Source organism: Streptomyces griseofuscus (assembly GCF_014673495.1).
Classification (GTDB): domain Bacteria; phylum Actinomycetota; class Actinomycetes; order Streptomycetales; family Streptomycetaceae; genus Streptomyces; species Streptomyces murinus.
Window position 1 is genome coordinate 7,005,001 of sequence record NZ_CP051006.1, and the last position, 55,616, is coordinate 7,060,616.

General features: G+C 71.1%; 56 protein-coding genes, 2 rRNA genes, 1 pseudogene and 1 riboswitch (2 of these 60 only partly in view). Of the genes and pseudogenes, 34 read left to right on the forward strand and 25 right to left on the reverse strand.

The window, feature by feature from the left end; translation table 11 throughout:
- The 12 genes and pseudogenes from HEP81_RS31880 to HEP81_RS31935 all read left to right on the forward strand — a co-directional run.
- Positions 1-1,743, forward strand: a 23S ribosomal RNA gene (locus tag HEP81_RS31880); it begins 1,377 nt to the left of the window's first position.
- Between the two features lie 71 nt (positions 1,744-1,814).
- A 5S ribosomal RNA gene (gene rrf, locus HEP81_RS31885) occupies positions 1,815-1,931 on the forward strand.
- A gap of 109 nt (positions 1,932-2,040) precedes the next feature.
- Positions 2,041-2,649, forward strand: a complete 609-nt coding sequence (gene clsA, locus HEP81_RS31890; RefSeq protein WP_037658156.1) for a cardiolipin synthase ClsA — start codon at positions 2,041-2,043, stop codon at positions 2,647-2,649.
- Between the two features lie 114 nt (positions 2,650-2,763).
- Positions 2,764-5,259 carry a mannose-1-phosphate guanyltransferase gene (locus tag HEP81_RS31895; protein ID WP_037658154.1) on the forward strand — a complete coding sequence of 832 codons (2,496 nt, stop codon included), beginning with the start codon at positions 2,764-2,766 and terminating at the stop codon, positions 5,257-5,259.
- A 304-nt stretch (positions 5,260-5,563) separates the two neighbouring features.
- The gene (locus tag HEP81_RS31900) at positions 5,564-6,463 is read left to right on the forward strand and encodes a DUF881 domain-containing protein (RefSeq protein ID WP_037658152.1); all 900 of its coding nucleotides are present in this window, start codon (positions 5,564-5,566) and stop codon (positions 6,461-6,463) included.
- A complete protein-coding gene (locus HEP81_RS31905; RefSeq protein WP_003988855.1) occupies positions 6,460-6,792 on the forward strand; it encodes a small basic family protein in 333 nt (110 codons plus the stop codon). Before HEP81_RS31900 ends, HEP81_RS31905 begins: the two co-directional genes overlap by 4 nt.
- 4 nt (positions 6,793-6,796) lie before the next feature.
- The gene (locus tag HEP81_RS31910; RefSeq protein ID WP_051850311.1) at positions 6,797-7,693 is read left to right on the forward strand and encodes a DUF881 domain-containing protein; all 897 of its coding nucleotides are present in this window, start codon (positions 6,797-6,799) and stop codon (positions 7,691-7,693) included.
- Between the two features lie 190 nt (positions 7,694-7,883).
- Complete coding sequence (locus HEP81_RS31915) at positions 7,884-8,714, forward strand: FHA domain-containing protein (protein ID WP_182786934.1); 831 nt, start codon at positions 7,884-7,886, stop codon at positions 8,712-8,714.
- 42 nt (positions 8,715-8,756) lie between these two features.
- Positions 8,757-9,494: a transcriptional regulator FtsR gene (gene ftsR, locus HEP81_RS31920; RefSeq protein WP_037658148.1), complete on the forward strand. Its 738-nt coding sequence runs from the start codon at positions 8,757-8,759 to the stop codon at positions 9,492-9,494.
- A gap of 87 nt (positions 9,495-9,581) precedes the next feature.
- Entirely contained in the window at positions 9,582-10,055 is a 474-nt protein-coding gene (locus HEP81_RS31925) for a bifunctional nuclease family protein (protein ID WP_026253112.1), read from the forward strand.
- Between the two features lie 286 nt (positions 10,056-10,341).
- Positions 10,342-10,986, forward strand: a complete 645-nt coding sequence (locus HEP81_RS31930; RefSeq protein WP_078967490.1) for a MerR family transcriptional regulator — start codon at positions 10,342-10,344, stop codon at positions 10,984-10,986.
- Between the two features lie 68 nt (positions 10,987-11,054).
- Positions 11,055-12,496 (forward strand): annotated as a pseudogene (locus tag HEP81_RS31935) (DNA polymerase IV).
- Here the strand turns inward: HEP81_RS31935 and HEP81_RS31940 are convergent.
- Positions 12,421-12,789, reverse strand: coding sequence for a PRC-barrel domain-containing protein (locus HEP81_RS31940; RefSeq protein ID WP_037658145.1), 369 nt, complete (start codon positions 12,787-12,789; stop codon positions 12,421-12,423). The pseudogene HEP81_RS31935 and the gene HEP81_RS31940 sit on opposite strands and share 76 nt — an antisense overlap.
- A 119-nt stretch (positions 12,790-12,908) precedes the next feature.
- Positions 12,909-13,004, forward strand: a riboswitch (glycine riboswitch).
- A 172-nt stretch (positions 13,005-13,176) separates the two neighbouring features.
- On the opposite strand from HEP81_RS31940, the gene gcvP reads away from it, so the two are divergent.
- A complete protein-coding gene (gene gcvP, locus HEP81_RS31945; protein ID WP_037658143.1) occupies positions 13,177-16,062 on the forward strand; it encodes an aminomethyl-transferring glycine dehydrogenase in 2,886 nt (961 codons plus the stop codon).
- Positions 16,063-16,200: 138 nt separating this feature from the next.
- Here the strand turns inward: gcvP and HEP81_RS31950 are convergent, their stop codons facing one another.
- From HEP81_RS31950 to modA, 4 genes are all read right to left on the reverse strand, one after another.
- Positions 16,201-16,620, reverse strand: a complete 420-nt coding sequence (locus HEP81_RS31950; RefSeq protein WP_037658142.1) for a TOBE domain-containing protein — start codon at positions 16,618-16,620, stop codon at positions 16,201-16,203.
- A 28-nt stretch (positions 16,621-16,648) separates the two neighbouring features.
- Complete coding sequence (locus HEP81_RS31955) at positions 16,649-17,752, reverse strand: ABC transporter ATP-binding protein (protein ID WP_037658141.1); 1,104 nt, start codon at positions 17,750-17,752, stop codon at positions 16,649-16,651.
- Between the two features lie 61 nt (positions 17,753-17,813).
- A complete protein-coding gene (gene modB / locus HEP81_RS31960; protein ID WP_037658139.1) occupies positions 17,814-18,713 on the reverse strand; it encodes a molybdate ABC transporter permease subunit in 900 nt (299 codons plus the stop codon).
- Positions 18,710-19,531 (reverse strand): molybdate ABC transporter substrate-binding protein, encoded by an 822-nt coding sequence (gene modA / locus HEP81_RS31965; RefSeq protein ID WP_037658136.1) that lies wholly within the window; start codon positions 19,529-19,531, stop codon positions 18,710-18,712. The genes modB and modA overlap by 4 nt, the downstream gene beginning before the upstream one ends.
- 206 nt (positions 19,532-19,737) lie before the next feature.
- Between modA and HEP81_RS31970 the strand changes: the two genes are divergently transcribed.
- Positions 19,738-20,205: a molybdopterin-dependent oxidoreductase gene (locus tag HEP81_RS31970; protein WP_037658134.1), complete on the forward strand. Its 468-nt coding sequence runs from the start codon at positions 19,738-19,740 to the stop codon at positions 20,203-20,205.
- Positions 20,206-20,463: 258 nt separating this feature from the next.
- On the opposite strand, the gene HEP81_RS31975 is transcribed toward HEP81_RS31970, so the two are convergent.
- The 6 genes from HEP81_RS31975 to HEP81_RS32000 all read right to left on the reverse strand — a co-directional run bounded on the left by HEP81_RS31975 (position 20,464) and on the right by HEP81_RS32000 (position 25,576).
- Positions 20,464-20,859, reverse strand: a complete 396-nt coding sequence (locus tag HEP81_RS31975; RefSeq protein ID WP_037658132.1) for a TOBE domain-containing protein — start codon at positions 20,857-20,859, stop codon at positions 20,464-20,466.
- Between the two features lie 22 nt (positions 20,860-20,881).
- Positions 20,882-22,840, reverse strand: coding sequence for an APC family permease (locus HEP81_RS31980; RefSeq protein WP_037658131.1), 1,959 nt, complete (start codon positions 22,838-22,840; stop codon positions 20,882-20,884).
- A 270-nt stretch (positions 22,841-23,110) separates the two neighbouring features.
- Positions 23,111-23,671: a hypothetical protein gene (locus HEP81_RS31985; RefSeq protein WP_037658130.1), complete on the reverse strand. Its 561-nt coding sequence runs from the start codon at positions 23,669-23,671 to the stop codon at positions 23,111-23,113.
- A 160-nt stretch (positions 23,672-23,831) separates the two neighbouring features.
- Entirely contained in the window at positions 23,832-24,356 is a 525-nt protein-coding gene (locus HEP81_RS31990; RefSeq protein ID WP_037658128.1) for a universal stress protein, read from the reverse strand.
- Positions 24,357-24,503: 147 nt separating this feature from the next.
- The gene (locus tag HEP81_RS31995; protein WP_037658181.1) at positions 24,504-24,710 is read right to left on the reverse strand and encodes a DUF5999 family protein; all 207 of its coding nucleotides are present in this window, start codon (positions 24,708-24,710) and stop codon (positions 24,504-24,506) included.
- 278 nt (positions 24,711-24,988) lie between these two features.
- Positions 24,989-25,576 carry a hypothetical protein gene (locus HEP81_RS32000; protein ID WP_037658126.1) on the reverse strand — a complete coding sequence of 196 codons (588 nt, stop codon included), beginning with the start codon at positions 25,574-25,576 and terminating at the stop codon, positions 24,989-24,991.
- Positions 25,577-26,143: 567 nt separating this feature from the next.
- Here HEP81_RS32000 and HEP81_RS32005 point away from each other — a divergent pair.
- Both HEP81_RS32005 and HEP81_RS32010 read left to right on the forward strand, forming a co-directional pair.
- Entirely contained in the window at positions 26,144-27,661 is a 1,518-nt protein-coding gene (locus tag HEP81_RS32005; protein WP_037658124.1) for a glutamate-cysteine ligase family protein, read from the forward strand.
- A 103-nt stretch (positions 27,662-27,764) separates the two neighbouring features.
- Positions 27,765-28,592, forward strand: coding sequence for a CPBP family intramembrane glutamic endopeptidase (locus HEP81_RS32010; protein ID WP_051850310.1), 828 nt, complete (start codon positions 27,765-27,767; stop codon positions 28,590-28,592).
- Positions 28,593-28,605: 13 nt separating this feature from the next.
- Here HEP81_RS32010 and HEP81_RS32015 read toward each other — a convergent pair whose 3' ends face one another.
- Positions 28,606-29,433 (reverse strand): PhzF family phenazine biosynthesis protein, encoded by an 828-nt coding sequence (locus HEP81_RS32015; protein ID WP_037658120.1) that lies wholly within the window; start codon positions 29,431-29,433, stop codon positions 28,606-28,608.
- A gap of 115 nt (positions 29,434-29,548) precedes the next feature.
- Positions 29,549-29,932, reverse strand: coding sequence for a glycine cleavage system protein GcvH (gene gcvH, locus HEP81_RS32020; protein WP_037658117.1), 384 nt, complete (start codon positions 29,930-29,932; stop codon positions 29,549-29,551).
- Between the two features lie 541 nt (positions 29,933-30,473).
- Here gcvH and HEP81_RS32025 point away from each other — a divergent pair.
- Positions 30,474-31,121, forward strand: coding sequence for a PadR family transcriptional regulator (locus HEP81_RS32025; RefSeq protein ID WP_078967493.1), 648 nt, complete (start codon positions 30,474-30,476; stop codon positions 31,119-31,121).
- 88 nt (positions 31,122-31,209) lie between these two features.
- Here HEP81_RS32025 and HEP81_RS32030 read toward each other — a convergent pair whose 3' ends face one another.
- The gene (locus tag HEP81_RS32030; protein ID WP_037658113.1) at positions 31,210-31,638 is read right to left on the reverse strand and encodes a type II toxin-antitoxin system Rv0910 family toxin; all 429 of its coding nucleotides are present in this window, start codon (positions 31,636-31,638) and stop codon (positions 31,210-31,212) included.
- A gap of 114 nt (positions 31,639-31,752) precedes the next feature.
- Positions 31,753-31,947, reverse strand: coding sequence for a hypothetical protein (locus HEP81_RS32035; RefSeq protein WP_037658112.1), 195 nt, complete (start codon positions 31,945-31,947; stop codon positions 31,753-31,755).
- 196 nt (positions 31,948-32,143) lie between these two features.
- Between HEP81_RS32035 and HEP81_RS32040 the strand changes: the two genes are divergently transcribed.
- From HEP81_RS32040 to HEP81_RS32050, 3 genes are all read left to right on the forward strand, one after another.
- Positions 32,144-32,722 (forward strand): Clp protease N-terminal domain-containing protein, encoded by a 579-nt coding sequence (locus tag HEP81_RS32040; RefSeq protein WP_037658111.1) that lies wholly within the window; start codon positions 32,144-32,146, stop codon positions 32,720-32,722.
- Between the two features lie 186 nt (positions 32,723-32,908).
- Positions 32,909-33,910, forward strand: a complete 1,002-nt coding sequence (locus tag HEP81_RS32045) for an EamA family transporter (protein ID WP_037658109.1) — start codon at positions 32,909-32,911, stop codon at positions 33,908-33,910.
- 272 nt (positions 33,911-34,182) lie between these two features.
- Positions 34,183-35,151 carry a DMT family transporter gene (locus tag HEP81_RS32050; RefSeq protein WP_037658179.1) on the forward strand — a complete coding sequence of 323 codons (969 nt, stop codon included), beginning with the start codon at positions 34,183-34,185 and terminating at the stop codon, positions 35,149-35,151.
- Here the strand turns inward: HEP81_RS32050 and HEP81_RS32055 are convergent.
- Entirely contained in the window at positions 35,133-35,813 is a 681-nt protein-coding gene (locus tag HEP81_RS32055; protein WP_037658106.1) for a pyridoxamine 5'-phosphate oxidase family protein, read from the reverse strand. The genes HEP81_RS32050 and HEP81_RS32055 overlap by 19 nt on opposite strands.
- Before the next feature lie 62 nt (positions 35,814-35,875).
- On the opposite strand from HEP81_RS32055, the gene HEP81_RS32060 reads away from it, so the two are divergent.
- Positions 35,876-37,207 carry an aminotransferase class I/II-fold pyridoxal phosphate-dependent enzyme gene (locus HEP81_RS32060; protein WP_078967487.1) on the forward strand — a complete coding sequence of 444 codons (1,332 nt, stop codon included), beginning with the start codon at positions 35,876-35,878 and terminating at the stop codon, positions 37,205-37,207.
- 84 nt (positions 37,208-37,291) lie between these two features.
- Here the strand turns inward: HEP81_RS32060 and HEP81_RS32065 are convergent, their stop codons facing one another.
- The gene (locus HEP81_RS32065) at positions 37,292-38,236 is read right to left on the reverse strand and encodes a DMT family transporter (RefSeq protein WP_190276050.1); all 945 of its coding nucleotides are present in this window, start codon (positions 38,234-38,236) and stop codon (positions 37,292-37,294) included.
- 74 nt (positions 38,237-38,310) lie between these two features.
- On the opposite strand from HEP81_RS32065, the gene HEP81_RS32070 reads away from it, so the two are divergent.
- Complete coding sequence (locus tag HEP81_RS32070) at positions 38,311-39,213, forward strand: LysR family transcriptional regulator (protein WP_037658100.1); 903 nt, start codon at positions 38,311-38,313, stop codon at positions 39,211-39,213.
- A 66-nt stretch (positions 39,214-39,279) separates the two neighbouring features.
- Here the strand turns inward: HEP81_RS32070 and HEP81_RS32075 are convergent, their stop codons facing one another.
- Positions 39,280-39,744 (reverse strand): pyridoxamine 5'-phosphate oxidase family protein, encoded by a 465-nt coding sequence (locus tag HEP81_RS32075; RefSeq protein WP_037658098.1) that lies wholly within the window; start codon positions 39,742-39,744, stop codon positions 39,280-39,282.
- A 167-nt stretch (positions 39,745-39,911) separates the two neighbouring features.
- On the opposite strand from HEP81_RS32075, the gene HEP81_RS32080 reads away from it, so the two are divergent.
- The 8 genes from HEP81_RS32080 to HEP81_RS32115 all read left to right on the forward strand — a co-directional run bounded on the left by HEP81_RS32080 (position 39,912) and on the right by HEP81_RS32115 (position 46,620).
- A complete protein-coding gene (locus HEP81_RS32080; RefSeq protein ID WP_037658096.1) occupies positions 39,912-40,562 on the forward strand; it encodes a cysteine hydrolase family protein in 651 nt (216 codons plus the stop codon).
- 9 nt (positions 40,563-40,571) lie between these two features.
- Complete coding sequence (locus tag HEP81_RS32085) at positions 40,572-41,336, forward strand: HipA family kinase (protein ID WP_037658094.1); 765 nt, start codon at positions 40,572-40,574, stop codon at positions 41,334-41,336.
- Complete coding sequence (locus tag HEP81_RS32090) at positions 41,333-41,782, forward strand: DUF3037 domain-containing protein (protein WP_037658092.1); 450 nt, start codon at positions 41,333-41,335, stop codon at positions 41,780-41,782. Before HEP81_RS32085 ends, HEP81_RS32090 begins: the two co-directional genes overlap by 4 nt.
- A gap of 149 nt (positions 41,783-41,931) precedes the next feature.
- Positions 41,932-42,693, forward strand: coding sequence for a 3-oxoacyl-ACP reductase FabG (fabG, locus tag HEP81_RS32095; RefSeq protein ID WP_037658091.1), 762 nt, complete (start codon positions 41,932-41,934; stop codon positions 42,691-42,693).
- Positions 42,694-42,705: 12 nt separating this feature from the next.
- Positions 42,706-43,470, forward strand: a complete 765-nt coding sequence (locus HEP81_RS32100) for an SDR family oxidoreductase (protein ID WP_037658090.1) — start codon at positions 42,706-42,708, stop codon at positions 43,468-43,470.
- A gap of 186 nt (positions 43,471-43,656) precedes the next feature.
- The gene (locus HEP81_RS32105; protein WP_037658087.1) at positions 43,657-45,237 is read left to right on the forward strand and encodes an ABC transporter substrate-binding protein; all 1,581 of its coding nucleotides are present in this window, start codon (positions 43,657-43,659) and stop codon (positions 45,235-45,237) included.
- A gap of 106 nt (positions 45,238-45,343) precedes the next feature.
- A complete protein-coding gene (locus HEP81_RS32110) occupies positions 45,344-46,027 on the forward strand; it encodes a uracil-DNA glycosylase (protein ID WP_037658084.1) in 684 nt (227 codons plus the stop codon).
- An 86-nt stretch (positions 46,028-46,113) separates the two neighbouring features.
- A complete protein-coding gene (locus HEP81_RS32115) occupies positions 46,114-46,620 on the forward strand; it encodes a tetratricopeptide repeat protein (protein WP_037658082.1) in 507 nt (168 codons plus the stop codon).
- A 91-nt stretch (positions 46,621-46,711) separates the two neighbouring features.
- Here HEP81_RS32115 and HEP81_RS32120 read toward each other — a convergent pair whose 3' ends face one another.
- From HEP81_RS32120 to HEP81_RS32130, 3 genes are all read right to left on the reverse strand, one after another.
- Positions 46,712-47,170 carry a hypothetical protein gene (locus HEP81_RS32120; RefSeq protein ID WP_037658080.1) on the reverse strand — a complete coding sequence of 153 codons (459 nt, stop codon included), beginning with the start codon at positions 47,168-47,170 and terminating at the stop codon, positions 46,712-46,714.
- Positions 47,171-47,285: 115 nt separating this feature from the next.
- The gene (locus HEP81_RS32125; protein WP_037658078.1) at positions 47,286-47,798 is read right to left on the reverse strand and encodes a DinB family protein; all 513 of its coding nucleotides are present in this window, start codon (positions 47,796-47,798) and stop codon (positions 47,286-47,288) included.
- Between the two features lie 43 nt (positions 47,799-47,841).
- Entirely contained in the window at positions 47,842-48,441 is a 600-nt protein-coding gene (locus HEP81_RS32130; RefSeq protein WP_037658076.1) for a TetR/AcrR family transcriptional regulator, read from the reverse strand.
- Between the two features lie 76 nt (positions 48,442-48,517).
- Between HEP81_RS32130 and HEP81_RS32135 the strand changes: the two genes are divergently transcribed.
- Together HEP81_RS32135 and HEP81_RS32140 are read left to right on the forward strand one after the other, a co-directional pair.
- A complete protein-coding gene (locus HEP81_RS32135; RefSeq protein ID WP_037658075.1) occupies positions 48,518-49,735 on the forward strand; it encodes an FAD-dependent monooxygenase in 1,218 nt (405 codons plus the stop codon).
- Entirely contained in the window at positions 49,732-50,643 is a 912-nt protein-coding gene (locus tag HEP81_RS32140) for a Gfo/Idh/MocA family protein (RefSeq protein ID WP_037658074.1), read from the forward strand. Before HEP81_RS32135 ends, HEP81_RS32140 begins: the two co-directional genes overlap by 4 nt.
- Here the strand turns inward: HEP81_RS32140 and lnt are convergent.
- The gene (gene lnt / locus HEP81_RS32145) at positions 50,561-52,135 is read right to left on the reverse strand and encodes an apolipoprotein N-acyltransferase (RefSeq protein WP_037658072.1); all 1,575 of its coding nucleotides are present in this window, start codon (positions 52,133-52,135) and stop codon (positions 50,561-50,563) included. The two genes, HEP81_RS32140 and lnt, sit on opposite strands and share 83 nt — an antisense overlap.
- A gap of 154 nt (positions 52,136-52,289) precedes the next feature.
- On the reverse strand, positions 52,290-52,748 hold the full coding sequence (locus HEP81_RS32150) for a nuclear transport factor 2 family protein (protein WP_037658177.1): 459 nt from the start codon (positions 52,746-52,748) through the stop codon (positions 52,290-52,292).
- Between the two features lie 117 nt (positions 52,749-52,865).
- Between HEP81_RS32150 and HEP81_RS32155 the strand changes: the two genes are divergently transcribed.
- Positions 52,866-53,477 (forward strand): DUF4291 domain-containing protein, encoded by a 612-nt coding sequence (locus HEP81_RS32155; RefSeq protein ID WP_397730093.1) that lies wholly within the window; start codon positions 52,866-52,868, stop codon positions 53,475-53,477.
- 14 nt (positions 53,478-53,491) lie between these two features.
- Here the strand turns inward: HEP81_RS32155 and HEP81_RS32160 are convergent, their stop codons facing one another.
- Both HEP81_RS32160 and HEP81_RS32165 read right to left on the reverse strand, forming a co-directional pair.
- Positions 53,492-53,671, reverse strand: a complete 180-nt coding sequence (locus tag HEP81_RS32160) for a hypothetical protein (RefSeq protein WP_037658173.1) — start codon at positions 53,669-53,671, stop codon at positions 53,492-53,494.
- Between the two features lie 228 nt (positions 53,672-53,899).
- On the reverse strand, positions 53,900-54,373 hold the full coding sequence (locus HEP81_RS32165; protein ID WP_037658070.1) for a winged helix-turn-helix transcriptional regulator: 474 nt from the start codon (positions 54,371-54,373) through the stop codon (positions 53,900-53,902).
- Between the two features lie 174 nt (positions 54,374-54,547).
- Between HEP81_RS32165 and HEP81_RS32170 the strand changes: the two genes are divergently transcribed.
- Positions 54,548-55,616, forward strand: partial view of a thiolase family protein gene (locus tag HEP81_RS32170; protein ID WP_037658069.1) — the 5' portion only. Its footprint extends 101 nt past the window's final position; 1,069 of the gene's 1,170 nt are visible here — the first part of the coding sequence; the start codon lies at positions 54,548-54,550; its stop codon lies beyond the right edge, outside the window.

Below are 55,616 nucleotides of genomic sequence, written 5' to 3' on the forward strand. Positions count from 1 at the left end.
GAGTAGCGATACACACGTGAGAAACGTGTGCGCCGATTGACTAAGGGTTCCTGGGTCAAGCTGATCTGCCCAGGGTAAGTCGGGACCTAAGGCGAGGCCGACAGGCGTAGTCGATGGATAACCGGTTGATATTCCGGTACCCGCTGTGAAGCGTCAAACATCGAGCATCGTGATGCTAAGGCCGTGAAGCCGCCCTGATCTCTTCGGAGTTGAGGGGAGTGGTGGAGCCGCTGAACCAAGCGGTTAGTAGGTGAGTGATGGGGTGACGCAGGAAGGTAGTCCATCCCGGGCGGTGGTTGTCCCGGGGTAAGGGTGTAGGACGGTGTGTAGGTAAATCCGCACACCTTGTGTCTGAGACCTGATGCCGAGCCGATTGTGGTGAAGTGGATGATCCTATGCTGTCGAGAAAAGCCTCTAGCGAGTTTCATGGCGGCCCGTACCCTAAACCGACTCAGGTGGTCAGGTAGAGAATACCGAGGCGTTCGGGTGAACTATGGTTAAGGAACTCGGCAAAATGCCCCCGTAACTTCGGGAGAAGGGGGGCCACACCTGGTGAGAACACTTGCTGTTCGAGCTGGGGGTGGCCGCAGAGACCAGCGAGAAGCGACTGTTTACTAAAAACACAGGTCCGTGCGAAGCCGTAAGGCGATGTATACGGACTGACGCCTGCCCGGTGCTGGAACGTTAAGGGGACCGGTTAGCTCCATTTCGGTGGGGCGAAGCTGAGAACTTAAGCGCCAGTAAACGGCGGTGGTAACTATAACCATCCTAAGGTAGCGAAATTCCTTGTCGGGTAAGTTCCGACCTGCACGAATGGCGTAACGACTTCTCGACTGTCTCAACCATAGGCCCGGTGAAATTGCACTACGAGTAAAGATGCTCGTTTCGCGCAGCAGGACGGAAAGACCCCGGGACCTTTACTACAGTTTGATATTGGTGTTCGGTTCGGCTTGTGTAGGATAGCTGGGAGACTTTGAAGCTCATACGCCAGTGTGGGTGGAGTCGTCGTTGAAATACCAGTCTGGTCGTGCTGGATGTCTAACCTGGGTCCGTGATCCGGATCAGGGACAGTGTCTGATGGGTAGTTTAACTGGGGCGGTTGCCTCCTAAAGGGTAACGGAGGCGCCCAAAGGTTCCCTCAGCCTGGTTGGTAATCAGGTGTTGAGTGTAAGTGCACAAGGGAGCTTGACTGTGAGACCGACGGGTCGAGCAGGGACGAAAGTCGGGACTAGTGATCCGGCGGTGGCTTGTGGAAGCGCCGTCGCTCAACGGATAAAAGGTACCCCGGGGATAACAGGCTGATCTTCCCCAAGAGTCCATATCGACGGGATGGTTTGGCACCTCGATGTCGGCTCGTCGCATCCTGGGGCTGGAGTCGGTCCCAAGGGTTGGGCTGTTCGCCCATTAAAGCGGTACGCGAGCTGGGTTTAGAACGTCGTGAGACAGTTCGGTCCCTATCCGCTGTGCGCGTAGGAGTCTTGAGAAGGGCTGTCCCTAGTACGAGAGGACCGGGACGGACGAACCTCTGGTGTGCCAGTTGTTCTGCCAAGGGCATGGCTGGTTGGCTACGTTCGGGAGGGATAACCGCTGAAAGCATCTAAGCGGGAAGCCTGCTTCGAGATGAGGACTCCCACCCACTTGATGGGGTAAGGCTCCCAGTAGACGACTGGGTTGATAGGCCGGATCTGGAAGCCAGGTAACTGGTGGAGGTGACCGGTACTAATAGGCCGAGGGCTTGTCCTCAGTTGCTCGCGTCCACTGTGTTGGTTCTGAAACCACGAACAACCATTTGCTGGTTGATAGTTTCATAGTGTTTCGGTGGTTATAGCGTTAGGGAAACGCCCGGTTACATTCCGAACCCGGAAGCTAAGCCTTTCAGCGCCGATGGTACTGCAGGGGGGACCCTGTGGGAGAGTAGGACGCCGCCGAACTCCTTTTACAGCTCCGGCTCTTGGGCATCAGCCCGAGAGCCGGAGCTTTTTTGCGTTGGGGTAAAGTCAGGGAGCATCGTTGGCTCGTTTTCCCACAGGAGGCCCCCGGGTGGAGGTCCAGGAGACCCGTGTCCAGACAGACCGGGTCCTCACCATCCCCAACATCCTCAGCATGGCGCGGCTCGTCGGCGTGCCCGTGTTCCTGTGGTTGATCCTCAGGCCGGAGTTCGGGGGACCCAAGAGCGATGGCTGGGCCCTGCTCGTGCTGGCCTTCAGCGGAGTCAGCGACTACCTGGACGGCAAGCTCGCCCGGCGCTGGAACCAGATCAGCAGCCTGGGCCGGCTTCTCGACCCGGCCGCCGACCGGCTGTACGTGCTCTCCACGCTGCTCGGCCTCACCTGGCGGGAGATCCTCCCGGTCTGGCTGACCGCCCTGCTGCTCGCCCGGGAGCTGATGCTCCTCGTGATGGTGGGCATCCTCCGCCGGCACGGGTACCCGCCGCCCCAGGTCAACTTCCTCGGGAAGGCAGCCACGTTCAACCTCATGTACGCCTTCCCGCTCCTGCTCCTCAGTGACGGCAGTGGTTGGATCGCGTCACTGGCCGCTGTTTTCGGATGGGCGTTCGCTGGTTGGGGTACAACGCTCTATTGGTGGGCAGGAGTGCTCTACGTGGTACAAGTCCGCCGATTGGTCCGTGCGGACGCCACGGCCGATTGAGCTCGGCGATTGTCCTGCCCTAACGCCTCGATGGCCCGTCGTGCAAAAGTGCGGGACAATCTGGACGGGTGAAGTCGGCTAGACCGTCGTCTCTCAGAGGAGGACGCTTCCGACATGAAGGCCGTCGTGATGGCTGGAGGCGAAGGCACCCGCCTTCGCCCCATGACCTCGAGCATGCCCAAGCCGCTCCTGCCCGTGGTGAACCGCCCGATCATGGAGCATGTGCTACGGCTGCTCAAAAGGCACGGGCTCACCGAGACCGTTGTCACCGTGCAGTTCCTTGCCTCGCTCGTCAAGAACTACTTCGGTGACGGCGAAGAGCTCGGTATGGAGCTCACCTACGCCAATGAGGAGAAGCCACTCGGTACCGCCGGAAGCGTCAAGAACGCCGAAGAGGCATTGAAGGACGATGCCTTCCTCGTCATCTCCGGTGATGCCCTGACCGACTTCGACCTCACGGAGCTGATCAATTTCCACAAGGAGAAGGGCGCGCTCGTCACGGTCTGTCTGACCCGTGTGCCCAACCCCCTGGAATTCGGCATCACCATCGTGGACGAGGAAGGCAAGGTCGAACGCTTCCTGGAGAAGCCGACCTGGGGACAGGTCTTCTCCGACACCGTCAACACGGGCATCTATGTGATGGAGCCCGAAGTCTTCAACTACGTAGAACCCGATGTTCCGGTCGACTGGTCCGGCGATGTCTTCCCGCAGCTGATGAAGGAGGGCAAGCCGATCTACGGCTTTGTCGCCGAGGGCTACTGGGAGGACGTCGGCACGCACGAGAGCTACGTCAAGGCCCAGGCCGACGTCCTGGAGCGCAAGGTCAACGTCGACATCGACGGATTCGAGATCTCCCCGGGCGTATGGGTGGCCGAGGGCGCCGAGGTGCACCCCGACGCCGTACTGCGCGGACCGCTCTACATCGGCGACTACGCCAAGGTCGAGGCCGGCGCCGAGATACGCGAGGACTCCGTCGTCGGCTCGAACGTCGTCGTCAAGAGCGGCGCCTTCCTGCACAAGGCGGTCGTCCACGACAACGTCTATGTCGGCCAGCACAGCAATCTGCGCGGCTGCGTCGTCGGCAAGAACACCGACATCATGCGGGCCGCCCGGATCGAGGACGGCGCGGTCATCGGCGACGAATGCCTGATCGGCGAGGAATCGATCGTCCAGGGCAATGTGCGGGTCTACCCCTTCAAGACCATCGAGGCCGGCGCCTTCGTCAACACCTCGGTCATCTGGGAGTCCAGGGGCCAGGCGCATCTCTTCGGCGCCCGCGGGGTCTCCGGCATCCTGAACGTGGAGATCACACCCGAGCTGGCCGTCCGCCTCGCCGGCGCGTACGCGACCACGCTCAAGAAGGGCTCCACGGTCACCACGGCCCGTGACCACTCCCGAGGCGCCCGGGCACTCAAGCGCGCGGTCATCTCGGCGTTGCAGGCGAGCGCCATCGACGTACGCGACCTGGAGAACGTGCCGCTGCCCGTGGCCCGGCAGCAGACCGCGCGGGGCAGCGCCGGCGGCATCATGATCCGGACCACCCCCGGCATCCCGGACTCGGTCGACATCATGTTCTTCGACGGACAGGGCGCCGACCTGTCCCAGGGCGGGCAGCGGAAGCTGGACCGGGTGTTCGCGCGCCAGGAGTACCGGCGGGCGTTCCCCGGCGAGATCGGTGACCTGTACTTCCCGTCCAGCGTCTTCGACTCGTACACCGGATCGCTGCTGCGCAATGTCGACACCAGCGGGATCGCCGAATCCGGCATGAAGGTCGTCGTGGACGCCTCCAACGGAAGCGCGGGGCTGGTGCTGCCCAGCCTGCTGGGCAAGCTCGGGGTGGACTCCCTGACCATCAACCCGGGCCTCGACGAGTCCAGGCCCACCGAGACCGCCGAGATGCGGCGCAGCGGTCTGGTGCGCCTCGGCGAGATCGTCGCGTCCTCGGGCGCCGCGTTCGGTGTGCGTTTCGACCCCGTCGGCGAGCGGCTGTCGCTCGTGGACGAGAAGGGCCGGATCATCGAGGACGACCGGGCGCTGCTGGTGATGCTGGACCTGGTGGCCGCGGAGCGGCGCAGCGGCCGGGTGGCGCTGCCGGTCACCACGACCCGTATCGCCGAACAGGTGGCCGCCTACCACGGCACCCAGGTCGAGTGGACGACGACCTCGCCGGACGACCTCACTCGTGTGGGTGGTGAGGAGGGCACCATCTTCGGCGGTGACGGCAAGGGCGGATTCATCGTCCCCGAGTTCGGCAGCGTGTTCGACGGCACGGCCGCGTTCGTCCGGCTGATCGGTCTCGTGGCGCGCACCCAGCTCACCCTGAGCCAGATCGACGCGCGGATCCCGCGGGCGCATGTCCTCAAGCGGGACCTGGCGACGCCGTGGGCCGTCAAGGGGCTCGTGATGCGCCGGGTGGTGGAGGAGGCCGGGGATCGCTCGGTCGACACCACCGACGGCGTACGGGTCGTGGAGTCCGACGGGCGCTGGGTGATGGTGCTGCCCGACCCGGCCGAGGCGGTCACCCATCTGTGGGCCGAGGGCCCGGACGACGCCTCCGCGCAGGCCCTGCTGGACGAGTGGTCGGGCGTCGTGGACAGCGCCGGCCGGTAGGCCGTACGACGGCTCCCGCAAGGCCGCTCCGGAGCCGCCTCGAAGGCCGCTGAAGGGCCCCCGGGCCCCGCCGCGGACCTTCGAAGCGGCTCCGGAGCGCTTCGGGGCGGCGCCGTCCCGCGCTGGTCAGGACGGTGGCACCGCCGCATGCGTGGATGCCGGACAAGTGCCCCCCAAGGGGGTCTGTCCGGCACGTCGGTGGGGCCATTCGGAGTATCGCGCGCGACATGCGACGATGTGCGGCATGCCGCAGCAACCCCCCGTTCGGAGCAGCGCCGCGCGGCCGCGCCGTCCGGACGCCTCCATGTCGTTGATCACCAACGTCATGGACCACAGCCTTGACGACGGGTACGCCGAGGCCGCCGCCCGGAAGCAGTCCTGGGGCGAGGGCGGACTGCCGAAGACCCTCAGGGCGAAGCTGGGCCTCGCGGGCGGTCTCGTCCTCGCGGCGCTGGTCGTGACCGTGGGAGCGGCGCAGGCGCGGGTGGCGGCGCCCGTGGTGGCCAAGGAGCACCAGGAGCTGATCGACCGCGTCGACAAGGAGACCGCCGACGCGGACAAGCTCCAGAGCGGCGTCGACAAGCTGCGCGACGACGTCAGCGCGCGTCAGCGGGCGGCGCTGAGGTCGAGCGGAGGCAGTGCCGAGGCGGACCTGGTGGGCATGCTGTCGGGCGCCACCGAGGTGCACGGTCCCGGCATCAAGCTGGTGGTGAACGACGCCAAGGAGGCCAGCACCGGCGGTGACGGCACCAATCCGCGGGAGACCGCGGGGTTCTCCGACACCGGCCGGGTGCGCGACCGTGATCTCCAGCGCGTGGCCAACGGGCTGTGGGCGTCCGGCGCCGAGGCCGTCTCCGTCAATGGGCAGCGGCTGACCGCCCTGTCGGCGATCAGGGCCGCCGGAGACGCGATCCTGGTCGACAACAGGCCGCTCGTGCCGCCGTACACCGTGCTGGCGGTGGGGAACGGACCCCGGCTGAGCAGCGACTTCCAGAACAGCGGCGACGGGCTGTATCTGCACGCCCTGGAGCAGAACTACGGCATCCGCGCCACCATCTCCACCGAGCACGACGTCCGGTTGCCCGCCGCGCCGAGTGTGATCGTCCGCACGGCGCAGCCGGTCCCCGACAGCGCCGACGCCAAGAACAGCAAGAACGCCAAGAGCAGCAAGAACACCGAGAAGACGGAGAAGGGCAAATCGTGATCGCCGTACTGGGCCTCGTCGTGGGAGTCGTGGCCGGCCTGTTGGTCCGGCCCGAGGTTCCGGCGGTCGTGGAGCCTTATCTGCCGATCGCCGTCGTGGCGGCGCTGGACGCCGTCTTCGGCGGTCTGCGGGCCATGCTGGACGGCATTTTCGACGACAAGGTCTTCGTCGTGTCGTTCCTGTCGAACGTGGTCGTGGCGGCCCTGATCGTTTTCCTGGGCGACAAGTTGGGCGTGGGCGCCCAGCTGTCCACGGGCGTCGTGGTCGTCCTCGGTATCCGCATCTTCTCCAACGCCGCCGCGATCCGGCGGCACGTCTTCCGGGCGTGAGGCGATGAGCGACAACCAGCACAGCGACAGCGAGCACCACGAGCACGCGCACCACGAACACGCGCACGGCGAGCACGCTGCCCGGCCGGGCAATCAGCTGCGCAAAGAACTGCCGGCCGAGGTGCCCGCTCCGGCGCCCGGGGCGGGGCAGCGGCCCGTGCCGCGCCCCGAGGGGTCGCTTACCGGCCGTCAGCGACTCGTCAAGGGGCTGTGGCCGCCGCGCCTTACCCGGCCCCAACTCATCGTCGCGCTGCTCCTGTTCGGCCTCGGTTTCGGCCTGGCCGTCCAGGTGGCGTCCAACAGCGACACCGACAGCGCGCTGCGCGGCGCACGCCAAGAAGATCTTGTTCGCATCCTGGATGAACTGGATTCGCGTACTCAGCGTCTTGAGGACGAGAGGCAGGGACTCGAGAAGCAGCGGTCGGAGCTCCAGAGCAGTTCCGACCAGGCCGCGGAGGCACGCAAGCAGACCGCCGAGAAGGAACGGCAACTCGGCATTCTGGCGGGCACCGTGGCGGCTCAGGGTCCCGGCATCACCATGACGATCGAGGACACGAAGGGGACGGTCCAGTCGGACATGCTGCTCGACACCATCCAGGAGCTGCGCGCGGCCGGCGCGGAGGCGATCCAGGTCAACGGCGTGCGCGTGGTGGCCAACACCTACTTCGCGGACGCGGGCAAGAGCGTGAGCGTGGACGGGAACAAGATCAACGCCCCTTATCGTTTCAAGGTCATCGGCAAACCGCAGGATCTGGAGCCGGCGCTGAACATCCCGGGAGGCGTGGTGCAGACTCTGGAGAAGGAGCAGGCCACGGTCTCCGTCGCACAGTCGGGCAAGGTCGTCGTGGACGCCTTGCGGCAGGCGAAGCAGCCTGACTACGCTCGGTCGTCCTCCCAGTGAACCGGCGGTGCATGGGGGCGGTCGGGCAGGGGCATGAGGTTGCGGGGGGTCGGCGCACCGACGAGGTGACGCGTGGTGGAAACTGTCTGGTGGGCACGGACGTTGTGAGGGTGTCCGGGTCGGCCGGTGTCGGCAATCAGGGTTCGTCCTGCCCCACGGGCGGGTCTGTTTCGGTCAAGGGGAATCGCCCGTGAAGTTGTTTGCGAAGTGGTTCGGCAAGAGCGCGCGAGAGGGCGGCGACAACGCGACCGCTCGTCATCGCGCACAGCCTGACGCACAAGGTCAGCGGCCGCTGTTCCGGGACCAGGTGGCTGGTCCGGGCGGTGACATTTCGGGAGGCCAGGGCGCGCCGTCAGTTGACCCTGCCCAGTCCCGCGGCATAGGTTTCGGGCAACCGTCAACCTCAAGTACGGGTGGAGAGTTTGCTCCCGGCCCGTACGCGTCCAATGCCCCGGCGGGGCAGCCGCGGCAGGAGGATCCGTCCATGTCGGTCCTGGTGTGTACGAGGTGCGGTAACCGCAACGCGGAGAACGCCCGCTTCTGTTCCAACTGCGGTGCGCCGCTGCGTCCCGGAGCCGTGCCCGAGCGCGCGTCCGAGACGACGTCCACGATCTCGATCTCCGGTCTTGAGGCCTACGACGCGGAGGCGACCGGCCAGACGCCGATGCCGCTGCTGTCGCCCGAGGCGCAGGCCGCGGTGGACGCGCTCCCGGCGGGCTCGGCCCTGCTGGTGGTGCGCCGTGGCCCGAACTCGGGCAGCCGCTTCCTGCTCGACGGTGACCTGACCACGGCCGGCCGTCATCCGCAGAGCGACATCTTCCTGGATGACGTGACCGTCTCGCGTCGCCATGTGGAGTTCCGCCGCTCGCCGGACGGTTCGTTCACCGTCGCCGACGTCGGCAGCCTGAACGGCACGTACGTCAACCGTGAGCCGATCGACCAGGTCGCCCTGCACAGCGGTGACGAGGTGCAGATCGGCAAGTACCGGCTGGTGTTCTACCCGAGCCGGCAGGGCATCTGACCCGCCCCCGGACGCGTTCCGGGGGTAACCCAGGGAAGGTCCATGCTTCACACACCGAGCGGCGGTGCCGGAAGCGGTACCGCCGCCAGGGACAGCGGGTTGATGAGCATCGGGGCGGTGCTGAACGCGCTGCGCGAGGAGTTCCCCGAAGTCACCATCTCCAAGATCCGTTTCCTGGAGGCGGAGGGGCTCATCGAGCCCCAGCGGACCCCTTCGGGGTACCGCAAGTTCAGCCCCGGTGACCTGGAGCGGCTCGGACATGTCCTGAGAATGCAGCGGGACCACTATCTGCCGCTCAAGGTGATCCGCGAGCATCTGGACGCCATGGAGCGCGGCGAGGCCGTCCCGCTGCCCGTGGTGGGGCGCCAGCGCACCGGGGAGGATGTCCTGGAGGTGCAGGAGGCGCCCACCGTGGCCCGGGTCGGCCGGTCCGAGCTGCTGGCCGCCGCGGACATCGGCGAGGCCGAGCTGGAGGAGTGGGAGTCGTACGGACTCCTGGTGCCCCTGGCGGACGGGACGTACGACGCGGAGGCGGTCACCGTGGCCGCCCTCGTTGCCGAGCTGGGGCACTTCGGGATCGAGCCCCGCCATCTGCGGGTGATGAAGGCGGCCGTCGACCGGGAGGCCGGGCTGGTCGAGCAGGTGGTGGCCCCGCTCAAGCGCCACCGCAATCCGCAGACCAGGGCGCTCGCCGAGGCCCGTACGAAAGAGCTGGCGGCGCTCACCACGAAGCTGCACGCGGCCCTCCTGAAGACCGCCCTCGGAGTGCGTCTTCCCTGATCCGGGGGCAGGCCGGTGGGGGCCGGATCGGGCGGCCACTCAGGGCCCGACTACCCAAACGTCCCGGGCACGGCCTAGGGTTGCTGTGTGAACGAGCTCGATGTCGTAGGTGTCCGGGTCGAAATGCCCTCCAACCAACCGATCGTGCTCCTGCGCGAAGTGGGAGGCGACCGTTACCTCCCCATCTGGATCGGGCCGGGGGAGGCGACGGCGATCGCCTTCGCCCAGCAGGGCATGGCCCCGGCCAGGCCGCTGACCCACGACCTGTTCAAGGACGTGCTGGAGGCCGTCGGCCAGGAGCTGACCGAAGTACGCATCACCGATCTGCGGGAAGGCGTCTTCTACGCGGAACTGGTGTTCGCCAGCGGGGTCGAGGTCAGCGCCCGTCCCTCCGATGCCATAGCGCTGGCCCTGCGCACCGGCACGCCGATCTACGGCAGTGACACGGTGCTGGACGACGCCGGAATCGCCATCCCGGACGAGCAGGAGGACGAGGTGGAGAAGTTCCGCGAGTTCCTCGACCAGATCTCGCCCGAGGACTTCGGCACCAGCAGCCAGTAGGCGGTCGGCGCCCGAGAGCGGCTCATAGGGGGCCCTGGCCTGCGCGGCCGGGGCTTTCGGGGGTCGGTCCGTGGCCTTTCGCGGCCGGTTCCCGGGGCAATTGCCACCGGCGATTGAGAGCGTCCTACGGGTCTCCGCGAGGGCATTCGGCTAGCCTTTCCCCGCGGTGGGACACGGGAAACCACTCCTTGGGTGATTATCACTCGGCGTGCCGAGTGTGGCGATCGTTGACGCACCCCTGGTGACTGCCTACCGTCGAGAAGGCAGGTCAAGGACGGAGGTCGGCGTGAGAACCAGCGGCGACGGTACGGCTGGGGGTGCTCCCGTGCGCGGTTTCGGGGAGAGCGGTCCGTACCCGGTTCACAGCAGCGCGGTGGATCACGCTCCGCAGCGGCCGACGGCGGTGCCGGGCGGCGAAGGGGCGGCGTCCATGACGTCCGAGGAGATCGGCTATCGCGGGCCCACGGCCTGCGCGGCGGCCGGCATCACCTATCGACAGCTCGACTACTGGGCGCGTACGGGTCTGGTCGAGCCGAGCGTGCGGCCCGCGTACGGATCGGGCACCCAGCGGTTGTACAGCTTCCGGGACGTCGTGGTCCTGAAGATCGTCAAGCGGCTCCTGGACACCGGGGTCTCGCTCCAGAACATCCGGTCGGCCGTGCGGCACCTCCGGGAGCGCGGTTTTTGCGACCTGGAGCGCATGACGCTCATGAGCGACGGCGCGACCGTGTACGAATGCACCTCGCCCGACGAGGTGCACGCGCTTCTCCAGGGCGGCCAGGGCATCTTCGGGATCGCGGTCGGCGTGGTGTGGCGGGACGTGGACAACGCCCTGTCCCAGCTGCACGGCGAGCGCATCGACACGGGCGAGACGCTGGTCGGGCACAACCCGGCGGACGAACTGGCGCGGCGCCGCAACCGGGCGGTCTGAACCGGCTCTGACCCGACGGGCCGCCGGGCGCCGCCGGATTGTCAGTGCCGTGGTGCAGCATCGGAGATGTGAGAAACGCGCCCACGATCCTGCATCTCGACATGGATGCCTTCTACGCCTCGGTGGAGCAGGCATCCAAGCCGAGCCTGCGCGGGAAAGCGGTCGTGGTGGGCGGCCTCGGACCGCGCGGCGTGGTGGCCACGGCGTCGTACGAGGCGCGGGCCTTCGGGGTGCACTCGGCGATGCCGATGGCCCAGGCGCGGCGGCTGGCGCCCAACGCGGCGTATCTGGTGCCGCGCTTCAGTCTGTACCGGGCGGTCAGCGAGCAGGTGATGACGCTGCTGCGGGAGCTGTCACCGCTGGTGGAGCCGCTGAGCCTGGACGAGGCGTTCGTGGATCTGGCGGCCTCGGGCGCGGCGGAGGACGCGGAATCGGCGCGGCGCGCGGGCCTGCGACTGCGCGCGGACATCCGTACGGTCACGGGGCTCACCGGCTCGGTGGGGCTCGCCGCGTCCAAGATGCTCGCGAAGATCGCCTCCGAGCAGGCCAAGCCGGACGGCCTGGTGCTCATCGAGCCGGGCACCGAGCGGGCGCTGCTGGGGCCGCTGCCGGTGCGGACCCTGCCCGGGGTGGGCCCGGCCACCGGCGACCATCTGCGGCGCGTCGGGATCACGACGGTCGACGAACTGGCCGAGGCGGGCGAGGACGAACTCGTACGACTGCTCGGCAAGGCCCATGGCCAGGCGCTGTACGCGATGGCGCTGGCGCGGGACGAGCGGCCGGTGGTGGCCGAGCGGGAGGCCAAGTCCGTGTCGGTGGAGGACACGTATGACGTGGACATCCATGACCGGCCGCGGATCGGCCTTGAGGTGCGGAGGCTGGCGGACCGCTGTGTGCGACGGCTGCGCGAGGCCGGGCTGTCCGGGCGGACGATCGTACTGAAGGTGCGGCGGTACGACTTCTCGACGCTGACCCGCTCCGAGACTCTGCGGGGCCCCACGGACGATCCGGCGGTCGTACGGGAGGCCGCCGAGCGGTTGCTGGAGTCCGTGGACACCACGGGCGGGGTGCGACTGCTCGGTGTCGGCGTCTCCGGGCTCGCCGACTACACCCAGGAGGACCTGTTCGCCCAGGCGTCCTCGCGGGCGGAACCGGTGCCGGAGGAGGCCGCGGCAGAGCCGGTCGCGGTGCCCCGGGAGCCGGTGCTGCCGCACTGGCGGGCCGGCCAGGACGTGCGGCACGCGGAGCACGGGCACGGGTGGGTGCAGGGGAGCGGGGTGGGCCGGGTGACGGTGCGCTTCGAGACCCCTCAGTCGCCGCCGGGGCGGATACGCACCTTCCTGGTCACGGACCCCGCGCTGGAGCCTGCGGACCCGCTGCCCCTGGTCGTCACGGCACCCGCTCCCTGATCCTGCCCGCCCCTGTCGCCCGGGGCTATGTCTCCTCCGAGCCCGCCAGCTTGCCGAAGTTGTGGTCAGCGGCGGCGTCCGGGGTCACATCGAGGCCGTAGTGGTGGTAGAGCTGGAGTTCCTGCTCGGGGGAGAGGTGGCGGCCCACGCCGAAGTCGGGGGCGTCCTTGATCAGGGAGCGGTCGAAGGGGACATGGAGGGTGCCCTCGACGAGCTCGCTCGGCTCCAGGGGGACGAACGCGTCGCGGGAGAAGAGGCCGGTGCGTATGGCCGCCCACTCGGGGACACCGGTGGCGTCGTCCAGGTACACCTCGTCGATGGTGCCGATCTTGGTGCCATTGCGGTCGAACGCCTTGCGGCCGATCAGGTTGCGCGGATCGATGTCGGTCTCCACGGCCCCTCTCCCTCCAACTGGTCGCAACTCATCCGTAAGCACTACGAAAGAGCACATTCACTGCGGCGGCCACTTGAGAATCCGGCCGTTGACCTCGCTGGTAGGCTGATTGCGGCTGCTGACCCCGTGCGGGAGAGTCCTCCGACCCACCTCGGAGGCGCCGAAGGAGCAAATCCTCCCCGGAATCTCTCAGGCTCACGTACCGCATGGACGAGGTCACTCTGGAAAGCAGGGCGGGCGTCGACGGCTTCCGCTCTCACCGACGGTGAAAGCCGGCGCCGTCAAGGTGCCGGTGAAGCTCTCAGGTTGAGATGACAGAGGGGGAGGCCGTCCGGGCACCCGCGCCGTGGTGCCCTTCGAAGGTCGTCAGACCAGGAGGCCTCCGCAATGACCGCCCATCGCATTCCGCTCTCCGAGCTCGAAGCGGGCATCCCCTTCGAACAGCGCCACATCGGGCCCGACCAGGAGGCGCGGGCCAAGATGCTCGCCCAGGTCGGCTACGGCTCCCTGGACGAGCTGACCGCCGCCGCGGTCCCGGATGTGATCAAGAACGCCGACGCCCTCGACCTGCCGGGCGCCCGCACCGAGGCCGAGGTGCTGGCCGAGCTGCGCTCGCTCGCCGACCGCAACCAGGTCCTCGGCTCCATGATCGGCCTGGGTTACCACGGCACCTTCACCCCGCCGGTCATCCTGCGCAACGTCCTGGAGAACCCGGCCTGGTACACGGCCTACACGCCCTACCAGCCGGAGATCTCCCAGGGCCGCCTGGAAGCCCTGCTGAACTTCCAGACCATGGTCGCCGACCTCACCGGTCTGCCCACCTCCGGCGCCTCCCTCCTGGACGAGGGCACGGCCGCCGCCGAGGCCATGGCGCTGTCCCGGCGCATGGGCAAGAACAAGAAGGGTCTCTTCCTGGTCGACGCGGACGCCCTGCCGCAGACCATCGCCGTCATCCAGACCCGCGCCGAGCCGACCGGCGTCGAGGTCGTCGTCGCCGACCTGAGCGCGGGCATCCCGGCCGACGTCGCCGCCCGTGACATCAACGGCGTGCTGGTCCAGTACCCCGGTGCCTCCGGTGCCGTACGCGACATCAAGCCGGTGATCGAGCAGGCGCACGAGCTGGGCGCGCTCGTCACCGTCGCCGCCGATCTCCTCGCCCTCACCCTGCTGACCTCCCCGGGCGAGCTGGGCGCCGACATCGCCATCGGCACCACCCAGCGCTTCGGCGTCCCGATGGGCTTCGGCGGCCCGCACGCCGGCTACATGGCGGTGCACGAGAAGTTCGCCCGCAGCCTGCCCGGCCGCCTGGTCGGCGTGTCCGTCGACGCCGACGGCAACAAGGCGTACCGGCTGGCCCTCCAGACCCGTGAGCAGCACATCCGCCGTGAGAAGGCCACCAGCAACATCTGTACCGCGCAGGTGCTGCTCGCCGTCATGGCCGGCATGTACGCCGTCTACCACGGCCCCGAGGGTCTTCGGACGATCGCCCGGCGCACCCACCGCTACGCGACGCTGCTCGCCGAGGGCCTGAAGGCCGGCGGCATCGAGATCACGCACGGCGCCTTCTTCGACACCATCACCACGCACGTGCCCGGCAAGGCCGCCGAGATCGTCGCCGCCGCCCGGGACAAGGGCGTCAACCTGCACCTGGCCGACGCCGACCACGTCTCCCTGGCCTGCGACGAGACCACCACGCGGGCGCAGCTGGAGAGCGTCTGGGCCGCCTTCGGCGTCGAGGCCGATCTGGCGGCGCTGGACGCGGCCACCGAGGACGCGCTGCCCGAGGCGCTGCTGCGCGGCGACGAGTTCCTCGCCCACCCGGTCTTCCACCAGCACCGCTCCGAGACCGCGATGCTGCGCTACCTGCGCAAGCTGTCCGACCGCGACTACGCGCTCGACCGCGGCATGATCCCGCTGGGCTCCTGCACCATGAAGCTCAACGCGACCACCGAGATGGAGCCCATCACCTGGCCCGAGTTCGGCGCGCTGCACCCCTTCGCGCCCGCCGAGCAGGTCGAAGGCTTCCTCACGCTCATCCATGAGCTGGAGGACCGCCTCGCCGAGGTCACCGGCTACGACAAGGTCTCCTTGCAGCCGAACGCCGGCTCCCAGGGCGAGCTGGCCGGTCTGCTGGCCGTCCGCGGCTACCACCGCGCCAACGGCGACGAGCAGCGCACCGTCTGCCTCATCCCGTCCTCCGCGCACGGCACCAACGCGGCCAGCGCCGTGATGGCCGGCATGAAGGTCGTCGTCGTCAAGACGTCCGAGGACGGCGAGATCGACGTCGAGGACCTGCGGGCCAAGATCGAGCAGCACCGCGAGCAGCTGGCCGTGCTGATGATCACCTACCCGTCCACGCACGGTGTGTTCGAGGAGCACGTCGCCGACATCTGCGCCCAGGTGCACGAGGCGGGCGGCCAGGTGTACGTCGACGGCGCCAACCTGAACGCCCTGGTCGGCCTCGCCAAGCCGGGCCACTTCGGCGGCGACGTCTCGCACCTGAACCTGCACAAGACCTTCTGCATCCCGCACGGCGGCGGCGGCCCCGGCGTCGGTCCGGTCGCGGTCCGCTCGCACCTCGCGCCGTACCTGCCCAACCACCCGCTCCAGCCGGCGGCCGGCCCGGAGACGGGCGTCGGCCCGGTCTCGGCGGCGCCGTGGGGCTCGGCCGGCATCCTGCCGATCTCCTGGGCGTACGTCCGGCTGATGGGCGGCGAGGGGCTCAAGCGGGCCACCCAGGTGGCCGTGCTCTCCGCGAACTACATCGCCAAGCGCCTGGAGCCGCACTTCCCGGTGCTCTACACCGGCCCCGGCGGCCTGGTCGCGCACGAGTGCATCATCGACCTGCGCCCGCTGACCAAGGCGACCGGCGTCAGCGTGGACGACGTGGCCAAGCGCCTGATCGACTACGGCTTCCACGCCCCGACCATGTCGTTCCCGGTGGCCGGCACGCTGATGATCGAGCCGACCGAGTCGGAGGACATCATCGAGCTGGACCGGTTCTGCGACGCGATGATCGCGATCCGCGCGGAGATCGAGAAGGTCGGCTCCGGCGAGTGGCCCGCCGAGGACAACCCGCTGCACAACGCCCCGCACACCGCGGGCGCGCTCGGCGGCGAGTGGACGCACGCCTACAGCCGCGAGGAGGCCGTCTTCCCGGCCGGGGTCTCGGTGGCCGACAAGTACTGGCCGCCGGTGCGCCGCATCGACCAGGCCTTCGGCGACCGCAACCTGGTCTGCTCCTGCCCGCCGCTGGACGCGTACGAGGACTGACCGCGCCGCAGCCGTGCCCCGAGGGCCCCGTCCGGATGTCCGGGCGGGGCCCTCGGGCGTCCGGAGGGGGTGAGTAGGGGTGCCTCGGCCGCCGGTAGGGGGACGGCGGGGACATCCCGCCTGGACGACCCGGTCGCCCTACGCCGTCTCCAGGGCCACCTCGGTCGCCTTGATCAGGGCGACCACGTCGGAGCCCACGAACAGGCCCAGCTGGATGGCCGCGTCCCGGGTGATCGCGGCGGTCACCTCGCCGCCCGGGACGGAGATCCGCACGGTCGCCATGACGGCGCCGGTGGTCAGGCCGACCACCGTGCCGGGCAGCTGGTTGCGGATCGACAGGCCGTCGATCTGGGCCGTGGCGACGGAGACCTCGGTCGACTTCACCAGGGCGCGCACCGGGGTGCCGGGGGCGAGGGCCAGGTCCTCGGCGGCCGCCAGGGTGATGGCCGCGGTGAGGTTCTGGCCGCCCTCCAGCCGGACCTCGACGGTGGCCATGGCCTCGCCCGGGTGGACCGCGGTGACGCTGCCGGGGAGCTGGTTGCGGATGCTCAGGGTCATGGGCACCCACCGTAGAGCGCCCGTCGGCTCAGGCGGGGTATGCGTGGGTCTGGGTCGCTTTGACTGTCGCCCAGACCGGTGCACCGGGCTGGAGCTCCAGGTCGGCGGCGGCCACCGTGGTGAGGTCGGCGGCGAGCGGCAGCTCACCGGTGAGATCGGCGCGGATCTGGTCGCCGTGCGTCTCCAGGCCGGCCACCTCGCAGCGCCACAGATTACGGGCGCTGGCCCCGGTGGGCCGGTCCCGGAAGAGGGTCACGGCCGAGGGCGAAAAGGCCACGAAGGCCGGTCCGGACAGCTCCTCGGTGGTGGTGATCGAGGGCCCGGCGTCCAGTCGTACCGTGTGGCCCGCGGCCTCGCCACGGTAGAGGTTCAGACCGACGAGCTGGGCGATGTAGTCCGTGCGCGGACGGCGGGCGATGTCGGCGGGGGCGCCCTCCTGGACGATCCGGCCGTGCTCCACCACCACCAGGCGGTCCGCGAGCACCATGGCGTCCAGCGGATCGTGGGTGACGAGGACGGCGACCGCCTCGAACTCGGCCAGATGGCGCCGGAGTTGGGCGCGGACCTCCAGCCGGGTACGGGCGTCGAGGGCGGCCAGCGGCTCGTCCAGGAGGAGCAGCCGGGGCCGGGTGGCCAGGGCGCGGGCGAGGGCCACGCGCTGGGCCTGGCCCCCGGACAGCCGGCGCGGCTTCGCGCCCGCGTGCTCGGCGAGCCCCATGCGTTCCAGCCAGGCCGCGGCCAGCGCACGGGCCTCCGCCTTGCCCCGGCCCTGGCAGCGCGGCCCGAACGCCACGTTGTCCAGCGCGGACAGATGCGGGAAGAGGAGGTAGTCCTGGAAGACGACGCCGACCGGGCGGGACTCCGGCGCCACCCGCTCCAACGGGACGCCGTCGAGCCGGAGATGGCCCCCGCTGAGCGGCACCAGACCGGCGAGGACGCGCAGCGCGGTGGTCTTGCCCGCGCCGTTGGGGCCCAGCAGCGCGACCACGTCACCGGGCGCCGCCGTCAGGGCCACGTCCAGCCGGAAGCCGCCCCGGTCCACGACGAGCCGGGCGTCGAGCCCCTGCCGGTCCGCCCCTTCCGGGTCCTGGGCGTCGGGACCCTGGGCGCCGGGGTTCCGGGCGTCGGTCATGCGTGCGGGATCCTTCGGCCGTGACTGCTCTGTGGATGTGGTCCGCCGTCCTCCCGCCATGTCACACCCCCGTCAGCCAGCGGTCGCGCAGTCCCGCCAGCACCGCGATGGAGACGGCCAGCAGAACCAGGCTCAGCGAGATCGCGGCCTCGGGGTCGTTCTGGAGGGCGAGGTAGACCGCGAGGGGCATGGTCTGGGTGCGGCCGGGGAAGTTGCCGGCGAAGGTGATCGTGGCGCCGAACTCGCCGAGCGCCCGTGCCCAGGCCAGTACGGCGCCCGCCGCGACGCCGGGCGCGATCAGCGGCAGCGTGACCCGGCGGAACGCGGTGAAGCGGGAGGCGCCGAGCGTGGTGGCCGCCTCCTCGAAACGGGGGTCGGCGGCGCGCAGGGTGCCCTCCACGCTGATCACCAGGAACGGCATCGCGACGAACGCCTCCGCGAGCACCACCGCGGTGGTGGTGAACGGCAGGGTGATCCCGAACCAGGCGTCGAGCCACTTGCCGATGACGCCGTTGCGGCCCAGCGCGAGCAGCAGGGCCACACCGCCGACGACCGGCGGCAGCACCAGCGGCAGGGTCACCAGGGCGCGCACCAGACCGCGCCCGGGGAATTCGGTACGGGCCAGCAGCCAGGCCAGCGGCACGCCGAGGACGAGGCTGACGGCGGTCGCCAGGGTGGCGCTGACCAGCGACAGCTGGAGCGCCTGCCACACCTCGGTGCTGGTCAGCTGGTCCGGCAGGCTCCGCCAGGGGGCGCGGACGAGCAGCGCGAGCAGCGGCAGCAGGAGGAAGACGAGGGCCAGGACGCCGGGCAGCAGGAGGGGCAGCGGGACACCGCGGCGACCGGCCGCGCGGATACGGCGGGGCGTCGTACCCCCGCTCTCGCCCTTCCCGGCACGGCGGCGCCGCGGCCGGTCCGTGCGGGGACCGGCCGCGGCGCCGGGCTCATCGGGTGAGGTCACGGCTTGAGGAACCCGGCCTCGCCCAGCACCTTCTGGCCCTCGGCGGACCGCACGAGGGCGATGAACGCCTTCGCGGTCTCCGCGTTCTTGGCGTTCTTCAGCAGGGCGATCGGGTAGTCGTTGACGGCCTTGGCGGACTCGGGGAACTCCACGCCCTCCACCTTGTCACCCGCGGCGTGCACATCGGTCTTGTACACCACCGCGGCGTCGGCCTCCTTCAGCTCGACCTTGTTCAGGGCGCTCTTGACGTCCTGCTCGTAGGAGACGGGGGTGAGCTTGAGGTGGCTTGCGTCCAGCGCCTTCTGGGCGGCGGCGCCGCAGGGCACGGTCTTGTCGCACAGGACGACCTTCAGACCGGGCTTGGTGAGGTCCTTCAGGGAGGCGACCTTGCCGGGGTTGCCGGGCAGGGTGGCGATCTCCAGCTGATTGCGTACGAAGGTCTCCGGAGCGCCGGCCGCGTCCTTGGCGTCCGTCACGGTGGCCATGGTCTTGGGGCTGGCGGCGGCGAAGACATCGGCCGGGGCGCCGCCGGTGATGCTCGCGGCGAGGGTGTCGCTGCCGCCGAAGCTGAAGGTGACCTTGGTGCCCGGGTGCTGCTGCTCGAACTCCTTGCCGAGGGCGGTGAAGCTCTCCTGGAGCGAGGCGGCGGCGAACACGGTGACCGTGCCGGACAGCTTGGGGGAGGCGGAACCCGACGCGTCCGACGCCGTGTTCGAGGACCCGGAGGACGACGAGCAGGCGCTGAGGGTCAACAGGACGGCGGCTCCCGCGCCGGCCAGCTCAAGCATCCGCCGGGTCCGGCGTACGGAAGGGGTCATCACGGTTCTGCTCCTCGTGTTGTGCGGAACGACTGTCGCGCCCTGGCACGGTTGTACGAACCTGCCGTGCCGCGATGATACTGCCGCATCTGCCAGGTGTAAGTCCCTTGTCGCATCGCATGAGCTGGGATCATGCGCGGTGTGGCTGGCATGTGCGTTTGTACGGTGCGCTGCCGCGGGTACCGTCCTGCCGGAGGTGGTCGCAGGTGACACTCGCCCGGCTCGCCCTGAGCGGAGATCTCGTACGCCCTTCCCGGCTGACCGTGCCGGACCTGCTGCGCTGGCCACAGCACCGGGTGGCCGTCAGCTTCGAGTGCGCGACCAGCGGCACGCAGCACCACCGCTTCACGGGGCCGCGGCTGTACGACGTCCTCGTCGACGCGGGACCCGGCTTCGACCCGGCGCGCCGCAAGGACCGGCTGCGCTTCCTGATCGCCGTCACCGGTACCGACGGTCACCACGCGCTGCTGTCCTGGGCCGAGATCGACCCGGACTTCGCCGACGCGCCCGTCCTGTTGGGCGTGAGCATCGACGACACCCCCCTGGACGCGGCCGGCCCCCAGTTGGTCCTGCCCCAGGACCGCTGCGGAGCCCGCCACATCAGCGGAGTCACAGCGATCCGAGTGGACGGGAGCTACCGGTGCGCGCCGGCGGAGGTGGCGGCGGTTCCGTGAGGCGGGGGCGGCCGGGCGGGGAGGGGGCGAGTGCTGGGCGGGCCGGGATGTGGGGCCGCCGCCGAATGCGCGGGCCCTGAGGTGGTGGGGCGGTCCGATCCGCCGGGGCCCGACAGGGCTGTCCGAGTCGACGGAGCCGAGTGATCCATCCGGGCCGAGCGAGCCCGACCGGGCCGACACGGAGGCGACCGAGTCATCCAGGCCGAGCGGGCCGACCGAGCCGGGCCGAGCCCCCGACCGGGCCGGTACGGGAGATGGTCAGACGCGGTCGATATGGACGTTTGTCGACTTGACCCGGGCCGTTGCCTCCACGCCGACCTCCAGGCCGAGTTCCTCCACCGCCTCGCGGGTCAGCAGGGAGACCAGTCGGTGCGGGCCCGCCTGGATCTCGACCTGGGCGGCGACGTCGCCGAGTTTGATGGCGGTGACGATGCCGGGGAAGGCGTTGCGCACGGAGGTGCGGGAGGTCTCCTCCTCGCCGCTGCCGCCCTTGGCCAGTTCGACGGAGAACGCGGCGAGGTCGCGGCCGTCGATCAGCCGCCGCCCCGCCTCGTCGCGATGGGTGGCCACCCGGCCCGCGTCGGCCCAGCGGCGGGCGGTGTCCGGGCTGACGCCGAGCAGCCGCGCCGCCTGGCCGATCGTGTAGGACTGCATGCGGAGAACGATAGGGCGCTGCTCAGCCCGTGTGCACACGCGGCCTGCGGTCCCGGTCGGGCTCCGCCTCGCGCAGCACCTCCCGGGTGACCGGCGCGACCTCGCCCTGACCGAAGAGGAAGAACCGCAGGAAGTTGGCGAACGGACTGCCCTCGGTCCACTCGAAGTAGATGTGCGGGGTGCAGCCGGTGACATCGCGGACATGGAGCAGCAGCGCCGCCAGGGCGTTCGGGATGGACGCCGACTCCAGCGTCAGCACCCGGTAGCGCTCGTGCAGGACCTCGCCGCGCACGGTCAGGCCCGCCTCGAACTCCGACGGGTCGGTGACCGTGACCTCGACGAAGACGAAGTCCTCCTGCTCCGGCATGTCGTTGTCGGCGCGGATCTGCTCGATCTTGTCGCGGTACTCGGCCTTGTCCCGGTGCCCCGGCTCGTTCGCGATGAACCGCATCTTCCGGCTGGCCATGTCCCTGATGAAACGTTCCGCCAGTGGATCGAGCGTCACGCTGGTCACGCGCAGCTCGAAGGCGCGGGCCAGCCGGGACAGCAGCGAGACCAGGATGATGCCGACGATGAAGCAGGCACCGATCTTCACACCGTCCGGACGCTCGATGACATTGACGACCGTCGTGTACAGGAACACCACCGAGATCACGGCGAAGCCGATGGTCCAGCGGCGCTGTCCCGCCTTGCGCGCCGCGATGGTCACCGCGATCGCCGCGGAGCTGATCAGCACCAGCACACCGGTGGCGTACGCGCCGCCCTGCTTGTCCACGTTGGCGTCGAAGATCCAGGTCACCAGGAACGCGACCAGCGTGAAGACGATGACCATCGGACGCACCGCGCGCGCCCAGTGCGGCGCCATGCCGTACCGGGGCAGATAGCGCGGCATCAGATTGAGCAGGCCCGCCATGGCGGACGCGCCGGCGAACCAGAGGATGGCGATCGTCGAGACGTCGTAGACCGTGCCGAAGGCGCCGCCGAGGTACTGGTGCGCGAGATAGGCGAGGGCACGCCCGTTGGCCGGGCCGCCCGGCTGGAAGTCCTTCTCCGGGATCAGCAGGGTCGTGATGAAGCTACTGGTGATCAGGAAGCAGCTCATGATGACGGCGGCGGTCGTCAGCAGCTTCTTCGCGTCCCGGATCCGGCCGGTGGGGTGCTCCTCGGTGTCGCCCGGGTCGCCCTTCACATGCGGCATGACGGCGACGCCGGTCTCGAATCCGGACAGACCGAGGGCGAGTTTCGGGAAGACGATCAGGGCCACGCCGATCATCACGAAGATGTTCCCGTGCTGCACGGTCAGCGCGTTGGTCCAGTCCGTGACCACGTGCTCCGCCGTGATGACGTGGTACAGGCCGACGGCCACGACGACCAGGTTGAGCGCGAGATAGACACCCACCAGCGCGAACGCGACGCCGATCGCCTCCAGGAAGCCCTTGAGGAACACCGCGCCGAGCAGCGCCACCAGCAGCAGCGTGATCAGCATCTGCTTGCCCTGGAGGGCGTGCGTCAGATGCGGGTTCTCCACCAGGTGGGTGGAGGCGTCGGCCGCGGACAGGGTGATGGTGATCAGGAAGTCGGTGGCCGCGAACCCGAGCAGGGTCAGCACGAACAGCTTGCCCTTCCAGAAGGACAGCAGCCGCTCCAGCATGGCGATGGAGCCCTCGCCGTGCGGGCTCTCCTCGGCCACCCGCCGGTAGACCGGCAGCGCGCCCGCCAGGGTGACGAGCACCAGCACGATGGTCGCGATGGGGGAGACCAGACCGGCGGCGAGCGCCGCGATGCCCGGCTGATAGCCGAGGGTGGAGAAGTAGTCGACACCCGTCAGGCACATGACCCGCCACCAGCGCTGCCCCTTGTGCGGGGGCTCGGGCTGGGCATGCGGTCCGGTGTGGCCACCGCTCTTGCCCATGTCGGCCAGGCCCTCCAGCATCCAGGCGCGCAGGCGACCGGTACTGGGAGGGTGTTCGGTCGTGGCCATCGATGTGCTCCTGATGTGGGGCTCAGCTCTTTTCGGCCATCACACGGACGGCGGCACCAGCGTATGCAGAGCGTGACGCCTGGGCCTCCGGATCAGGGGCGGGGAGGCATCAATCTTGCGTTAAGAATGGCGCGGTGCCATCAGGGCCGCATCAAGAAGCTGAGGCAGGAGCGGATCATCAGGAGCTGAGCCGAACGGGTGGCGCAGGGCGCTCCCCGGGAATCAGTGGCCACCGAGTGTCATCGTGCGTGGGTGTCGGCCGGGGCACGGTCACTCCAGTCCGGAGGCCCGGAAGACCGCCAGGGCCGTCTCGCGGTCCAGTCGGCGGGCGAGCCGGTCGAGGGCGGTGGTGCCGCAGCGCAGGGTGCCGCCGGCCAGCGAGTGGCGGGCGCCGTCGTCGAGCCGGTGCCACAGGGCGGGGTTGCGCACCAGCACCTCCGGGTCGATCTCCACCCGGTTCCCCAGGAGGTCGCGCAGCACCAGCCGCTGGTTGACGCCGTCCAGCGGGCGGACCGCGACCAGCAGATCGGTCTGGACCCGACGGGTGCGCAGCAGCCTCCTACTGGCCAGCCAGCCGTCACCGGCCGACACCTTGGCCGGATACAGGACGAGAAGCAGGAGCAGGGCCAGGGCGGACCACAGCAGGCCCCGCCACCAGGTGAGGGAGCCGGCCGCGCCGTCGATGCACAGCAGCAGCGCGAGCAGGGCGGCGGCGCAGCGCAGGGCGGTGCGCATCTCGCCGGCCCACTCGTGGTCGTACGCGACGGTGGTGGCGGTGGTCGGTGGCCGCGGGCTCGCCACCCGGGCCCGTGTGTCGTCGCTGTGCTCCATGACCTCGACGTTAGACAGTCGCGGGCGGAACGGCACAATGCCTTGACGGCGCTCTGATGGACGGGGCCGGATTCTTGACGGGTCCGGTACGGCCGCCCGCGTCATCCGGCGCTGCCTCGGCGGGGCCGGTTCAGGGGGCCTCTCACGCGGGCCGGGGCGCTCACAGGCCCCGGGTGTCCATGGGCAGATGCCAGGCGTTGCGCCGGTGGACCGCGAGCAGCTGGGACTCCAGCGGGGACGGCGGTACGGCGAGCACCGGGCAGTCGGCGTGGGCGAGGCAGTGCCGGCGGACCCGGCCGGAGAAGGCGCGTTGCAGGCCCCGTCGGCCCGCGCCCACGACCAGCAGATCGTCCTCGCGGTCCGCGATCGCCACCAGCGCCCGGCCGGCGGTGCCGCGCACGACGATGGCGTGGATCGGCACCCCGGGCCCCCGGTCGCCGAAGATCTCCTCCAGGACCGCGACCAGCCGGCCCCCGGCCAGCCGCTGCCACTCGTCGTCGGGCACGGCCGCGGCGGCCGAGCGGCGGGTGGCCGCATCTCCGCCGGGCGGTTCCCAGGCCAGCACCGGCCACAGCTCGGCCCCCAGCCGGCGGGCGAGCGCCCCGGCCCGCCGCAGCGCCGTGACGCTGCCCAGGGAGCCGCTCACCCCGACCACCACACGTCCGACCGCGTCGTAACCGGACATGACTCACCGTTCCTCACCGGTGTCCCGTGCCGTCTCCTTCCATCCCACTCCCGTGACGGGGACAGGGCCAGCCGGAGACACGTCGGGGCCGGTCGCGCACCGGAACGGGTGCGGCCGGCCCCTCGGGTCCTCGCGGCGCCGCCCCGGTCAGGCGGCGGTCATCACCTCGTCCGTGCCGAGCGGGCGGTGCGGGGCGATGACGCGGCCGTCGGGCAGCAGCTCACCGGTGTCCTCGAAGAACAGGACACCGTTGCACAGCAGGCTCCATCCCTGTTCCGGGTGGTGCGCCACGAGACGGGCGGACTCCCGGTCGGCGGACTCGGCTGACGGGCACGGTGGCTGGTGCTGGCACATGAATGGGATCTCTCGCTCCGTGGTGGTCATGGCGTCCCCCGTCATGCAGTCGTTCGGAACCCAGTCTTGCCCCACGGGCGTCGTTCCGCAGGGATTTCGAGGCACCGCTTCCCACAGGTTGAGGACGCGTCACCCGGGCGGACGGTTCAGCCCAACTACCCTTTCAATTCGGGTGGTTCGCCTGACCGAGGTGGACTAGTCCGTCCGGGGGCCCGGACGGAGGGACGTTCCGTCCGGGCCCCTGGGAGACGAGCCGCCGATCCGTCCGGCGCCCCGGGTCAGGCCGCCGGTGAGCCGAGCAGCGGGAGCCGGGTGGCCCGCAGCGTCAGCACCGGGAGCAGATCGGCGACCGGATGCGGCCGGTGCGCCGCGATGCCGGGCGGTGCAGGGGCGAGCGGGACCAGCAGATCGGTGGCGGCCGGGTGCCCCTCGGCGCCGTCGGCCGCGGTGTCGCCATGCAGCCACAGCGTGAGCATGTAGAGCCCGGGAACCGACAACAGTCTTGGCTGGTAAGGGTGTTGGAGTGTCTCCGCCTGCTTCAGGGCCAGCTCGGTGGAGGCGACGTACGGGCCCTCGAAGAAGTGCGAGAAGGCCCAGCCGTCGGGGGTGAGCATGGTCTCCGCCGCGGCCACCGCCCGGTCGCCGCAGCGGATCAGAAAGCGCCAGCCCGCCAGCCGGGTGGCGGACAGGCCCTGCGGCGTGATCCGGTCCAACACATGGACGGGCAAAGGGAGTTCGGGCGTCGATGGACCCTGCGCGGCACGCAGGGAGGGGGTGCGGGCCTCACGGACCGCGGTCGGCGAGCCCAGGGCGGTGAGGACGGAGCGCAGGGTGGGCGCGGGGGCAGGGGCAACGTGAAGCGGCATGGTGGGTCGCCTCTCATTCGACAGGCGCGGGGCGCGAGGGAGGTGGGGCGGACGGCGCTGTCTGCTCACGGAAGGCCGGAGAGGTGGGGGCCGGTCGGTGGAGAACGAGGGTGCGGCGCGCTCCGCCGCCCGTCAACCGGAGCGGCAGGAATGCGGCAGGACCAGGACCGAGGGCGCCACCCTCCCGCCTTGTGGGCAAAGTTTATACGACGTGTGTTCAAGCGGAGTTTCGTCTATCCCAATGCGGTGGTCCCGACAAGGCAGGAATAGGCCGCTGATTCGCGGGAATTATCCCGGTTTACGGGCGGTCACGCGGCGTTGGCCTCGCCATACGCTCCGCTCGCGGACGGCCGAAAGTCATCGGCGTTTTTCACGAGGCGTTCGGGGCACCCGAAGGTGCGCTCGCGACATGCCCCGTGAATGTGCCGCAGGGAACATGACGACAGCGTAGCGGGCGTCCGGGTGGCGCGGGACGTTATCGATCGCTTTCACTGGGCATTACTCCACCTGACCCGGGAGCCCCGGCGGCCGGAACGCCGGCCCGCCCATCCGAGGAGGGACGCTTAGATGGGGGAGAAGGTCGTGGCAGGGCAGTTCGACCTGTCCGATCGCCAGCGCTATCGCGAAAAGCTCCAGAAGTGCTTGACGGGGCTGGAGCGACTGCTGGTCGAGAAGCGATTCGACCGCCCCAGGAACCTCATGGGCGTCGAGATCGAATTGAATCTCGCCGGTCCGGACGGCATGCCGAAAATGTTGAACGGCCAAGTGCTCGAACGTATCGCGAGCCGTGACTTCCAAACGGAACTCGCGATGTTCAATCTGGAGGTGAACATAGCCCCGCACCGGCTCGGCGGCCGTGTCTTCGACCGCCTCGCCGAGGAGTTGCGGACCTCGCTCGCCTATGCCGACCGCAAGGCCGGTGAGGTCGACGCGGGCATCGTGATGACCGGCATCCTGCCCACGCTCGGCCGGGACGACCTGGTCTCCTCCAACCTCTCCGAGGTCGACCGCTACACCCTGCTCAACGACCAGATCGTGGCCGCGCGCGGGGAGGACTTCCGGCTCGACATCGAGGGCGTGGAGCATCTGGTCTGCACCGCCAAGTCCATCGTCCCGGAGGCCGCCTGCACCTCCGTGCAGCTGCACCTCCAGGTGACGCCGGGACGGTTCGCGGACGTGTGGAACGCGGCGCAGGCGGCGAGCGCGGCGCAGATCGCCGTGGGCGCGAACTCGCCGTTCCTGTTCGGCCGCGAGCTGTGGCGGGAGTCGCGACCGCCGCTGTTCCTCCAGTCCACCGACACCCGGCCGCCCGAACTCCAGGCGCAGGGCGTACGGCCGCGGACCTGGTTCGGCGAACGGTGGGTGTCCTCGGCGTACGAACTGTTCGAGGAGAACCTGCGCTACTTCCCGGCCCTGCTGCCGATCTGCGACGACGAGGAGCCACTGGAGGTGATCGCCGCCGGCGGCACCCCGAAGCTCGCCGAGATGGTGCTGCACAACGGCACGATCTACCGCTGGAACCGGCCGGTGTACGGCATCGCGGACGGCGTACCGCATCTGCGGGTGGAGAACCGGGTACTGCCGGCCGGCCCGACCATCACCGATGTCATCGCCAACGCGGCCTTCTACTACGGCCTGGTGCGCGCCCTCGCCGAGGAGTCCCGCCCGGTGTGGACCCGGCTGCCGTTCGACGCCGCGGAGGCCAACTTCGACGCGGCCTGCCGCTACGGCATCGACGCCCGCTTCGTCTGGCCCAGGCACGGGCGGTACGGCGGTACGGGCGAGGTCGACGCGGTCACCCTGGTCCGCGACGAACTGCTCCCGCTGGCCTCGGCGGGGCTGGACGCGTGGGGCGTCGAGGCGGCCGACCGCGATCTCTACCTCGGCGTCATCGAGGAGCGCTGCCGGCGCCGGGTCAACGGCGCCTCCTGGCAGGCCGCGACCTTCCATCGCGCCCTGGAGGGGGGACTGTCCCGGGAGGCCGCGCTGGCCGCGACGACACGGCGGTACGCCGAGCTGATGCATGTGGGGGAGCCGGTGCACATGTGGCCGGTGGGACTGCCGGAGCCGGTGCCGATGGGTTGAGCGGGAGGTTCATGGCGGGCGCGTGGGGAGCTGCGGTGCCGCGCGTCGGGGTCGGTGGCCCGGTGCGCGGTTCTCCCAGGTGCTTCTGCGATCCTTGCGGGCAATGCGGGAGTGGGCTCGTGAGGTGCGGGAGGCAGGGGTGAAGGTGGCGGTCGGGTTGGGGGACGGGCTGGAGCAGCGGACGCGGCGGATCCTGCGCGACGAGACGATCCTCGTGCTCGCGCTGTCGCTGGGCGCGAGCGGGGTCTCCGCGCTGATCAGTTTCATCGGCTCGGTGACCAAGCCGGGCGGCCTGAAGGACCAGGCCGCCACCCTCAACGCCTCGGCCGCGCCGGGCCGCCCCTGGCTCGACCTCGCCTGGCAGCTGTTCGGCATCGCGACCGCGCTGGTCCCCGTCGCCCTGGTCGCCCACTTCCTGCTCCGCGAGGGCAGGAGCCTGCGTACCCTCGGCTTCGACCGCACCCGGCCCTGGCCCGACCTCGGCCGGGGCGCGGCGGTCGCGGCGATGATCGGCAGCACCGGGATCGCCTTCTACCTGGCCGCGCGGGGCCTCGGCTTCAACCTCACGGTCGTCCCCGAGGCGCTGCCCGGTGTGTGGTGGAAGTTCCCGGTGCTGATCCTGTCCGCGGTGCAGAACGCGGTCCTCGAAGAGGTCATCGTCGTCGGCTATCTGCTGCGCAGGCTGGGCCAGTTGGGCTGGGCGCCGGGGACCGTGCTGGTGGCCAGCGCGGTCCTGCGCGGCTCGTACCACCTCTACCAGGGCATCGGGGGCTTCCTCGGCAACATGGTGATGGGCGTGGTGTTCGTCTGGCTCTACCGCCGCTGGGGCCGGGTCGGGCCGCTGGTCGTCGCCCACTCGCTGCTCGACATCGGCGCGTTCGTCGGTTACGCGCTGCTCGCGGGCAAGGTGGGCTGGCTGCCGACGGCCTGAGACGGTCGTCCGGTCACGCGTCCGGGCCGGCGTGCAGTTCGCCCTCGATGACGGTGACCGCGCGGCCGGTGAGCAGGGTGCGCTCGCCGCGCAGTCCGGTGCGCACCAGGCCGGTGCGGGGGGACGCCTGGAGGCCGGTGAGATCGGGGCGGCCGAGGCGGGCGGACCAGTGCGGGGCGAGCGCGGTGTGGGCGCTGCCGGTGACGGGGTCCTCGTCGATGCCGACGTTCGGGAAGAAGCAGCGGGAGAGGTAGTCGTAGCCTCCCGCGGGGTCGTCGGCGCGGGCGGTGGCGATGATGCCGCGCGCCGAGTAGGCGGCGAGCGCCTTGTGGTCCGGGGCGAGCCCGCGGACGGTCTTCTCGTCCGCCAACTCCACCAGCAGGTCACCGACGTTCGCCCCGGTGTCGAAGGCGGCGACCGGTTCGGCGCCCAGCGCCTCGGCGACGCCGTCCGGCACGGCGACGGAGGTGAGCGGCGCGGTGGGGAAGTCGAGGGTGATCGCGCCGTCCGCGGCGGGTGTGGCGACGAGCACCCCGCTGCGGGTGGCGAACCGCACGGGGCCCTCGTGCGTCCCGGTCGTGTGCAGCACATGTGCCGTGGCCAGCGTGGCGTGCCCGCACATCGCCACCTCGGTGACGGGTGTGAACCAGCGCAGCGCCCAGTCGGCGTCGCCGCCCGCGGGCAGCCGGTGGGCGAAGGCCGTCTCGGCGTGATTGACCTCCACGGCGACGTCCTGTAGCCAGCCGTCGCCCGGGAAGCCGTCGCCGTCCAGGAGCAGCACACCGGCGGGGTTGCCCGCGAAGGGCCGGTCGGTGAAGGCGTCCACGATTCGAATCCGCATTCCCCGAAGCTAGCGGCTGCGCAAGCCCCTGGACCAAGGCCAATTCGGGAGTACTGGCCCGCTTCACGCACTCGGTGGCCACCGGAGTGCGAGCGGCGGGGCGGGCGCGACGCGGTCAGTCGCCGACGGCCGCCTGGTAGCCGGCGGCGTCGAGGAGCTTGTCCAGCTCGGACCTGTTCGACGGCTTGAGCTTGAAGATCCAGGCGTCGTACGGATCCTCGTTGAGGAGTTCCGGGCTGTCGGCCAGTTCCTCGTTCACCGCGATCACCTCGCCGCCGACCGGCGCGTAGATGTCCGACGCGGCCTTCACCGACTCGACGACACCGGCGGGGTCGCCGGCCGCGAAGACCTTGCCGACCTCCGGCAGCTCCACGAACACCACATCGCCGAGCGCGTGCTGGGCATGATCGCTGAGCCCGGCCGTCACCGTGCCGTCCGCCTCCGGCCGGGCCCATTCGTGGGACTCGGCGTACCGCAGATCAGCGGGGATGAATGACATGCTCACTCCCTGGAAGTCCCTTTTGTTCGGCGGACTCAGCATGCCTGATGCGGGGAGGGTTCGAGCGCATTTGGGCCTGTCTCACGTGATGCGATGCGGTCCGACCTCGCTGTGGCAGGCCAGAGGGCGGGGCTGATGGCGTGCGAAGGGGGCGGCGCCTGGGACGCTCATCGCGGAGCCATGCCGCGACGTGCTCGGGTCGGCGGCGGTGCGCGGTGACGTGCCCGGGCCCGCAGTCCACATCCGCCACCGGTCCACCGCCGGCGGCGCGCACCAGGTCGGCGAACAGCGCCAGAGCCGCCCGAAGGTACGGCGCCCCGGCCAGAACCCCGTGCAGTTGATCGGCATAGCTGACCGCCACCGTGTCGTCAGAGGTCCGGGTGTCTGCCAACCAGTGGCCCGCGTTCATGGCCCGCAGGGTAGTGGAGGGCGATGTCCCGGAGGGGCTTGGCAGGGCGATCGGTTCCGATATATCGTTGAGGCATCGCGAACGATACGCGATGCAGACGCAATAGATCAGTGACGGAATGGAGTGATCACCATGCGTGGACATGGGTTCGAGCGGCACGAGGGTCGCGGTCGGCACGGTGGGGGCATGGGCGGGTTCGAGGTGCGGCGGGCCGCGTTCGGGCCGTTCGGGCCCGGTGGGCCGGGAGGTCCGGGCGGGCCGGGGTTCGGACCTGGTGGGCCCGGCTTCGGTCCGGGGTTCGGGCCCTGGGGGCATCGGGGGCGGGGTGGCCCCAGGGGGCGGGCGCGGCGCGGTGATGTGCGGGCGTCGATCCTGGCTCTGCTGAAGGAACGGCCCATGCACGGCTACGAGATGATCCAGGAGATCGCCGAACGCAGCGGCGGCGCCTGGAAGCCCAGCCCCGGCTCGGTCTACCCGACCCTCCAGATGCTGGAGGACGAGGGCCTGATCGTCAGCGAGAGCGAGGGCGGCAAGAAGCTGTTCTCCCTCACCGACAGCGGCCGCGGGGTCGCCGAGGAGGGGCCTCAGGCGCCCTGGGAGGAGGCCTCGCGCGGGGTCGACTGGGAGGCGCTGGGCGAGATCCGGCAGGCCGGCATGGGGCTGATGGAAGCCTTCGGGCAGGTCTGGAAGACCGGCACCAAGGAGCAGCGCGAGAAGGCGCTGGCCGTCGTCAACGAGGCCCGCAAGAAGCTGTACCTCATCCTCGCCGACGAGGACTGAGCCCGCCGTCGGGTGCAGTGAGCGGCAGGCGGGATCCGGGTGCCCCGCGGAGCGATTACGCGGGGCACCTTCCGCGTTCCCGCCCGCCTCAGCCGACCAGCCCGTCCAGCTTGCGCAGCGACTCGGTCAGGGCCGTCGTCGCCGAGTCCTTGAGCCGGGCCGCCATCAGCGACACCGCGGCGCCGGTGAACTCGCCGTCGATGCGCAGCGTCGTGGCGTTTCCGTCCGGGGTGAGCGTATAGCGGGTGGTGACGGTGACCGCCATGGGGCCTTTGCCGCGGATCGCGAACACCCGGGCCGGTTCCAGCTCCTCGATGGTCCAGTCGACCTCGGCCGGGAACCCCATCAGCTTCATGTTCTCCCGGAACGTGCCCCCTACGGCGAGCGATTCCGGGCCGCCGGCGGGGAAGCCGGTGTGAGTGGCGTTCCATTCCCCGTACGACGACCAGTCGGTGAGCTGCGCCCACACCTTGTCGGCCGGCGCCTCGATGCGTGCCTCCGCGCTGACTTCGGCCATGCGACCACCCCTTCGGTTCGGGCGAATCCGGCTACGGTGTCGCGGAACGTAGCCGCAGGGCGGTGAACATTCAATACTGATGAACCGTCAGGACGAGCGAAGGTGCGGGCGGCATCAGCCGATGTGCCGGATCACCGCCGTGTCGAACAGGTCCCACGCGCGCGGCAGAGCGCTCTCGTCATGGCAGTGCCACGCCTCCCAGAACAGGTCGGCGGGCAGCGCGTCCCGGGGTGCGTAGACCCGGTACACGTACTCCTTGCCGTCGATCGCCGGCAGTGCGACGAGCCAGCACCCGCGCCTGCCCTCCATGTCCTGAGTGACGTTCGTCGACCTACGACGGTTGCCCGGCCGGTGGTGTGCAAACCGGCGCGCGCCCCCAGGGCGGATCGGCCGAAATCTCCTCCCCAAGGATGAGATCGCCGATGGCGATGTCCACTCTGCGTGGGACGCCCAAATGGTTCCGCTCGGGGATGACTCGGTCTGCCGTGGCTGATGGGGTGGGGTTGTGCAATCCCGTACCGCCCGTCCGACCGCCCCCGACTTCCCGGAGGCGCACCCGCACCAGGACGCCGCGGGGCTCGGCGTCGAGCTCGCGACGGTGGTCGCCGGTGCCCGCCGCCGGGCCGTGCGGGACGGCGACCGGCAGGTCGACACCGCCCATCTGCTGCACTCGCTCCTCGAACAGGACCCCGAGGTGCGCTCCGTCGTCGGCGGTCCGCCCCAACTCGCCCGGCTTCTCGGCTATCTGGTGCAGCGCAGCATCGGCTACGGCCTGCGCTGGCAGGGCAGTGTGGAGGACTCGGGCGCGATCGCCGTCGTACCCCGTCCCGCCACGGGCGACGCGGGCGACTGGTCCCCGGCGGCGGCCGATGCCCTGCGTCAGGCCCGGGAGCGGGCCCGGCGGCGTGGCGGGCACGCGGCCGACGCGCCCGATCTGTTCGCCGCGCTCGTCGCCGACCCGGACTCCCGGGCCGTCGAGGTGCTCGAACGCGCGGGGATCGACGCGCGCGAGCTGTCCGACCGGATCTCCACGCTGATCGCCGACCGGAGCGCCGAGCGGAGTGCCGCCCGGGGCGCCGAGTAGAGCGAGGCCAGGGCCGGAGCGTTCGGGGCGGCCGATTCCGGAGGGGCCGGGGTGGCCGGTTCCGGGGAGTTCGTGGAGGGCGCGGCCTTCTGAGGCCGCGTCGAACCCAAACAAATCCCCTCTCGGCGTCCATCTCCTGAGACAGGTGTCAACGGGGATGACGCTCCTGTCGTCGCCTGTCATCATGTGCCGGTGCGTACCTCTGAGAGCAGTGAGAGCGGCGGCAGAGGCGTCGGGCTGGGTCTCGCGCTCGTCTCCGCGCTGGCCTTCGGCGGGTCCGGGGTGGCCGCCAAACCGCTGATCGAATCGGGCCTCGACCCGCTGCACGTGGTGTGGCTGCGGGTGACCGGCGCCGCCCTGGTCATGCTGCCGCTCGCCTGGCGCCATCGCGCCCTGCCCCGCCGCCGTCCCGCGCTGCTCCTCGGGTTCGGACTGTTCGCCGTCGCCGGTGTCCAGGCCTGTTACTTCGCCGCCCTCTCCCGCATACCCGTGGGCGTGGCGCTGCTCGTCGAGTACCTGGCGCCCGCCCTGGTGCTCGGCTGGGTGCGGTTCGTGCAGCGGCGGCCCGTCACCCGTGCCGCCGCGCTCGGTGTCGTCCTCGCGGCCGGCGGGCTGGCCTGTGTGGTGGAGGTCTGGTCGGGACTGAGCTTCGACGCGCTGGGCCTGGCGTTCGCGCTCGCCGCCGCCTGCTGCCAGGTCGGCTACTTCATCCTGTCCGACCAGGGCAGCGACGCGGGCACCGAGGCACCGGACCCGCTGGGTGTCATCGCCTACGGCCTGATCGTGGGCGCCCTCGTGCTCACCGCGGTCGCCCGCCCCTGGGAGATCCACTGGGCCGCGCTCACCGGCTCGGCGCGGATGAACGGCACCGCCGTACCCGCCCTCGCCCTCCTCGTCTGGATCGTGCTCGTCGCCACAGTGGTCGCCTATGTCACCGGTGTGCTGTCGGTACGACGCCTGTCCCCGCAGGTCGCCGGAGTCGTGGCCTGTCTGGAGGCGGTGATCGCGACGGTGCTGGCCTGGGTGCTGCTCGGCGAGCACCTGTCCGCTCCGCAGGTCCTCGGCGGAATCGTCGTCCTGGTCGGCGCGTTCATCGCCCAGTCCGCCGCGCCCGCCAAGGGATCCCTGGAACCGGTGGCCGCCGGCGGCCCGGAAAGGGCGTTGTCCGAGCAGCGCACCTCCGCCTAAAGTGCTGGTCATGCCGTCCACGCTCGTACTTCCGCCGCCCGCCGCCTGAGGCGGGCCTCCGGAACACCCGCCCGGCGCGATCAGCGCCGGGCCGGACGGTGCTGCCCGCAGACGAAGTCCGCGCGACCCGATCGATCGGGCCGCCCTCGAACTTCCGCGCCTCTTGGGCGCGTTTCTGCGGAGAAACCTCCTTGCCGAACCAGAACCAGAACCCGAGTTCCAACTCCGACTCGAACTCGACCTCAAACGCGAATCCGAAGTCTTCCACCGGTCTGCCCGTAGGGCGCGGCCTGCTCTATCTGATCGTCACCGGTGCCGCCTGGGGTACCGCCGGAGCCGCCGCCTCCCTGGTCTACCGGACCAGTGACATGGGTGCCTTCGGCCTCTCCTTCTGGCGCTGCGCGCTGGGGCTCCTGCTGCTGCTCGCCGGCCGCGGTCTGCGCCCGCGGCCCCGCCGGGGCGCGGCCGAACCGACGGCGCGCCGGGTGCTGAAGGCCGTCGCCACCGGGCTCGGTCTCGCGGTGTTCCAGACCGCCTACTTCGCGGCCGTCGCGGCCACCGGACTGGCCGTGGCCACCGTCGTCACCCTCGGCGCGGGCCCCGTGCTCATCGCGCTCGGCGCCCGGCTGCTACTCGGTGAACGGCTCGGCGCGGGCGGTGTCCTGTCCGTCGCCGGGGCCCTCGCCGGACTCGCCGTGCTGACCTTCGGCGACTCGGCCGCGGCCGTCCGCCCCGCGGGCGTGCTGCTCGCGCTGCTGTCGGCCGCGGGCTACGGCGCCATGACCCTGCTGACCCGCTGGTGGGGCCGGGACGGCGGTGCCGACGCCGCCGAGACCACCGTATGGGCCTTCGCGGTGACCACCCTGTGCCTGCTGCCGTTCGCGCTGCACGAGGGGCTGCTTCCGCACACCGGCCACCCGGCCCGGCTGCTGTGGCTCCTGTGCTACATCGCCGCCGTGCCCACGGCGCTCGCGTACGCCCTGTACTTCGCGGGCGCCGCCGTCGTACGGTCCGCCACCGTCTCCGTGATCATGCTGCTCGAACCGGTGACCGCGGCCGTGCTCGCCGTGCTGCTGCTCGGCGAGCGGCTCACGGTCACCACCGTGGCCGGCACCCTGCTGATGCTCACGGCGGTCGCGGGCCTGACCGTGAGCGAGACCGCGCTACGCAGGGGCGGCCGTCCGGCGGGGCCCGGTGACAACCCGGCCGCGCCGAAGGAGAGTCACTCCCCGGCGAGGTAGTCCGGCAGCTCGATCCCGGACGCCAGGTCGGCGTTCGGGATCGGGGCGTCGTACCCCTTGCGGAGCGGGACGACACCGGCCCAGTGGGGGAGGGCGAGGTCCTCGGGCTCGTCATTGGCGTCGCCGGTGCGGATCTTCGCGGAGACCTCGTCCAGATCCAGGCGGATCACCGCGGTGGCGGCCAGCTCCTTCTTGTTCGCGGGCCGGGAGTCGGCGGCGCGGCCCGCCACCACATGGTCCACCAGGGCGTCCAGCGCGCGCCGCCGCTCCTCGGGGTCGGTGACCTGGTGCGCGATGCCGTGCACCACCACCGAGCGGTAGTTGATCGAGTGGTTGAAGGCGGATCGGGCCAGCACCAGACCGTCCACATGGGTCACGGTCAGACACACCTCAAGACCCGGGTCGGCGGCACCGGTCATCCGCAGCGGGCGCGAACCCGTCGAGCCGTGGATGTAGAGCCGCTCGCCCACCCGGCCGTACAGCGTGGGCAGCACCACGGGGGCGCCGTCGCGGACGAAGCCCAGATGGCAGACGTACCCCTCGTCCAATATCGCGTGCACCACCTTCCTGTCGTACGACGCCCGTTCCGCGTCGCGCGTGGGCATGGTGCGGTCGGTCGGGGTGTAGGCGGCGGGCTGGGCTTCCGCGGTCGTGTCCGGCATGACGGTCCCTCCAAGGCGAAGCCGACAGGCGATCGCTTTTGTACTAGTGCATAATTGATTTTGTGCTAGGAGAGTATCGGATCGAGGGCCGCGGCGCAGCTGAGATCGCGGCCGATGTCGAACGCGCGGTGGGTAGCGGGGAGCTGCGGCCGGGCCAAGCGCTGCCGCCCATGCGGGAGTTGGCCGCGCGGCTGGGGGTGAATCCGAACACGGTCGCGGCCGCGTATCGCACGCTGCGTGAGCGCGGGGTGATCGAGACCGCCGGGCGGCGCGGCAGCCGGGTGCGGCCCAAGCCGGTCACCACCGGACGCGCTCAGCTGCGGGTGGAGGTGCCGCCGGGCGCCCGCGATCTGTCCACCGGCAATCCGGATCCGGAGCTGCTGCCCCGGCTCGCCCCGGCGCTCGCGGTCGCGGCCGAGGCGGGGGACCGGCGGGCCGTCCTGTACGGCGACGACCCGGTCGACCCCGGTCTGCTCCGCGTCGCCCGCGCCGAACTCGCCGCCGACGGTGTCCCCGCGGGGCCCCTCACCGTCACCTCGGGCTCCCTCGACGCCATCGAGCGCGTCCTCGCCGCCCATCTCAGGCCCGGTGACGCGGTCGCCGTCGAGGATCCCGGCTGGGGCAGCGCCCTCGATCTGATGCCGGCGCTGGGTCTGCGCACGGTCCCGGTCGGTGTGGACGACGACGGGCCGCTGCCCGAGGAGCTGGCCCGCGCCCTGGCCGACGGGGCCCGGGCGGTGCTCGTCACCGCCCGCGCCCAGAACCCGACCGGCGCCGCCGTGACCGCCGCCCGCGCCCGTGCCCTGCGCGCGGTGCTGAGCGCGCATCCGAACACCCTGCTGATCGAGGACGACCACGGCCACGGCATCGTGGACCTGCCCCCGCATCCCCTCGCGGGCGCCACCCGGCACTGGGCCTTCGCGCGTTCCGCTGCCAAGACCTACGGCCCCGATCTGCGCCTCGCCGTCCTCGCGGGCGACCCGGTGACCGTCGACCGGGTCCGCGGCCGGCTGCGCCTCGGCCCCGGCTGGGTGAGCCTGCTGCTCCAGCGCGCGTTGGCGCATCTGTGGAGCGGGGGAGCGGTGGACCGCACGGCGGTGGCGGAGTCGTACCGCGCCCGGCGGCAGCCCTTGATCGACGCCCTGGCCGCCCGGGGCATCGAGGCCCGGGGCCGTACCGGCATGAACCTCTGGATCCCGGTCCCCGACGAGACCACCGCCGTCGCCCGGCTGCTCCAGTCCGGCTGGGTCGTCGCCCCGGGCGCCCGCTTCCGCCTGACCAGCCCCCCGGCCGTCCGGGTCACGGTGTCCCCGCTGACCCCGGCGGACATCGAACCCCTCGCGGAGGCGATCGAGGCGGCGGTACGGCCGTCGCCGTCACGGGTCTACGGGTAGCGGCAGGTCATGCAGGGGGAGGAGGAACTGCGCGAGAACCGCGTACCGACGGCACTCGCGCACGGACCGTCCACCTCCCGCCCCTCAGGCGCTCTTCCTGCCCCGCACCTGCGTGAGCGCCGCCCCCGCGAGCACGATCGCCGCGCCCACCGGGGTGTTCCAGTGCAGCGACTCCCCGAGGATCGCGACGCCCGCCGCGGTCGCGATCACCGGGATGAAATAGGTGACCATCTGCGCGGTCGTGGGCCCGACTTCGGCGACCAGGCCGTACTGGAGGAGCACCGCGAGCCCCGTCCCGAGCGCGCCCAGCGCGGCGACGGCCAGCAGCGGCACCAGGGCGAAGTGCTTCGGCATGCCGGTGAACAGCGGCGTCACGAAGGCCAGTTGCACCGTGGCCACCAGCAACTGGCCGCCGGTCATCGACAGATGGGAGTTGCCCGTGCCCGCCAGCGTCCGCCGGACGTAGATCCAGCCCACCGGGTAGCTCAGCGAGGCGAGCAGGGCCATCGCCGTGCCGGTGGCGTCGAGGCCGTGGAAGCCCTGCCAGGCGCCGAGCACCGTCAGCACCCCGAGGAAGCCGAGCCCCAGCCCGGCCACCCGCACCCGGGTCGGCCGGTCCTCGGAGAGCGCGACCACCGACAGCGCCATGCCCCACAGCGGCGAGGTGGCGTTGCAGATACCGGCCAGCGTGGACGGGATGGTCAGCTCGGAGTAGGCGAAGAGGGAGAACGGCAGGGCGTTCAGGAAGAACGCGGCGACCGCCATGTGCGCCCACAGCCGGTCCCCGCGCGGCAGCCGCTCCCGCTTGACGGCCATCGCCGCCACCAGCACCGCCGTACCGAAGACCAGTCGGCCGAGGGTGACCTGGAACGGTGCGTATCCGCTCGTGCCCACCTTGATCAGCAGAAAGCTGAAGCCCCAGATCAGGGACAGGGCGCCGAAGCGCAGCCGCCAGTCGAGGCGGGGGCGGGGAGGTGCCTGGTCCGGGGTGGCGGGGGACTGCGTTCGGGATGCGGTGACCGTGCTCATGATGACAACAATGCGGGACCAAACTTCGTAGCACAATCGAGAAATCTCACGGGGTATCTCGTAGGATCGCTTATATGTTGAACCTGGAGCGCCTGCGCACCCTGGACGCCCTGGCCCGGCACGGCTCGGTCAGTGCCGCGGCCGACGCGCTGCATGTCACCACGTCCGCCGTCTCCCAGCAGCTGGGCAAGCTGGAACGCGAGATCAACCAGCAGCTCCTCGCCAAGAACGGCCGGGGGGTACGGCTCACCGACGCCGGCCGGCTGCTCTCGGAGCACGCGGCGCGCATCCTGTCGCAGGTGGAGCTGGCCGAGTCGGATCTGGAGGCGCATCGCGGGCAGGTCGTCGGCGAGCTGCGTCTCTCCGCCTTCCCCACCGCCGCCCGGGGGCTGTTCCCGGTGGCGCTGCGGGCGCTGCGCGCCGAGCACCCGGGGCTGCGGGTGCGCTCCAGCGAGCTGGAGCCGGAGCAGGGCATCGCCGCCGTGGTGCGCGGCGACCTCGATCTCGCGGTGGTCCTGGACTGGTACAACAAGCCGATGCCGGTGCCCGAAGGACTGGTCAAGGCGCCGCTCCTGGACGATCCGGCCGAGGTCGCCATGCCCGCCGGACACCGGCTCGCCGACCGTGAGGAGGTGGACCTCGCCGAGTTCGCCGAGGACGAGTGGATCACCTGGGGCGAGGGCGAGTTCTGCCACGAGTGGCTGATGTTCACCCTGCGCTCCAAGGGCGTCGAGCCGATCGTCGGCCATCGCGCGGGCGAGACGCACACCCAACTCCAGCTGGTGTCGGCCGGGTTGGGGGTGTGCATCGCCCCGCTGCTGGGCCGCCACCCGGTGCCGGACGGCGTGGTCCTCGTACCGCTCACCCAGCGGGTGCGCCGGCACGTCTATGTCATCTGGCGGGCCGACGCCGACCGCCGGCCCTCCATCCGCGCGGCGGTCGAGGCCCTGCGCACGGCCGCGCGGCAGGTCGACTGACCGGGGGCGCCGGAGTGCTCGCGGTGCTCCGATCTTCCTGGCGGAGAGTCGAGTTGAGGAAGCGGGTCAGCCGAGCTTGCGGAAGTCCCAGGAGACGATCCGCTCCGGCACCAGCCGCGCCCACGCGTGCCGGCCGTCGTGCGGCAGCTCGTCCAGGCCGAAGTACTTGCGGGCGAACGCCACCTCCACCGGCGCGAGTTCGGGGCACGGCAGCCCGGTGCGGGGCGCCTCGCCGACGGACTCCACCCGGCCCGCCAGCTCGGCCCCGCGCAACTCGCCGTACTCCTCGCCCGAGTCGACCACCACCGCCACCCGGGGGTCGCGGCCGAGCTGGGCCCAACGGCGGCTGCGCACCAGTGAGTAGAGCCACAGCGCGCCGCCGTCCCAGAGGAACCAGAGCGCGCTCGCGTGCGGGGTGCCGTCGGCGGAGACGGTCGCGACCCGGCAGGTGCGCTGTCCCGCCAGGAACGCGTCCAGTTCGCCGGGCGACATCATGATCCTGCGGCCCCGGCGCTGCTCGGTGACGGACATGCGGCCTCCTCGTCGTCGTACTCGTCGTACTCGCCGTACCGGAAAACCCCTTCGTCGGTGATCCTCTGACATCACGTCAGGAAAGGGAACAGCCCGGCCCCCCTCGTCTTCCCTCTCCCGCGCACGGCCGTTACTCTCACCGCCCCGGCTCCGGCGAAAGGCACGCGATGGCGGCGTATGTGCGACTGGGCGACCTCCTCGATCCCGCGCACACCGTGCTGCTGACCGTGGAGTGCCAGCGGGGGGTGGTGGGACCGGACGCCGCGCTGCCCGAACTCGCCCGCGCGGCCCGCTCCTCGGGGGCCCTCGGCAATGTCGCCCGGCTGGTCGACGGCGCGCACCGGGCCGGTGTCCAGGTGATCCACGCGATCGCCGAGCGCCGCCCGGACGGCCGGGGCGCGAGCCGCAACGCCCGGCTGTTCCGCGCCGCCGAACGGCTTCCCGTGCACCAGCTGTCCGGCAGCACGGCGGTGCGGGTCGCGCCGCCGATCGAGGTGGCCGAGGAGGATCTGGTCGTACGACGGCTGCACGGGCTGTCCCCGCTGCACGGGACCGGTGTCGACGCCCTGCTGCGCAACCTCGGCTGCCACACCCTGATCGTCACCGGCGTCTCGGCCAACGTGGCGATCCCCAACGCGGTGTTCGACGCGGTCAACCTCGGCTACGCCGCCGTCGTCCCGGCCGATGCCATCGCGGGGGTGCCCGCCGACTACACCGCCGCGATGATCCGCCACACCCTCGCCCTGGTCGCCACCGTCACGACCACCGGCGAGGTGCTCGGCCGCCTCGGGCCCCCGCGCCGCGGCCGGCCCCAGTAACCTGGGGCGATGCTCAAGGAAGTCACCGCGACCCGCTACATCACGCCGCTGCGTGAGGGCGGCTCGCTGCCGGGGCTCGTCGAGGCCGACGACCTCGGGACCTACGTCATCAAGTTCACCGGAGCCGGGCAGGGCCGCAAGACCCTGGTCGCCGAGGTGGTGTGCGGCGAACTCGCCCGGCGCCTCGGCTTCCGCACCCCCCGCCTGGTCACCGTCGAACTGGACTCCGTGCTCGGGCTCGGCGAACCCGAGCAGCAGGTGCAGGACCTGCTGCGGGGCAGCGGCGGCACCAACCTCGGCATGGACTTCCTCTCCGGCGCCCTCGGCTACGACCCGCTCGCCTTCGCGGTGAGCCCCGAGGAGGCCGGGCGGATCGTCTGGTTCGACGCGCTGATCAACAACGTGGACCGCTCCTGGCGCAACCCCAACCTCCTGGTCCACCGGGGCGAGCTGTGGCTCATCGACCACGGCGCCACCATGATCTGGCACCACAACTGGCCCGCCGCCGAGAAGTCCGCGAGCCGCCCCTACGACGCCGCCGAGCACGCCCTCGCCGGCTTCGCCCCGGACCTCGCCGCGGCCGCGGCCGACCTCGCGCCCCGCGTCACCGAGGAGCTGCTCGCCGAGGTCACCGCCGAGATCCCGGACGCCTGGCTCACCGGCGAACCCGGCTTCGACACCCCGGACGAGCTGCGCCGGGCCTACGCCCGCCCGCTGCTCGCCCGCGCGGCCGTCATCGCCGAGCGCATCACCGGCACCCAGGAGGACAAGTGAGCGAGACCCACATCCACATGGCCGGCCATGTGACCGAGCGCCACATCACCCGGGCCGGCCAGGGCGGCGACCGGGACGTCTTCGAGTACGCCCTGATCAGGGTCGTACCCCGGATCGAACGCGGCGAGTGCCTCAACGCGGGCGTGGCCGTCTACTGCCGCGCCCGGGGCTACGTCGGCGCCCGTACCCACCTGGACGAGGACCGGCTGCGCGCCCTGGACCCGGCGGCCGACGCGGCCGGGATCAGGGCGGCGCTCACCGCGATCGAGCGGCACTGTGCGGGCGGCCCGGAGGCCGGGCAGGCGGCCGGGGACGACGCCGGGCGGCGTTTTCGCTGGCTGATCGCGCCCCGCTCCACCGTGGTCCAGCCCGGCCCGGTGCACACCGGCCTGACCGCCGACCCGGTCGCCGAGACGGAGCGATTGCTGGACCTCCTGGTGAGGTAATGGATCACAACGGCCGGATGAGCCGTTGACACCGGGTGCCAGGGCTTCTAGCGTCGTGTGGGCTGAAGATACTAAGCGGTCGCTCACCGCACCGGAAGGCCCTCGCGAAGGGTCGTACGGGTTCTCTCAAGGGCGAGGAGAAACAGCACATGTCCACCACTGAACAGCGGGTCGCGGTCGTCACGGGCGGCGCGCGCGGCATCGGCGCCGCCACCGCCGTACGGCTGGCCGCCGAGGGCCGCGCGGTCGCCGTGATCGACCTGGACGAGGCCGCCTGCAAGGACACCGTCGAGAAGATCACCGCGGCCGGCGGCAAGGCCGTCGCGGTCGGCGCCGACGTCTCCGACGAGGCGCAGGTCGAGGCCGCCGTCGCCCGGATCGTCGCGGAGCTGGGCGCCCCGACGATCCTGGTCAACAACGCGGGCGTGCTGCGCGACAACCTGCTGTTCAAGATGAGCGTCTCCGACTGGGACACCGTCCTGAACGTGCATCTGCGCGGCTCGTTCCTGATGACCAAGGCCGTGCAGAAGCACATGGTCGACGCCGGCTTCGGGCGGGTCGTCAACCTGTCCTCCTCCTCGGCGCTCGGCAACCGCGGCCAGGCCAACTACTCGGCCGCCAAGGCGGGTCTCCAGGGCTTCACCAAGACCCTCGCCATCGAGCTCGGCAAGTTCGGCATCACCGCCAACGCCGTCGCCCCCGGTTTCATCGCCACCGAGATGACCAAGGCCACCGCCGACCGCGTCGGCATGGGCTTCGAGGACTTCAAGAAGGCCGCCGCGGGCGCCATCCCCGTGCAGCGCGTCGGTGAGCCCGAGGACATCGCCAACGCCATCGCCTTCTTCACGGGCGAGGCGGCCGGATTCGTCTCCGGCCAGGTGCTGTACGTCGCCGGCGGACCGCTCGACTAGGGGACAGCGCACATGACTTCCGCAGAACTCCCGCCCCTGTCCGGCAAGGTCGCCCTCGTCACCGGCGCCAGCCGCGGCATCGGCTACGGCGTCGCCGAGGCCCTCGTCGCGCGCGGCGACCGGGTGTGCATCACCGGCCGCAACGAGGACGCGCTCAAGGAGGCCGTCGTCAAGCTCGGCGCCGAGCGGGTCATCGGCGTGGCCGGCAAGGCCCACGACCTCGACCACCAGAGCGAGGCCGTCGAGCGCACCATGGAGGCCTTCGGCCGCCTCGACCACCTGGTCAACAACGCGGGCACCAACCCGGTGTTCGGGCCCATCGCGGACCTGGACCTGAACGTCGCCCGCAAGGTCTTCGAGACCAATGTGATCTCCGCCCTCGGCTTCGCCCAGAAGACCTGGCACGCCTGGCAGAAGGACAACGGCGGCGCGATCGTCAACATCGCCTCGATCGCGGGCCTCGCGCCCTCGCCGTTCATCGGCGCCTACGGCGTCAGCAAGGCCGCGATGATCAACCTGACCCAGCAGCTGGCGCACGAGTTCGCGCCGAAGGTGCGGGTCAACGCGATCGCCCCGGCCGTGGTCAAGACCAAGTTCGCCCAGGCCCTGTACGAGGGCCGCGAGGAGGAGGCCGCCGCCTCCTACCCGCTGGGCCGGCTCGGTGTGCCGTCCGACATCGGCGGCGCCGCGGCATTCCTCACCTCCGCGCAGTCCGACTGGGTCACCGGTCAGACCCTCGTGGTGGACGGTGGACTCTTCCTCAACGCCGGGGTGTGAAACCACCTCCCGGGCGCCGGATTCCGGACGGGCCGGCGCCTGGGACACCGCACAGCGGACACCGGGGAGGATGACAACGTCGTCATCGCTTTTTGGATCAAGTGGCCATGTTCCAAGGGAGGTTGGGCGCACTGACGCTGCGGTAGGGTCTGCCGACCTTGGTAGGCGGATCGAGGAGCGTGCGCGTTGTTCAACCGGAACCGATTCCTGCGGAGAGTCGCGGCGATCGCGTCCGTGTCGCTGGTGGCCGGCGGCTGCGGGCTGCTGTCCGACGGGGACTCGGGCGGTGGGGGCCCGATCGTGGTCGGCACCACCAGCGCGCCCAGCACCCTGGACCCGGCCGGCGCCTGGGACGGATCCTGGGAGCTGTACCGGAACATCTACCAGACGCTCCTCGCCTACCCGAACGGCGCGACGGCCCCCCAGCCCGACGCCGCCCAGAGCTGCTCCTTCGCCGACTCGTCGAGCCGCACCTACCGCTGCACGCTGCGCGCGGGCCTGAAGTTCGCCGACGGCGACCCGCTGAACGCCGAGGCGGTCAAGTACTCCGTCGACCGCATCCGCGCCATCAACGCCGCGGCCGGGCCCGCGGGGCTGCTCGGCAGCCTCGACAGCGTCGACACCTCCGGCGACCGCGAGGTCGTCTTCCACCTCGGCAAGTCCGACGCCACCTTCCCGTTCGTGCTGGCCACCCCGGCCCTGTCGATCGTGGACCCGAAGGACTACCCGGCCCGCGCCCTGCGCAAGGGCTCCGGGGCCGACGGCTCGGGGCCGTACAGGCTCCAGTCGTACCAGGAGGGCCGGCAGGCCGTCCTGACCAGCAACGGCAACTACCACGGCTTCGCCCAGCGGCAGAACGACGCGGTGACCATCCGCTACTTCCAGGACTCCGCCGGCATGGTCAAGGCGCTGCGCGACAAGCAGATCGACGTCACCTACCGCGGCCTCGCCGCCGACGACATCCTCGCGCTCCAGCAGCAGGGCAACTCCGGCCTCCAGCTCGTGGACGGCGCCGGCACGGACATCAGCTACCTGGTCCTCGACCCCAAGGACCCCTGGGCCGGGCGGCCCGCCGTGCGCAAGGCGATCGCCCAGCTCGTGGACCGGGGCGCGATCGCCCACAAGGTCTACAAGGACACCGTCGACCCGCTGTACTCGATGGTCCCCAAGGGCCTCGTCGGCCACACCACCGCCTTCTTCGACGAGTACGGCGACCCGAGCAACGGCAAGGCGCGGACGATCCTCCAGGACGCGGGCATCCACCAGAAGGTCCCGCTGACCCTCTGGTACACCACCGACCGGTACGGCTCCGAGACCGCCCTGATGTTCAACGAGCTGAAGCGGCAGCTGGAGGGCTCCGGGCTGTTCACGGTCACCCTCAAGAGCCGCCCCTGGAAGAGCTATGTGGTCGGCTACCAGAAGGGCGAGTACCCGGTGTTCGGCCGCGGCTGGTCCCCGGACTTCCCCGACGCCGACAACTTCATCGCGCCCTTCACCGGCGCGCACAACGCGCTCGGCACGCCCTACCCGGCCAAGGACATCACCGCCCGGCTGCTGCCGCACTCGCGGGCCCAGAGCGACCGCGCCAAGACGGTCGGCGACATGGAGCAGGCCCAGCGGATCATCGCGGGCGACGCCCAGTTGCTGCCGCTGTGGCAGGGGCGGCAGTACGTGGCGGCCAGCGACGACATATCCGGTGGCGAGCAGGCGCTCGACCCCTCGACGATCATGATGATGTGGACACTGCACCGTAAAACCAGCTGGTGAGCGGCGGGGAGGGACCTTCGGGGTCGCGTTGTCAGTGGTCGCCTGTAGGTTCTGAATCCTGAAGTGACCGCACGCGGTAATTGATCGACATCGTGAGGACGTTGACGTGACCGACATCGCCATGCTGCCCGAGTCCTGGCGCGGGGTTCTGGGCGACGAACTGGAGCAGCCCTACTTCAAGGAGCTGACCGAGTTCGTCGAGGAGGAGCGGGCGAAGGGCCCTGTCTACCCGCCGCGCGAGGAGGTCTTCGCCGCGCTGGAGGCCACGCCGTACGACAAGGTGAAGGTCCTCGTCCTCGGCCAGGACCCGTATCACGGCGAGGGCCAGGGCCACGGGCTGTGCTTCTCGGTCCGTCCGGGTGTGAAGACCCCGCCCTCGCTGCGCAACATCTACAAGGAGATGCAGGCCGAACTGGACCTGCCGGTCCCGGACAACGGCTATCTGATGCCCTGGGCCCAGCAGGGTGTGCTGCTGCTCAACGCGGTTCTCACCGTGCGGGCCGGGGAGGCCAACTCGCACAAGGGCAAGGGCTGGGAGAAGTTCACCGACGCCGTGATCCGCGCGGTGGCCTCCCGTTCCGACCCGGCGGTGTTCGTGCTGTGGGGCAACTACGCGCAGAAGAAGCTCCCGCTGATCGACGAGGAGCGGCATGTGGTGGTCAAGGGCGCGCACCCCTCCCCGCTGTCCGCGAAGAAGTTCTTCGGCTCCCGCCCCTTCACGCAGATCAACGAGGCGATCGCCCGCCAGGGCCATGAGGCGATCGACTGGCGCATCCCGAACCTGGGCTGACGGTGGCGTCGGCGCCGCCTGACCGGTAATCCGGGCGGCGCCGGTTAGCGTCGGTGCACGACAGCGGACGATCGCCGGAGGACGCGGTGGCGGAGCGACGGGAACAGACGGCCCTGGACGAGGTGCTGACGCGGATCGGCCAGGTCGTGATGCTGCACCACGCCGGTGACCGCGAGGAGGCCCGCAGCCGCTTCCTCGACCTGTGGACGGAGATCGGCGAGGACGGGGACCCGCTGCACCGGTGCACCCTGGCGCACTACCTCGCCGACACCCAGGACGACCCCGCCGACGAACTCGCCTGGGACCTGCGGGCCTTGACGGCGGCCCGGGAGCTGCCCGACGGCGACCCCCGGGGCGTACCGGGCTTCTTCCCCTCCCTTCACCTCAACCTGGCCGCGGACTACGTGAAACTGGGCCGCACCGAGGCCGCCCGCACCCACCTCGACCAGGCCCGCACCGCCGCGGACGCCCTCGCGGACGACGGGTACGGCGAGGGCGTCCGGGCGGCGATCGGCCGACTGGAACTGCGGCTGGAGAAGGACGGCCCGGGAAACGGCGGACCCTGGGGACCGCCTCGGCAGAGACCCAGTTGAGGGAGCGGGGCGGGTCGCGTACGGGGCGGTGAGGGGGAGGGCGTCGGCTCACCCAGGCCGGACGGGGTGGCCGGGCGCCCTGTCGCCCCGTTCAGTGGCGTCCGTACGTCTGCTCGCAGATCTTCGACTCCGGGCTGTTGCCGCGCCAGCCGCCGTACTCGCGGCCCAGGTCGCAGACGTCCGCGGGCACGCGCTGGGAGGTGCGTGGTGGTGCCTGGGCGGGGTGGTGGGCCCCGGGTGGCTGGGCGGGTGGGGCGGCGGCACGGGTGGGGGAATGGCCGGGCGCCAGGGGGCCGGGGGCGCCGGGTGAGGCGGGCTTGGGGGCCGGGGCCGGGTCTTCGGAGGGGCCGACCATCTCCAGGGCCTCGCGGGCCGGTGCCTGCACCACCCGTGGCGAGGCGCTGCCGTCCGTGCGGGGTGCCGACTGCTGCGAGGGCGCGGCACTCGGCGGCGGTCCCGGTGCCGCCGTGTGCCGTACCGTCACACAGCCGGTGAGGGCCGAGACGGCGACGGTGACCAGAAGCGCTGCGGTGGTCGTCGTTCGATGCACCCGGGTAACGATGCTGGTTCCGGAGCCGGTTGGCATCAAAGAGTCGAGCCGGATGCCTCCGCCCGGGTGAACTCCCGCACCGAACGAGGGGTTTCCGTCACGCGCCGCTGACGCCTCAGGCGCCGGTGCTGCCGTCGATCCGCTCCCGGAGCAGATCCGCGTGCCCGTTGTGCCGGGCGTACTCCTCGATCATGTGCGTGTAGATCCAGCGGAGCGTGAAGTGCTCCTTGCCCGCGCGGTCGGTACGCCGGGACAGCTCGTCCAGTGAGCGGCCCGCGGTGTCGCGCCGGGCCCGGTCGACCTCGGCCCGGTGGGCGGCGTACGCCTCCTGCCAGGTGTCCGCCTCCGTGACGTGGAAGTCGCCGTCCGGGTCGTCCTCGGAGCAGTAGAGGACATCGAGATCCTCGTCCAGCAGCACCTCGTGGAACCAGAACCGCTCGACCTCGGCCATGTGCCGCACCAGCCCCAGAAGGGTCAGCTCCGAGGGCGGCACCGAGGCGGTGCGCAGCTGCTCGTCGGTCAGTCCCTCGCACTTCGCGATCAGGGTCCGGCGGTGGAAGTCCAGCCAGCCCTCCAGCATCTCGCGTTCGCCGGCGTTCAGGGCGGGTTCGTCGCGCTCGCTCGTCATGCGCTCATCCTCACCGGTCGAGTGCCGCCGTGGCCAGGGGTTTTCAGCGGCCCAGCATCCCCGCGAGCAACTCCCGCACGCCCGCCCGGATCCGCGCCCGGTCCGGTACCTCGGTGCTGAACGACCCCGCCGCGCACGCGAACATCAGCCCGTCCGCCCAGGCGACCAGGGACAGCACATGCCGGTCCGGGTCGGGGGATCCGGCCGCCGTGAGCATCGCCGCCAGGCGCTCCTTGAAGACGGCGCCGGCGCGGTCGTAGTAGGCGCGCAACTCCGGGCGGCGGGTGGCCTCCAGGGCGAGTTCGTAGCGGGCGATCAGCAGCGCGCGGCCCTGGGTCAGCGAGCGGTGCACGGCGAGGGCGAGCCCGTCGGCCAGCGCGTCGAGGTCGCCGGCCGGGTCGGGCAGTTCGGCCGGGGCCAGGATGCGCGCCTCGCGCTCGGCGTGCCGTCGTACCGCGAGTTCCAGCAGCGCCTGCCGGGTGCGGGCCACGTTCGAGGTCGAGCCCGGCGGAAGTCCCGCCGCCTCGTCCACGGCCCGGTGGGTCAGCCCGCGCATCCCGCGCTCGGCGAGCAGGGCGAGCGCGGTGTCGGCGACGAGGCCGGCGCGGGAGGGAGCGGCGGGGCCGGTGGGGCGTACGGACATGGGGAGACCCTATCCGTCGTACTACGGCTGTAGTAGCGTGGCGCGCACTACAGTTGTAGTGAGGAAGGGGCAGGTCATGGCAGCATCGGCGCGGGCGGTCGTCATCGGCGGCGGGATCGGGGGGCTGGCGGCGGGCGCGGCCCTGCACCGGCGCGGCTGGGAGGTGACCGTGCTGGAGCGGGCCCGCTCCCTGGCACCGGTCGGCGCCGCGATCTCCCTCGCCCCGAACGCGCTGCGCGCCCTGGACGTCCTCGGCATCGGCGACGAGATCCGCGAGCTGGCCGCCTGGCAGGGCGACGGCGGACTGCGCACCCCCTCGGGCCGCTGGCTCTCCCGCAGCGACGCCGCCGCCGTGACCGCCCGCTTCGGCGACCCCCTGGTCCTGCTGCCCCGGGCCACCCTGATCGACCGCCTGGCGGCACTGCTCCCGCCGGGCGGTGTGCGCACGGGGACCGTGGCGACCGTCGTCGATCCGGGCGACGGCGGGCGGCCCGCGCGGGTGCGCTGCGGGCCCGCCGACGCCGGCGACCCCACCGCCCACGAAGGACTGGAGGCCGAGCTGGTCGTCGGCGCGGACGGCATCAACTCCCGTGTCCGCACGGCCCTGTTCCCCGAGCACCCCGGGCCGGTGTACGCCGGGTTCACCACCTGGCGGGTCCTAATACCGCTGCCCGGCGTCGCGTTCGCCTCCCATGAGACCTGGGGGCGGGGCCGGTTGTGGGGGACGCATCCGCTCCACGACGGCCGGGCGTACGCCTACGCGGCGGCCGTCACCCCGGCGGGCGGCCGGGCCCCGGACGACGAACGGGCCGAACTCCTGCGCCGCTACGGCGATTGGCACCACCCCGTCCCCGCCGTGCTGGCCGCCACCCGTCCCGAGGACGTCCTGCGGCACGACGTCCACCACCTCGCGACCCCGCCGCCCGCCTACCACGCGGGCCGGGTCGCGCTCCTCGGCGACGCCGCGCACGCCATGCCGCCCACCCTCGGCCAGGGCGGCAACCAGGCCGTCGAGGACGCCGTGGTCCTCGCCCACCACGCCCGTGACCTCGCCGCCTACACCGCCGCCCGGCTCCCGCGCACGACCGCCATCGCCCGCCAGGCGGTCCGGATCGCCCGCGTCAACATGGCGGGCGGCCGCGCCGCCGTAGCCGTCCGGGACACCGCGATGGCCGCCCTGTCCAGGCTCGGCCCCGCCCTCTTCCTGCGCGGATTCGACGGCATCGCCGACTGGCGGCCCCCGTATGCTGCCGGGGACGTACAGCTGGGCGAGCCGCAGGGGAGAGACACGTGAAGGTCGGCTGCATCGGACTCGGGGACATCGCGCAGAAGGCGTATCTGCCGGTGCTGGGCGCGCTGCCCGGGGTCGACCTCCATCTGCACACCCGCACCCCCGCCACCCTCGCCCGGGTCGCCGACGGGCTGCACCTGCCCGCCGGACAGCGGCACACGAGCCTCGACTCGCTGCTCGCCGCCGGGCTCGACGCGGCCTTCGTGCACGCGCCCACCGCCGCCCACCCGGAGATCGTCAGCCGCCTGCTGACGGCCGGCGTCCCGACCTACGTCGACAAGCCGCTGGCCTTCGAACTGGCCGACTCCGAGCGGCTGGTGGAGCTGGCCGAGGAGCGCGGCGTCTCCCTCTTCGTCGGCTTCAACCGGCGCTACGCCCCCGGGTACGCGCAGTGCCTGGAGCACCCGCGCGAGCTGATCCTGCTCCAGAAGAACCGGGTCGGGCTGCCCGAGGAGCCCCGCTCGATGATCCTGGACGACTTCGTGCATGTCGTCGACACCCTGCGCTTCCTGGCGCCGGGCCCGGTCGACGACATCACGGTCCGCGGGCGGGTCCGGGACGGGCTGCTGCACCATGTGGTGCTCCAGCTCGCGGGGGACGGTTTCACCGCGCTGGGCGTGATGAACCGGCTCAGCGGCTCGACGGAGGAGATCCTGGAGGTCTCCGGGCAGGACACCAAGCGCCAGGTGCTCAACCTCGCCGAGGTGATCGACCACAAGGGCCAGCCGACCCTGCGCCGGCGCGGCGACTGGGTGCCGGTGGCCCGGCAGCGCGGCATCGAAGGGGCGGTCCACACCTTCGTCGACGCGGTGCGCGCCGGGCGGCGGCTCAGCGCCCGGGACGCGCTGGCGACCCATGAGCTGTGCGAGCGGGTGGTACGAGCGGTTCAGGACCTCCCCGGCGCAGCCTGAGCGCCCGGGCGCCCTCGCCGGCGCACAGCGCGGCCAGCACCAGCAGCGCGACGTGCACCGGCCAGTCGCCGTAGCGGACGTACGGCGTGATGCCGTGCGCCAGCGGTACGTCGTACACGCGCGCGGTGCTCGCATCGGTCCCCAGCCAGGGGCCGAGCCGCTGACCACCGGGCCCGTACACGGCGGAGACGCCGGTGAGGGTCGCGTGCACCATCGGGCGGCCGGTCTCGGCGGCGCGCAGCGCGGCCAGCGAGGCGTGCTGCTCCGGCGCCCAGCTGTGCTGGAAGGTGGAGGTGGAGGACTGCCCGAGGAGCACGTCCGCGCCGTCATCCGCGAGATGCCGGCTCATGTCGGGGAACGCGGTCTCGAAGCAGATCAGCGGACCGATCCGCAGTCCGTGCCCCACGTTCATCACGACCTGTTCGGTGCCGCGCCTACGGTCCTCGCCGGCCGCCTTGCCCACCGAGGTGGCCCAGCCGAGCACGGAACGGGCGGGTATGTACTCGCCGAACGGCACGAGACGCATCTTGTCGTACCGGTCACCGGTCGGGCCGTTCGGGCCGATCAGTACCGAACTCTTGTAGATCCCGGGCCGGTCGGAGCGGCGGGCGTCCACGTTCACCAGGACGTCGGCGCCGGTCGCCCGGGACAGCGCGGCGATCCGCCGGGACAGATCGGGGCGGTCGGCGAGGTCGTAGCCGACGCTGGACTCGCCCCACACCACCAGGTCGACGTTCTGTCCGACGAGCCGCCGGGTCAGCTGCTCCTCCCGGTCGAACCGCACCTCCGGGCTGTCCCGCCCGGCCACGACGCCCGGCTGTACGACGGCGATCCGCGTCCTGCCGTCGATCTGCGGCCGGGGTGCCCATGCCCAGGCGGCGGTGGTCGCGGCGGCGGTGGCGAGGACCGTGGCCACCGCCGGCATCCGCGCCCCGCGCACCGCGATCAGCACGGCCGCCGCCACGTTCACGGCGACCACCAGGAAGCTCAGCAGCCACACCCCGCCGACCGAGGCCAGCCGCAGTGCCGGTGCCACCTGCCACTGGCTGGCGCCCAGGATGCCCCAGGGTCCGCCGAGCCCCTGCCAGGAGCGGACCAGCTCCACCAGCAGCCAGCCCGAGGGCAGTACGAGGAGGGCGACGGCGCACCGGCCGGGGGAGGGGGCGCCGCCCAGATACCGGCGCACCAGCCAGCCCCAGGGCATCCAGAGCAGCCCGAGCAGCGCGCCGATCAGGAAGATGAACACATGAAGGCTCGGCAGCAGCCAGTGGTGCACCGCGACCAGATACCCGAAGCCGCCGCACCAGCCGTCGTATGCCGCCCGCCGTCCGGTCGGCGCCGAGCGGGCCAGCAGCAGCCACGGGACCAGGGCGAGGTACGCGAACCACCACAGCGAGGGCGCCGGGAACGCCAGTACGGGCAGGGCGCCCGCGAGGGCGACGACGGCGGAGCGCCGCCAGGGGGAGGTCAGCCAGCGCTCGAACGTCGTCATACGGAGCCTCCCTACCCCAGGGCTCCAGTGTGCGCGCCGCAAGCGATCTACGACAGGGGGCCTGGTGGCCCCCTCCGGTACCCGCTCGGGGCGTCACCACTCAGCCGACGGTCACCCTCCCGGTCCCCTCTGCCCGCATGCCCCGCTTCAGACCTCACCGCGCCGTCCTCCGCCACTTCTCCGTGGCCACGACCTCGCCGATCCGCCAGCCCTCGGGCGTGCGCAGCAGCCCGAAGTCGTACCGTCCGCCGCACTCCAGATCCGGCGCCGCCGGGCCGTCCCCCTCCGTGCGGCGCATCGGGTTGAAATAGTCGGCCCGCACCCGCGCGGTGTCCCCGGTGTCATGCTCCAGGATCCCGAACCGCACCCGCCGGTTGACGATCAGATGCTGCCGTACGGCGAACCGCGCCAGGTTCTCCGCGAGCCACCCGGCGACCTGCCCGGCCTGGCCCTCGATCCCCCCGGACGAACGGTAATCGGCCCTCCCCTCGGGCGTGAACAGGCCCGGGTACGCCGTCCAGTCACCGTCGTCCACCGTCACCGCGTACGCGGTGACCAACTCGTCCACGGCCAGCCGGTCCAGTACGGTCGCGAGTTCCGCACGCTGCGTCATCGGCTCAGTCTTCGCCACGACGGGGACGCAGCCAAGAGCCATGCGGCGAAATTCGGCGGTTCGGACGAGCGGGAAATCCGGTGGCGGGACCGCGCCCGACCGTCGAACCTGTCCTCCGTGAACGATCGATTCCTCGCCGCCGAACCCAAGTTCCGCATCCGCGCCCGCTACACGGACACCACGATCACCGTCTACCAGGCGTACCGCCCCGGCATCGGCCTGGCCGCCGCTCGGGACGGGCGGTTTCCGGGGGAGTGGAAGCGGGACCGGATGACCTGGATCAAGCCGTCGTTCCTCTGGATGATGTACCGCTGCGGCTGGGGCACCAAGGAGGGGCAGGAGACCGTGCTGGCGGTCGAGATCGACCGGGCGGGGTTCGAGTGGGCCCTGCGGCACGCCTGTCTGTCGCACTACGTGTCCGGGGTGCACACGGACCGGGCGGCCTGGAAGCGGGAGTTGGCGAGGGCGCCGGCGCGGGTGCAGTGGGATCCGGAGCGGGATCTGCATCACAACGCGCTGCCCTGGCGCTCGCTGCAACTCGGGCTCGCCGGGGAGGCCGCGCGGCGGTACGCCGATGAGTGGGTCGTCGGCATACAGGACGTGACACCTCTGGCCCGGCACGTGCACGCGGCCGTGCGGGCCGGGAAGCCTGAGCAGGCCGCGGCGCTGCTTCCCGAGGAGCGGGCGTACCCGGTGGCGGAGGACGTGCTCGCCCACCTGAGGGCGTAGGGCGCCGGGAGTGGTCAGGCGGCCTTGATGATCTCCTCGCGGATCGCCTTGGCCCACTCCACGACCAGTAGCTCGTACTCCGTGCGCTCCTGGGCCGAGAGGGAGCCGCCCGTGCGCAGCCAGAGCGCCCGGATCTGCTCGTTCACCTCGGCGGCAGACCGTGTGGAACCAGGGGGCGGGAAATGGGGGGACATGTGGAACAGCGTAGGGGCAAGGTCTGACACTGCGCTACCGCACCGCTACGCAGAACGTATGTGGTTGGTCACCGGTGCCGCCGATCGGGCCCTGTGGTCGCCCCAGTTCAGATGGCATATGCCGGGCTGAGTTGACGATGGCGGGTGTCCGGGAGATGGCCGAAATGGGGTGCGGTGCTCTGGGAGGGCGGTGGCGAGCGGGTCAACTGCCCTGTCAGGTAAGGGAGTTCAGGAAGTCGCCACGGGGCCCTTCACCGTCCAGCCGGGCGTCTGCGGGTGGGCCGTCAGGTCGTCGTGATGGACGGGGGAGCCGCAGGCGCGGCAGGTGACCACCGGGACCAGCTCATGGCCGCAGCTGTGTTCCATGGTCATGGGCAGATCGGTGTGGTGGCGCAGATGGTGGTCACCCCACTCCTTGAGCGCCATCAGGACCGGCTCCAGCTCCAGGCCCGCCGCGGTCGGCCGGTAGTCGAAGCGCTGCGGGTGCTCGCTGTAGGCGCGCCTGGTCAGCACCCCGGCCTCCACGAGCCGGCGCAGCCGGGTGGCCAGGATGTCGCGCGGGGCGCCGATATTGCGCGCCAGCTGGTCGAACCGGCCGTTGCCCAGGCACACCTCCCGCAGCACGAGCAGGGAGTACTTCTCTCCCACCACCGCGAGGGTGTCGGCGATGGAGCAGGGGCGCGGGTCCTTCGGTGCGGCCATGCGGCCCAGTTTAGTTGAGAGTTTGGTTTTCCAACCCTTGCGAACGGTATGGGTTCCCTCGCGTCGGTGGGTGGGTTTGATTTTCCAACTCACGGGGCTATGGTGAGTTCAGATTTCCTACCCACCGGTAACCACGCTCGTGAACGAGCCCGCTCCGCCGCAGGAGGCCGCACCATGCGAGACGCAGTGATCGTCGAGGCCGTACGCACCCCGATCGGCAAGGGCAAGCCCACCGGCGCCCTCGCGCAGATCCACCCCGTCCAGCTGCTCGCCCACACACTGAAGTCCCTGGTCGAGCGCTCCGGAATCGACCCGGCACTGATCGACGACGTGATCGGCGGCACCGTCGACCAGGTCGGCGAGCAGGCCATGAACACCACCCGGTACGCCGTGCTCGCCGCCGGACTGCCCGACACGGTCCCGGCCACCACGGTGGACCGCCAGTGCGGCTCCTCCCAGCAGGCCGTGCACTTCGCCGCCCAGGGTGTGATCGCCGGCGCGTACGACATGGTGGTCGCCTGCGGTGTGGAGTCGATGAGCCGGGTGCCGATGTGGTCCAACGTGCCCGCGGGCAAGGACCCCTTCGGACCCGGCGTCGCCGCGCGCTACCCCGAGGGCCTGCTGCCGCAGGGCATCAGCGCTGAGCTGATCTCCGCCAAGTGGTCGCTGACCCGCGCGGAGATGGACGCCTTCGCGGTCTCCTCGCACCGCAAGGCCGCCGCGGCCTGGGAGGCCGGACTGTTCGACGCCGAGACCGCGCCCCTGGAGGGCGTCACCCGCGACGAGTGCGTACGACCCGACAGCACCCCGGAGATCCTCGGCGGCCTCAAGCCCGCCTACCACGACCCGAACTTCGCCGAGCGCTTCCCGCAGATCGAGTGGAATATCACCGCGGGCAACACCAGCCCGCTCAACGACGGCGCCTCCGCCGTCCTGATCACCTCCAGCGAGACCGCCGCCCGGCTCGGCCTGCGCCCGCTCGCCCGGCTGCACAGCTTCGCGGTCACCGGCTCCGACCCGCTGCTGATGCTCACCGGTGTCATCCCGGCCACCGAGAAGGTGCTCGCCCGGGCCGGCCTCTCCCTCGGCGACATCGACCTGTTCGAGGTCAACGAGGCGTTCGCCAGTGTGGTCCTCGCCTGGCAGCAGGAGACCGGCGCCGACCTGGACAAGGTCAATGTGAAGGGCGGCGCCATCGCCCTCGGCCACCCGCTCGGCGCCAGCGGCACCCGGCTGACCACCA

Coding starts and splice junctions, on each gene's coding strand:
- HEP81_RS31895 (WP_037658154.1), top strand. CDS start 2,764: ATGAAGGCCGTCGTGATGGCTGGAGGCGAAGGCACCCGCCTTCGCCCC.
- HEP81_RS31900 (WP_037658152.1), top strand. CDS start 5,564: ATGTCGTTGATCACCAACGTCATGGACCACAGCCTTGACGACGGGTAC.
- HEP81_RS31910 (WP_051850311.1), top strand. CDS start 6,797: ATGAGCGACAACCAGCACAGCGACAGCGAGCACCACGAGCACGCGCAC.
- ftsR (WP_037658148.1), top strand. CDS start 8,757: ATGCTTCACACACCGAGCGGCGGTGCCGGAAGCGGTACCGCCGCCAGG.
- gcvP (WP_037658143.1), top strand. CDS start 13,177: ATGACCGCCCATCGCATTCCGCTCTCCGAGCTCGAAGCGGGCATCCCC.
- HEP81_RS31950 (WP_037658142.1), bottom strand. CDS start 16,620: ATGACCCTGAGCATCCGCAACCAGCTCCCCGGCAGCGTCACCGCGGTC.
- HEP81_RS31955 (WP_037658141.1), bottom strand. CDS start 17,752: ATGACCGACGCCCGGAACCCCGGCGCCCAGGGTCCCGACGCCCAGGAC.
- modA (WP_037658136.1), bottom strand. CDS start 19,531: ATGACCCCTTCCGTACGCCGGACCCGGCGGATGCTTGAGCTGGCCGGC.
- HEP81_RS31975 (WP_037658132.1), bottom strand. CDS start 20,859: ATGCAGTCCTACACGATCGGCCAGGCGGCGCGGCTGCTCGGCGTCAGC.
- HEP81_RS31980 (WP_037658131.1), bottom strand. CDS start 22,840: ATGGCCACGACCGAACACCCTCCCAGTACCGGTCGCCTGCGCGCCTGG.
- HEP81_RS31985 (WP_037658130.1), bottom strand. CDS start 23,671: ATGGAGCACAGCGACGACACACGGGCCCGGGTGGCGAGCCCGCGGCCA.
- HEP81_RS31990 (WP_037658128.1), bottom strand. CDS start 24,356: ATGTCCGGTTACGACGCGGTCGGACGTGTGGTGGTCGGGGTGAGCGGC.
- HEP81_RS31995 (WP_037658181.1), bottom strand. CDS start 24,710: ATGTGCCAGCACCAGCCACCGTGCCCGTCAGCCGAGTCCGCCGACCGG.
- HEP81_RS32000 (WP_037658126.1), bottom strand. CDS start 25,576: ATGCCGCTTCACGTTGCCCCTGCCCCCGCGCCCACCCTGCGCTCCGTC.
- HEP81_RS32005 (WP_037658124.1), top strand. CDS start 26,144: ATGGGGGAGAAGGTCGTGGCAGGGCAGTTCGACCTGTCCGATCGCCAG.
- HEP81_RS32010 (WP_051850310.1), top strand. CDS start 27,765: ATGCGGGAGTGGGCTCGTGAGGTGCGGGAGGCAGGGGTGAAGGTGGCG.
- HEP81_RS32015 (WP_037658120.1), bottom strand. CDS start 29,433: ATGCGGATTCGAATCGTGGACGCCTTCACCGACCGGCCCTTCGCGGGC.
- gcvH (WP_037658117.1), bottom strand. CDS start 29,932: ATGTCATTCATCCCCGCTGATCTGCGGTACGCCGAGTCCCACGAATGG.
- HEP81_RS32025 (WP_078967493.1), top strand. CDS start 30,474: ATGCGTGGACATGGGTTCGAGCGGCACGAGGGTCGCGGTCGGCACGGT.
- HEP81_RS32030 (WP_037658113.1), bottom strand. CDS start 31,638: ATGGCCGAAGTCAGCGCGGAGGCACGCATCGAGGCGCCGGCCGACAAG.
- HEP81_RS32035 (WP_037658112.1), bottom strand. CDS start 31,947: ATGGAGGGCAGGCGCGGGTGCTGGCTCGTCGCACTGCCGGCGATCGAC.
- HEP81_RS32055 (WP_037658106.1), bottom strand. CDS start 35,813: ATGCCGGACACGACCGCGGAAGCCCAGCCCGCCGCCTACACCCCGACC.
- HEP81_RS32065 (WP_190276050.1), bottom strand. CDS start 38,236: ATGAGCACGGTCACCGCATCCCGAACGCAGTCCCCCGCCACCCCGGAC.
- HEP81_RS32070 (WP_037658100.1), top strand. CDS start 38,311: ATGTTGAACCTGGAGCGCCTGCGCACCCTGGACGCCCTGGCCCGGCAC.
- HEP81_RS32075 (WP_037658098.1), bottom strand. CDS start 39,744: ATGTCCGTCACCGAGCAGCGCCGGGGCCGCAGGATCATGATGTCGCCC.
- HEP81_RS32080 (WP_037658096.1), top strand. CDS start 39,912: ATGGCGGCGTATGTGCGACTGGGCGACCTCCTCGATCCCGCGCACACC.
- HEP81_RS32085 (WP_037658094.1), top strand. CDS start 40,572: ATGCTCAAGGAAGTCACCGCGACCCGCTACATCACGCCGCTGCGTGAG.
- fabG (WP_037658091.1), top strand. CDS start 41,932: ATGTCCACCACTGAACAGCGGGTCGCGGTCGTCACGGGCGGCGCGCGC.
- HEP81_RS32100 (WP_037658090.1), top strand. CDS start 42,706: ATGACTTCCGCAGAACTCCCGCCCCTGTCCGGCAAGGTCGCCCTCGTC.
- HEP81_RS32125 (WP_037658078.1), bottom strand. CDS start 47,798: ATGACGAGCGAGCGCGACGAACCCGCCCTGAACGCCGGCGAACGCGAG.
- HEP81_RS32130 (WP_037658076.1), bottom strand. CDS start 48,441: ATGTCCGTACGCCCCACCGGCCCCGCCGCTCCCTCCCGCGCCGGCCTC.
- HEP81_RS32135 (WP_037658075.1), top strand. CDS start 48,518: ATGGCAGCATCGGCGCGGGCGGTCGTCATCGGCGGCGGGATCGGGGGG.
- lnt (WP_037658072.1), bottom strand. CDS start 52,135: ATGACGACGTTCGAGCGCTGGCTGACCTCCCCCTGGCGGCGCTCCGCC.
- HEP81_RS32150 (WP_037658177.1), bottom strand. CDS start 52,748: ATGACGCAGCGTGCGGAACTCGCGACCGTACTGGACCGGCTGGCCGTG.
- HEP81_RS32160 (WP_037658173.1), bottom strand. CDS start 53,671: ATGTCCCCCCATTTCCCGCCCCCTGGTTCCACACGGTCTGCCGCCGAG.
- HEP81_RS32165 (WP_037658070.1), bottom strand. CDS start 54,373: ATGGCCGCACCGAAGGACCCGCGCCCCTGCTCCATCGCCGACACCCTC.